This is a genomic window from Rhizobium sp. NLR10b (genome assembly GCF_019685435.1).
Classification (GTDB): domain Bacteria; phylum Pseudomonadota; class Alphaproteobacteria; order Rhizobiales; family Rhizobiaceae; genus Rhizobium.
Genome location: NZ_JABDWV010000018.1, coordinates 112525 through 169036, shown reverse-complemented (window position 1 = coordinate 169036; position 56512 = coordinate 112525). Strand labels below are relative to the sequence as shown.

Below are 56512 nucleotides of genomic sequence, written 5' to 3'. Positions count from 1 at the left end.
GCTACGCCAGACGATGGCTGAATTTTCGCCGGATTGCGTCATCCATTGCGGCGCCAACGCCTATGTCGGCGAATCCGTCGACATGCCGAGGAAATATTACCGCAACAATGTCGTCGGCAGTCTCACGCTGCTCGAGGCCTGTCTCGACCAGGACATCGACAAGATCGTCTTTTCGAGCAGCTGCGCCACCTATGGCGTTCCCGCCTCGTTGCCGGTACGGGAGGAAAGCCTGCAGCAACCGGTCAATCCATATGGCCGCACCAAGCTGATCTTCGAGATGGCGCTCGAGGATTTTGCTGCCGCCTACGGCATCCGCTTCGCCGCCCTGCGTTATTTCAACGCGGCCGGCGCCGACCCGGAGGGCGAGCTTTCTGAGCGTCACGAGCCCGAGACACATCTCATTCCTCGCGCCCTCCTGGCTGCCGCCGGCAGGCTGGAGCGGCTCGATATCTTCGGCACCGACTATTCGACCGAGGACGGAACCTGTGTTCGCGACTATATCCATGTCAGCGATCTTGCGCAGGCGCATTTGGCCGCCGTCAACCACCTGATCGCAGACGGCGCCTCGCTCAGCGTCAATCTCGGTTCCGGCCGCGGCACGTCAGTGCGCGAGATCCTCGACGCGGTCTATCGCGCCAGCGGCCGCGAAGTCCCCGTCCGTTATCGCGCTCGCCGCCCCGGCGATCCGCCGATCCTCTTTGCCAATACGGCTCGGGCCAAAGCAGAGCTCGGCTTCGTGCCGGCTCTTTCGGATCTCGACACCATCATCCGCACGGCCGGACCCACCTTCGGGCTGGAGGTGACGGCATGAGCCTGGTTTCGGAGATCGATCACCGGATCAGGACGGCGAAAGCCGCCGCTGATGCATTCAACCCGGTTTTCACCGGTCGGAAGCGTGTCGCCTATGGTTTCGGCATCTTCTGCTGGCTGGCGGCACTCGGCTATTTCTGGATCTGGTGGTGTCAGTCCGCCCATATCATCTCCTGGTCAGCCTTCGTGCTCGTCACCGTCGTGCTTGCCTGGATCACGCTTGTGCCTGCCTATTTCATCCTGATCTTCCTCGATGCGAGAGCGATCAGTTCGCGCGCCCGGCTGCCGGAAGGACGCGTGGCGATGGTCGTCACCAAGGCGCCGTCCGAGCCCTTTGCCGTCGTCCGCGCCACGCTTCAGGCGATGCTCGATCAGACCGGTGTCGACTTCGATGTCTGGCTGGCCGACGAGGATCCTTCCGCGGAAACCAGACGCTGGTGCGCCGAGCACGGCGTGCTGATCTCGACGCGAAAGGGCGTGGCGGAGTATCACCGCACGACCTGGCCGCGCCGGACGCGGTGCAAGGAAGGCAATCTTGCCTATTTCTACGACCATTTCGGTTATGCGCGTTACGATTTCGTCGCCCAGTTCGATGCCGATCATGTGCCGACACCGACTTATCTCCGTGAAGTCCTGCGCCCCTTCGCCGATCCTGGCGTCGGCTATGTTTCCGCTCCCAGCATCTGTGATGCGAATGCCGCGGCGAGTTGGGTCGCGCGCGGCAGGCTCTACGCAGAGGCAAGTCTGCACGGCTCGCTGCAGACCGGTTACAACAATGGCTGGGCGCCCCTTTGCATCGGCTCCCACTATGCGGTCCGCACATCAGCCCTTCGCCAGATCGGGGGCCTTGGGCCCGAGCTTGCCGAAGATCATTCGACCACGCTGATGATGAACGCCGGCGGCTGGCGCGGCGTCCACGCGATCGATGCGATCGCTCATGGCGACGGCCCGGCGAATTTCGTCGATCTCGCCGTGCAGGAATTCCAGTGGTCGCGCAGCCTCGTCACCATCCTGCTGCAATATTCCCGCCGCTATGTCATCCATCTGCCCTGGCGGCTGAAATTCCAGTTCGTCTTTTCGCAGCTGTGGTATCCGCTCTTCTCCACCGTCATGGCAGTGACGTTCCTGCTGCCGGTGGCCGCCTTGCTGACGGGCCAGGTCTTCGTCGACGTGACCTATCCGGATTTTCTGCTGCATTTCGCGCCGATATCGATCGTGCTGGCGCTCTTTGCTTTCTTCTGGCGGGCCACGGGAACTTTCCGGCCGTGCGATGCGAAACTGTTTGGCTGGGAAGGGCTCGCCTTCATCTTTCTGCGCTGGCCATGGTCGCTGGCCGGCAGCCTGGCCGCCATTCGCGACCATGTCTCCGGTTCTTTCGTCGACTTTCGCATCACCCCGAAGGGAAAGCAGCAGCAGCAGTCTTTGCCGCTGCGTGTCGTTGCGCCCTATCTTGCTCTCGCGGGGCTTTGCGCCGCAGCCATGGCGCTCGCCGGCGAGGCCGCCGCTCAGGGCTTCTATCTTTTCGCCGCGATGAACCTCGCGATCTATCTGTCGTTGACGGTGCTGATCGTCATTCGCCATGCGATCGAGAACGGCCTGCCGCTGCTGCCGCAATCGCGCGGCCTTTGGTTCGCGACGGCCATGGGTTTGGCGATCTGTGTCACCGGCGGCATGCAGGCGGGCAATCACGGTCTGCGCGGCCTCGAAGCCCTTTCTCATGGCCAGACGCTTGTCAGTTTCAGCCAATCGCAATTTGCCGTCGCCGGGGCCGGGCTCGGCAAGACCAGGACCGTGAAGTTTCGCCTCAGGTGGAATGGATTCGGAAGCACGGGACGGGACCAACAGGGTGTTTGAACCGGCCAACCGGCATGTGTCGAGAGGAGTATACAATGAGCATCGGACCGAGACTGTATGGCATAGCCCTGGCTCTCAGCCTGTGCCTGCCTGTGGTGGCGCAAGCTGCCGAGGCCGCTAAGAAGCCGCCGACACCGCTCAGCGCCTATGAACTCTATCGTATCTACGGTGACAAGACCTGGACCTGGGGCACCGGCGGCGGCCGTTTCTTCGATGAGGGCCGGCGGTTCGTGGCCTGGACCAACGACAAGGGCAAGCAGTCCTTCGCCGAAGGCAAATGGGTGGTCGACGATCTCGGCCAGCTCTGCATGCGCGCGACCTGGACGAATGCCGAGGGAGCAGCGCGTGCCAGCACCTGTTTCGGTCACCGCAAGATCGGCAACACGATCTACCAGCGCCGTCAGCCCGACGGCGATTGGTACGTCTTCCGCCATTCTTCGGTGCGCCAGGATGACGAATTCCGCAAGCTCGTCTCCACGGATACCGTCAGCGCCAAGGCGTATGACCTGAAGCAGCTCCTGCTGCATCAGGAAATAGCCCGAAAAGGAGGGTGAGCCATGAAGAAGCTGACGAAAAATCACCTCTCCACCGCCGCCATCGCGCTGCTGCTGTTGTGCGTCGCGGAACTGCCGGGCCGAAGTGAGGTGCAATATGCGGGCATTGCGTCGAACCCGGCGGCGAGCGCGCGGACGATCATCGACAAACGCCCGGTCGTTCATGCCGATGGCATCAAGTTCGGCGCCTACGACCCGCATGGGGATTTCGGCGCTCAGGCCAACGTTTCGACCGAAGCTCTGTTCTTGCCGTGGGAAGACGTTGACCTGGAGACGCTGCGCATCGCGGATGCCTATGCGCTGGCCAGGGGCCGCAACCTGCTGATAACGGTGGAGCCTTGGTCCTGGGATGTCGATTGGCGGCTGACCTCGGGCGAGCTTCGCGCAAAGGTTCTGCGCGGCGACTACGATGTCAACATGCGGGCGATCGCGCAAATGATATCCCAGCTGAAAAGCCCCGTGATCCTCCGCTGGGGACAGGAGATGGAAGACAAATCCGGGCGGTTTTCGTGGGCCGGCTGGGACCCGCAAGACTATATCACCGCCTACAAAAGAATGATGGACATCCTCCGCGAGGAGGCGCCCGGCACCGAAATAATGTGGTCGCCGAAGGGCCTGCCGGGCCTGCAGGACTACTATCCCGGCGACGATTATGTCGATCTCGTCGGATTGTCGGTCTTCGGGCTGGAGCGCTATGATGAACTTGCTTACAACACGCACCGGACCTTTTCGGAGGCGCTGAAGCAGGGGTATGATCTCGTCGCCGGCTACGGAAAGCCCATCTGGGTCGCAGAGCTCGGCTACGAAGGCGGCGACGCCTATATGAGGCCCTGGATCGACACCGCGACTCTGAAGCAGGGCGCCTTCCCGAACCTTCGGGAAGTGGTCTATTTCAATGACCGGGACGTGAACGCCTGGCCGTTCAATCTCGGCCGGCCTGACTGGCGCGTGGTCGAGAGCTTGGCGGCCAACTGATGTTGCGAGGGAGAGGCCCGCCGGGGTTTGCGGCCCTCTCCTTTCATATCAGGCAGGCGATCATCCCTTGAGCGTTGCCTTACCCTCTTCGACGAGCCGGGTCGCCGCATCGGCGGGCGAGGTCCGTTCGAAGGCGAGTTCGTCGCAGATCGGGCGCAGCACGCGCTGGTCGAATTGCGTTGCACCCATCGGCACCGGCGGCGGATATTCGCCGACCTGATCCTTGAGCATATTGACGTATTTGACCGTTTCCTGCTCAGTCGGGTTCAGCTGCGGTAGAATGGCTTCACGCACGGCCGGCGACATCGGCACGCCGCGCTCGACGCCGAGAATCTTGCCGGCTTCGATGTCGTTGACGAAGAAGTCGATAAATTTCGCGGCCGCTTCGCCATTCCTTGTCGTGGCGCCGACACTCCAGATCAGCGCAGGGCGGTAATAGTGGCCCGACGGCCCGCCCTTCCTTTCCCGCGGCAGCATGGTGATGCCGATTTTGTTCTTGATGATCAGCTGATAGCCGATCATCTGGTTGGAATAGGCCATGCCGATCACCGATTTGCCGAGACCGAGGGCGTTGGTGTCGATGGTGTTCTGATCGAGCGTCTGGACGTCGGCAGCAACGGTGCCTCCTGCCTTGCGCAGCTTCTCCCAATAGTCGAACCACTCCGTGGCATCGTCGGCCGTGAAACCGAGACCGACCGTTTCCTTAGCAAAGAGGCTTTTGCCGCGCTGGCGCAGCCAGGCATCGAAGACATAGGCGTAGCGGGCCGCATAAGGGCCGCCTGCCTTGCCCGAGGACTTGCCGAGTTCCACCGCGAGCTTGGCATATTCATCCCACGTCAGGTCGGGTGTCGGCACCGGAATGCCTGCCTTTTCGAATTCCACCGTGTCGAAGAACATTGAGAAAGAGTTGAGGCCGAGGCCGACACCGTAGAGTTTCCCGTCGATGGTGGTCAGTTTCAGCACGTCGGCACCGAAGGACTGAACCTTCAACGTCGAGGGGACGAATTCGTCGAGCGGCATGCAGGCGCCGCGCTTGGAATAATCGGAGATGGTTCCGGGCTCGAGCTGAAAGACGTCAGCGATCGAGCGGCCGGCCATCTGCGTGGCGAGCTTCGTCCAGTAGCCGTCGCCCGAAAGCGATTCACCGATGATCGTCACGCCGGGCGTTTTCGACTGGTAGAGTTTGGCGACGTCGAGCGTCCGCTTGGCGCGGTCGTTCGACCCCCACCACATGGCTCGCAGCTGCGTGTCTTCGGCAAAGGCCGGGACGGCGCTTCCGGCGCCAAAGGCAAGGCCGGCGAATGCACCGGCTGAACCCATCAGAAATGAACGGCGATTGACCTGCATCGGTATCCTCCCTTGTCCCAATATGTCCGCTGCCATCCTCCATGGCGTCGTCCGGCATTTTCGTGAGACAGGTTACGCAAAAAAGAATTTATTGCAAGAAATAACTCTGGTATTGCAAATTTGCATTATTTGCATAAAGTTTGCCTATGAGCGATGAAAAAGTCAGACGGCTGCGACAGGCCGACATAGCCACATTGGCCGGCGTCTCCGTTTCGACCGTGTCGCGCGTGCTCGCCAACGAACCTGGGATCAGCGAAACCGTCCGGCGGCAGATATTGAAGGTGGCCGCCGAACACGGTTATCCGGTCAAACCTGCTGCCGAAGCCGTTGCCGGCGGGCTGGCGCTGATTGCCAGCGACGGCGTCACCGGCGGGCTCAGCGTCTTCTACGAAGCGATCGTCGACGGCTTGCGTACCGGAGCCGCCGAAGCGGGCATGCCCTTCGAAATTCGCATGGTCCGCGAGGATCGAATCACGCCGGATGCCCTGCGCGACTATATGCAGGCGGCGGGTGCCCAGGGTCTTTTTCTCGTCGGCATCGATCCCAACGACACTCTGCGTGATTGGCTGCGGGCCACCATGACGCCGACCGTGCTTGTCAATGGCGCTGATCCCAGGATGCAGTTCGACGGTGTTTCGCCGGCTAATTTCTTTGGGGCCTACGAGGCGGCCAGCCGGCTGACGAGGGCTGGCCATCGCCGTATCCTGCATCTGAGCGGCTCTCACCGCCATACGATTCGGGAGCGCATTCGTGGCTTCGAGGCGGCGATCTCCGCCGTCCCCGGCGCCGAAGGACGATTCGTTTCGCTGGCGCTGCAGGGTAGCGCAAGCCGCGAGGCTCATGAACGCACCGCGGCAGTTCTTGCCGAGAATGCCGGCTTCACCGCGGCGTTCTGCATGAATGATTTCATTGCCGTCGGCGTATTGGAGGCGGTCACCGAAGCCGGCCTGCGAGTGCCGGACGATTTCGCGATTGTCGGCTTTGATGATCTGCCCTGCGCATTGATGACCAATCCGCGGCTTTCCACCATGCGGGTCGATCGGGCTGCCCTCGGGCGCGAGGCTGTGTCGATGATGCTCACCCGGTTCCGCAACCGAACAGCGGCTGCGCGCCACATCTGCCAGGCGGTCGTTCCCGTTCCGGGAGGGACCGTTGCCAATGCCGAGAACCCGTGAGGTGCCGATGACCTATGATCCCGCCAGCGCCAATCCGCTTGCCGGCAATCCGCTGGAAAGCCGCGCCGATATGAGCCGCGCTCTGCTCGCGCTCTTCGATCCGCTGCTTCCCTGTTTTTCCAAGGGCAATGCCCGCGTCAGGCTCAGTGGTCTCGCCGCCCATTTCGATCGGGCGGCCGCCGATCTCGAGGGTTTCGCCCGCCCGCTCTGGGGATTGGCCCCTTTTGGCGCCGGTGGTGGAGAATTCGCCCATTGGCATCGTTTTGCCGAAGGCCTCGCAAACGGCACCGACCCCGCCCATCCCGAATATTGGGGAACAGTCAACGGCCGGGATCAGCGGATGGTCGAGCTTGCTGCCCTCGGCTTTGCCCTGGCGCTGGTGCCGGAAAAGATCTGGGAGCCGCTTGATGCGCGTGCCCGTGGCAATGTCGTCGCCTATCTCAAACATGCCAGGCAGTTCGACTATGCCGACAACAACTGGAAATTTTTCCGCATCTTCGTTGATATCGCCCTCGATCGTCTCGGCGTTGATTTCGACCGCAGCCTGACGCGGCAATATCTGCAGGAGCTCGAAGGCTTCTATATCGGCGACGGCTGGTATCGCGACGGAAACGTGCGCCGCATCGACCACTACATTCCCTTCGCCATGCATTTTTACGGGCTGATCTATTCGAAGCTCGTCGATGACGATTATGCGAAACGCTATCGCGAGCGCGCCATCTTCTTCGCCCGAGATTTCCGCCACTGGTTTGCCGCCGACGGCGCGACGATCCCCTTCGGCCGCAGCCTGACCTATCGCTTTGCCTGCGCTGGCTTCTGGTCGGCGCTCGCCTTTGCCGATCTCGAGGCTTTGCCCTGGGGCGAGGTCAAGCATCTCTGCCTGCAGCATCTGCGCTGGTGGAGGGACAAGCCGATTGCCGATCGTGACGGCGTTCTGTCGATCGGATTCGGCTACCCGAACCTGCTGATGTCGGAGAGCTACAACTCCGCCGGCTCGCCCTATTGGGCCTTGAAGGCCTTTCTGCCGCTCGCAATCGCTGGGGATCATCCCTTCTGGACCGCCAGCGAGAAGGCGCCGGAGCCGGCGCCCGAGGTCGTTCCCCAGCGTCATCCCGGCATGGTTCTGATGCGGGCAGGCGGCGATGTCGTGGCGCTGTCTTCTGGCCAGGAAAACCTGCAGATGCGTTTTGGCACTGAGAAATACGCGAAATTCGCATATTCGGCCCGGTACGGCTTCAGCGTCGAGTCCGATGAACGCGGCTTTGCGCTGGCCGCCTTCGATTCGATGCTGGCCTTCAGCGATGACGGCCTGCACTACCGCGTGCGTGAAACGAATGAGGAAGCCCGGCTCGCGGGTGATGTGCTTCATTCGAGATGGTCGCCCTTCCCCGATGCCGAAGTCGAAACCTGGCTCGTGCCCGCCGCCCCCTGGCATATCCGCCTCCACCGGATCAGGTCGGGCCGGCCGCTGCGGATTGCCGAAGGCGGCTTTGCCACCGGCCGCCGCGACTTCGAGCAGGATCGGCTGTCGGCCTCGGAGGGGGCAGCCTATGCGATCGGTGAAGCCGATTTCACCGGCATTCTCGATCTCGGCTCTTCGATCAAACGTGTCGGGCTCGCGCAGAAGGCCCAACCCAACACCAATGTGATCGTCGCCAAGACCATCGTGCCACAACTGCGCGGTCAGATTCCGGCCGGCGAGACCATCCTGGTGACGGCGGTGCTGGCGCTCGACGATCCCGCCGCCGTCTCGTCGGCCTGGACGCAGCCGCCGAAAGCGCCCGATATTGCGGCGCTGCAGGCGCTGGTGCGGGAAAAGGGCGTGACCGTCAGCGCCATCGAAGCACCGGGTCAGATGCCATGAGCCGACCGGCCATCGTCCTTGCCATGGAGCCGTCCCGCACGGAGCATGTCCTGCCCGATGAGATCCTGCGCCGGCTCGATGCGATCGGCCGCCTGCTTGATCCCGAGCCGCTGCAGCGGCTGGACGACGCGCGGGCGAGACGCCTGCTTTCCCGAGCGGAAATCCTGATCACCGGCTGGGGTGCGCCCTGTGTCGGGCCTGAGATCCCTGCTGTCGCGCCGCGGCTGCGCCTCGTCGTCCATGCGGCCGGTACGGTCAAGGGCATCATCGATGACGCCATCTTCGAAGCCGGCATCGCGGTCAGCCACGCGGCCGAGGCCAATGCCGTGCCGGTTGCCGAATTCACGCTCGCCGCGATCCTTTTTGCCGGCAAACGCGCCTTCCGCTTCCGCGAGCTTTACGTCGGCGACCGCAATCGCGATCGGACTTATCCGATGCAGCGCGAAGCGATCGGCAATTATGGCCGAACCCTCGGCATCGTCGGCGCCTCGCGCATCGGCAGGCGGGTGATCGAACTCCTGAAGCCTTTCGACTACAGGCTGCTGCTGTTCGATCCCATGCTCGATGCCGCCGAAGCAGCCGGTCTCGGAGCTGAAAAGGTCGATCTCGACGAATTGATGCGGCAAGCCGATATTGTTTCCCTGCACGCGCCGTCGCTGCCGTCGACGCAGCATATGATCGATGCGCGAAGACTGTCGCTGATGAAGGACGGGGCAACGCTGATCAACACCGCGCGCGGAATCCTCATTGATGAGGCAGCCCTGCTTTCGGAGCTGAAGACCGGCCGCATCGACGCGGTGATCGACGTCACCGATCCGGAAATTCCGGAAGTGGGTTCGGCATTCTACGATCTGCCCAATGTCTTCCTGACGCCGCACATCGCCGGCGCCATCGGCCTGGAACGGGCGCGTCTCGGTGCGATGGCGGCGGACGAGGTCGAGCGTTTTACAACGGGCCGGCCGCTGCTCTACCAGATCAGCCGGCAGGATCTCGAAAATATCGCCTGACGCATCCGTCAGGGACACGCGTCAGCGTGGTGATCTCAAGGAATTGGGCGAGCCGTCATTGGCAAGCTCGGGCATCAACTCGGCGATATCGACCACCTTGCCGGTGCGCGAGCTCGTCAGCGCCGCAATGCCGCAGAGCACGGACATGGCGCCCGCCCGTGTGCCGGCGCGCTGGCCGAGCCGATCTTCCATGCCGGGCTTGAAGATCATGTTGCGCATCCGATCGTCGCCGCCGTAATGGCCGCCGGTGAAATGCGGCACGACGATGCGCTCCACCGCCTCCTTCCCATTCGGGAAATTGCGAATGAGAAGGATCGTGTCTTCCTTCGGCACCTCCCAGGGCTGAGCCTCATACTGGCGAAGCTCGATACGTCCCTTGGTACCGTTGAAGGCGAGGTGATGGCCTTCGATCGGCTGGAAGGTGTTCAGCGAATAGGAGACATGGACGTTGTTGCGGTAGCGGATGGACACGACCATCGTGTCGGGAATGTCGATATCTTCGCGGAAGACGCAGCCGTCTCGGAAATAGCCGTCGATCTTCGAAGGATCCTCGTAAAGCTGATCGAGAAAGGGATCCTTTTCGATATCGAGATAATAGTCGCATTCCTGCGCGTGCGGACAGAGCTTGCAGCGGGGGCCGCGGAACGGGCCCCTGCGGCCGTAGTTCTGCAGGTCGGCAAACGAGGTGACGGCTTCCGGATCGCTGTCGAGATACCAGTTCAGCAGATCGAAATGGTGGGTGGCCTTGTGGACGAACAGGCTGCCGGAATTTTCCGTATAGGCATGCCAGCGGCGGAAATAATCAGCGCCGTGCTTGGTGTTGAGGTACCAGTGAAAATCAACCGAGGTCACGCGGCCGATCTCACCAGCGTTCAGGAGCTCTTTGATCTTCGCGGCTGTCGGCGCATAGCGATAGTTGAAGGAGACGTCGACCCGGCGGCCGGAGCGTTTTTCGGCGTCGAGAATCCGGCGAATTTTCTCGATCGAAGTGGTCATCGGCTTTTCGGTGATGACATCGATGCCGGATTCCAGCGCCCGCACGATGATATCGTCATGCGTATGGTCGGGCGTGCAGACGATGGCAAGATCCGGCTTCTGCTCGGCGAGCATGGATTCGATGTTGTCATAGAGCGGCGCATTGCTGCCGATCATGTTGCGGGCGCGCTCGCCGCGTAGCGCGTTCTTTTCGACGATGGCTGTGAGATCGACATGTTCGCGCCAGCCGGCAAGCAGGTCTTTGCCCCACATGGTGGTGCCACGGTTACCGGTGCCGATCAGGGCAAAACGGCGTTTCTCCATCGAATGACTCCTCTTTCATACGTGATGAAACAATGGGATTTCAGAGCAATTCCAGCAAAAATGTGCAGCGGTTTTTGCGTCCGGAATTGCGTAAAAACAAAGAGATAGAGCATTTTCGTGTTTCGAAGAAAAACGGAAATGCTCAAGAATCACATCTGGCAGCAGCTCCGGAACCGCTCGACGCAGGTGGCGATCACCTCGTCGGCCGGACGCTTCCACCAGTTTTCGGCCGAGAAGATCTCCACTTCCTGTGCGCCGAAGAAACCGGCGGCTTCGATCATCCGTCTTATGCCCTTCAGGTCGATGACGCCATCGCCCATCATGCCGCGGTCAAGCAGCATGTCCTTCGTCGGCGCCAGCCAGTCGCAGATGTGATGGGCGAAGATACGGTTCATGCGTCCGGCGCGAGCAATCTGGTTGGCAAGATCGGGATCCCACCAGACATGGTAGACGTCAATCGCCACGCCGACATCCTCGCCGAGCGGCTCGCACATGTCGAGCGCCTGGCCGAGCGTGTTCACGCAGGCCCGGTCGGCGGCATACATCGGGTGCAGCGGCTCGATTGCAAGTTTCACGCCGGCAGCCTGCGCATGCGGCAGCACGGCGGCAATGCCGTCGAGTACCATCTGACGAGCCGCGACGATATCTTTCGATGCACCCGGCAAACCACCGACGACGAGCACGAGGCAATCGGCGGAAAAGGCGGCCGCCTCGTCGATGGCCCGTCTGTTGTCGTCGAGATTCTTCTGCCAGTCGGCCTCGTTTGCCGCCGGAAAGAAGCCGCCGCGGCAAAGGCCGGTCAGCTTGATACCGTTCGATTTAACGATCCGCACCGCCTCGTCGAGGCCGACCTTGGCGACCTGGTCGCGCCAGGGCGCGATCGAGGTGATGCCGTGTTTCAGGCAGGTATCGACGGCTTCGGCAAAGCCGCATTGCTCACGGATCGTCGCCAGATTGATCGAAAGTCCTTCGACCTGCATGTCATTCTCCTTCCGTCAGGTATAGCGGCGTCAGTTGACGCCGTGGACCGCGAGCACCTGGCGCATGCGGCTTGCGGCGAGTTCGGGATCAGCAAGAACCCGCGCCTTGTCGGCCAGTCGGAAGAGTTCGGCCAGATGCGCCAGCGAGCGGGTGCTCTGCTGGCCGCCGACCATGACGAAATGATCTTGCAGACCGTTGAGATAGGCGAGGAAGACGACGCCGGTCTTGTAGAAGCGGGTCGGCGTCTTGAAGATGTGGCGCGATAGCGGAACGGTCGGCTCGAGAAGGTCGAAGAATTCGTGGTTGCTCTTGCGGCCGAGCGCGTCGAGCGCAGCCGAAGCTGCCGGGGCGATGGCGTCGAAAATGCCGAGCAGCGCGTCGGAATGGCCCTCTTCGTCGCCGGCGATCAATTCCGCATAGTTGAAATCGTCGCCGGTATACATGCGCACGGATCTCGGCAGTTGCCGGCGCATGGTCACTTCCTTCTCCTTGGAAAGCAGCGAGATCTTGATGCCGTCGACCTTTGCAGCATTGGCTTCGATCACCTGCAGACACGTTTCCATTGCCTTCAGGTGATCGCCATTGCCCCAGTATCCCTCGAGCGCCGGGTCGAACATTTCTCCCAGCCAGTGGATGATGACGGGTTCCTTGACCTGGCGAAGGATGCGGTCATAGACCCTGATATAGTCGTCCGGCCCCTTGGCCGCGACGGCAAGCGCCCGACTTGCCATCAGGATGATGCGGCCGCCGGCCGCCTCCACCGTTTCGATCTGCTCTTCATAGGCCCTGATGATCGTGTCGATGGTCACGTCCGGACCGGGTGACAGATGATCGGTGCCGGCGCCGCAGGCGATCAGCGCGTCCTTGCGGCCGGCCGCCTCGGCAAGCGCCCGGCGGATGAGGTCGCGGGCTTCCGGCCAGCCGAGGCCCATGCCGCGCTGTGCCGTATCCATCGCTTCGGCGACGCCGAGGCCGAGATCCCAGAGCCGGTGCCGGAAGGCGAGCGTCCGCTCCCAATCGATCGCCGGCGTCAGCCAGGGATCGTTGTCGGCAAGCGGATCGGCGACCACATGGGCAGCGGCAAAGGCGATGCGCGGAAAGCTCTTGGCATCGCGTTTTTTGAGTTCGATCGGCGTGCCGGCGAGCGCGTAGGGAACGATCTTGCCGTCGAGGGGAAGGTTGATCGTGCTCACGGCTCAGAACTCCAGTGCGGGGACGTCGAGCCAGCGGCGCTCGGCCCAGGATTTCAGCCCGAGTTCGGCGAGCTGCACGCCCTTGGCGCCGGCTTCCAGCCCGTAGGGCCACGGCGCGTCTTCGACCACGTGGCGGATGAACATTTCCCACTGCGCCTTGAAACCATTGTCGAAGGCCTGGGTATCCGGAACCTCATCCCAGGCCTTGTAGAAGTCGATCGTCTGCGGCTGGTCGGGATTCCAGACCGGCTTCGGCGTGTTGACACGGTGCTGGCTCCAGCATTTCGTCAGGCCGGCGACGGCCGAGCCATGCGTGCCGTCGACCTGGAAGGTGACGAGGTCGTCGCGGCGCACGCGAACGGCCCAGGAGGAGTTGATCTGGGCGATCGCCCCGCCGTCGAGCTCGAAGGTCGCATAGGCCGCATCGTCGGTGTCGCAATCATACGGCTTGCCCTGCTCGTCGATGCGCCGCGGAATATGCGTGGCGCCGAGGCAGGAGACGGCCTTGACCTCGCCGAACAGGTTGTCCAGCACGTAGCGCCAGTGGCAGAGCATATCGAGGATGATGCCGCCGCCGTCGGCCTTGCGGTAGTTCCAGGAAGGGCGCTGGGCGGGCACGCCCCAATGGCCTTCGAAGACCCAGTAGCCGAATTCGCCGCGCACCGAGAGGATCTTGCCGAAGAAGCCGGAATCCTTCAGCAGCGCCAGCTTTCGCAGGCCGGGCAGGAAGAGCTTGTCCTGCACGACGCCGTGCTTGAGGCCGGAGCGCCGTGCCTTGCGGGCGAGATCGATCGCAACCTGCAGATCGTCGGAAATCGGCTTTTCGCAATAGACGTGCTTGCCGGCGTCGAGCGCCTTGGACAGAAGCTCGGCGCGCATCAGCGTCGTGCCGGCATCGAAGAAGATCGTATCGTCGGGATTGGCCAGCGCAGCATCGAGATCGGTCGACCAGCGCTTGATGGTGTGCTTTTTCGCCAGCTCTTCCATCTTGGCGCCGTTGCGGCCGACGATGATCGGGTCGATCTCGAGTTTCTCGCCCGATTTCAGCGTGATGCCGCCCTGGTCGCGGAAGGCCAGGATAGAGCGCACCAGGTGCTGGTTGTAACCCATGCGGCCGGTGACGCCGTGCAAGATGATCCCCAAGCGTGCCATATTTTCCTCCCTGCGATCTTTTGCGGTGGGAGCGGGCGTCCTCGCCCGGCCCTCCCAAGCCGGTAACTAAACGGTTACTTGATGGCAGAAGAGCGGCGAGCCTGTCAATAGCCAAATCCTGCTTTCAGTGTTCAGCGCTTGATCGAGGCGAGGGTGACGTGGACGATATGCCTTTCCCAGGCACTGAGATTGGCCGGCTCGATCAGGTCGCGGCCGAAGATCGTCGAAAGCGTGTACTGGTTGGAAAGATAGAAATAGCCGAGCGAGGCGATCGTCAGATAGACGTGCAGGGGATCGGCGGTCTCGATGAAGACACCCTGTTTCTTGCCCTGCTCGAGCACCTGCGACAGCTCGCCGATCAGATGCGAATGCAGTTCCTTGAGCCGGACGGACTGGCGCAGCCACCGGGCGCGATGCAGGTTTTCGGTGCCGAGCAGGCTCAGGAATTCGGGATGCTCGAGGAAATAACGCCAGGTGAAGAGCGCCAGTTCGCCGATGCCTTCCTCGGGGCTGCGGTCGCCGATATGCAGCGCGCGTTCGGCCGTGCGGATGCCGACATAGGCCTCTTCGAGCACCTTGAGGTAGAGCTGCTCCTTGTCGCCGAAATAGTGGTAGAGCATGCGCTTGTTGGTGCCGGCCCGTTCGGCGATGGCGTCGACGCGGGCGCCGCCCATGCCGTTTTCGGCGAATTCCCGGGTTGCCGCATCGAGGATTGCCGCGCGTGTCCGCTCCGGATCGCGTTGGGCCGTCCGTTCCATCGACGGTCGCCGAGCTTGCTTCTTTCCGTTATTTCCCCCGCTATCGTTCATCGCTCCACCCCTGTCGTCACATGTTGCGCTCATAAGCCTTCGGTGCGAAATTGTAAAAACCGAATTTGGAAAGGCCCCTGCTGAAACAGGATGATGAGGCCTGTTAGCCCCCAAAATCATCCTGCTCCCACTTAAGCAGTGAGAGCAGGATGTCGTCCGCTCGCTTACACGTTCGGCATCATGCTTTGGCCAACACCGCTTGACAGCCTTGCCGCTTTGCACGTAGCTTGTAACCAATTAGTTATTTGCGCAAGCGAAACTAGTTTGGAAGCGTGTGGAGGCGCTTCCCTTTGGAGGAGGAAAAAAATGACTCTACGTGTAAGCAGGCGTAATTTCGTTGCGGGAAGCGCCGCGCTTCTGTCGCTCTCGGCGCTCGGAACCAGCGCCTTGGCACAGGAAAAGCGCCTGCGTCTCCTGTGGTGGGGCTCGCAGCCGCGCGCCGACCGCACCAACAAGGTATCGCAGCTCTATCAGACCAAGAATCCGGGGACGTCGATCACCGGCGAGTTCCTGGGCTGGGGCGACTACTGGCCGCGCCTTGCGACCCAGGTCGCGGGCCGCAACGCGCCGGACGTCATCCAGATGGATTACCGTTACATCGTCCAATATGCACGGCGCGGCGCGCTCGCCCCGCTTGAATCCTATATGCCTGCCAAGCTCGATCTCGGGGATTTCGACAAGGCGCAAATTGAAGGCGGCAGCGTCGACGGCCATCTCTACGGCGTCAGCCTGGGCGCGAACTCGGCTGCGACGGTGCTGAACACCACTGCCTTCAAGGAGGCCGGCGTCGATCTGCCGACCCAGGCGACCACCTGGGAGGAATTTGGTCGCATGGGTGCTGAGATTACCAAGGCAGGCAAGCGCAAGGGCATGTTCGGCATCGCCGACGGCAGCGGCGGCGAACCACTGTTCGAAAACTGGCTGCGCCAGCGCGGCAAGGCGCTTTATACCGCCGACGGCAAGATCGGATTCGACGTGGATGACGCCTCGGAATGGTACGACATGTGGGCCAAGTTCCGTGCGTCCGGCGCCTGCGTTCCGGCAGATATCCAGGCTCTCGACAAAAACGATATCGAAACCAACACGGTGTCGCTTGGCAAGGCTGCGGCCGGTTTTGCCCATTCCAACCAGTTCGTCGCCTATCAGGCAATGAACAAGGATAAGCTGGCACTGACCAACTACATGCGCATCAAGCCGGATTCGAAGGGCGGCCACTATCGCAAGCCGTCGATGTTCTTCTCGGTTTCGGCCCAGTCGAAATCCGTGGACCTGGCGGTCGATTACGTCAATTTCTTCGTCAAGAATCCCGAGGCAGCGGTTCTGCTCGACGTCGAACGCGGCATCCCGGAATCCGCTGCCATGCGCGAGGTCGTAGCAGCTAAGCTCGACGAGAATGGCAAGGTCCCGCTGGAATATGTCAGCGGCCTTGGCGACCTCGCCGGCAAATTGCCGCCGCCCCCGCCGGCCGGTGCCGGTGAAGGCGAACTCATGCTGCGCAACATCGCCGAACAGGTCGGGTTCGGGCAGTTATCTCCCGCCGATGGCGGCAAACAACTTGTTGATGAAATCACGCAGATTCTCGCACGAGGCTGATCCCGTATGAGCAATGCGATGCGCACGCCCGCAGGGGCCATACCAGTGGAAAGATATCAAGGCGCAGTGGCCGAGGGACGCTTCAGGCGTCTCTGGAACGCCAACGCGCCCGGCTATCTCTTCCTCCTTCCGTGGCTTATCGGCTTTTTCGGGCTGACGCTCGGGCCGGCCCTGATTTCGCTCTACCTCTCCTTCACCGACTTCGACATGCTGCAGTCGCCGCGGTGGGTGGGAATTGCGAATTACGTGCGCATCGCCACGGCGGATCCGAAATTTTCCGCCGCCATGCACGTCACCCTGACTTATGTCGTCTTCTCGGTGCCGTTCAAGCTGACCTTTGCCTTGCTGGTCGCCATGGCGCTAAACCGCGGCCTGCGCGGGCTGACCTTTTATCGCGCCATCTTCTACCTGCCGTCACTGCTCGGCGGCAGCGTGGCGATCGCCGTGCTCTGGCGCCAGCTTTTCGCCAGCGACGGCCTCGTCAACGCCGCGCTCGCCCAGATCGGCATCGAAGGACCAAGCTGGATCTCGCATCCGAACTATTCGATCTATACGCTGGTGGCGCTGTCCGTCTGGCAGTTCGGTTCGCCGATGATCATCTTCCTCGCCGGCCTGCGCCAGATCCCGCAGGATATGTATGAGGCGGCAAGTCTCGACGGCGCCTCGAAATTCCGTCAATTCTACAAGATCACGCTGCCGCTTCTGACGCCGGTGATCTTCTTCAACGCCGTCGTCCAGACGATCGAAGCCTTCAAGGCCTTCACGCCGGCCTTCATCATATCGGGCGGCACGGGTGGGCCGATCAATTCGACGCTATTCTACACGCTCTACCTCTATCAGGAAGCCTTCGGCAATTTCCGCATGGGCTACGCCTCGGCGCTCGCCTGGATCCTGGTGGTGATCATCGCGATCTTCACCGCCTTCTCCTTCCTGACCTCGCGTTATTGGGTGCATTACGATGACTGAGATGACCGCTCCCGTCACCGCGGCCAGGCCGCCATCGGACATCACGAAACGCAGCCTGCCCGGGTCACTCATGATCCACGCCCTGCTGATCGCCGCCTCGCTTCTGATGCTCTATCCGCTGTTGTGGATGGTCTCGGCATCGGTCAGGCCGGAAACCGAGATCTTTTCGTCGACCTCGCTCATTCCGTCCTCGATCGATTTCTCGTCCTATGCGCGCGGTTGGGTCGGCCTCGATGTCAGCTTCGGCCGGTTCTTCTGGAATTCGCTCGTCATCTCGCTGCTGGTGGTGACCGGCAATGTCATTGCCTGTTCGCTGACGGCCTTCGCCTTTGCGCGGCTGCGTTTTGCCGGCCGGAATTTCTGGTTCGCGATCATGCTCGGCACGCTGATGATCCCCTATCACGTGACGCTGATCCCGCAATATGTGCTCTTCCTCAACCTTGGCTGGGTCAACACCATCCTGCCGCTCGTCGTGCCGAAGTTCCTGGCAAGCGACGCCTTCTTCATCTTTCTGATGGTGCAGTTCTTCCGCGGCATCCCGCGTGAACTCGACGAGGCGGCGATGATGGATGGCTGCAGCGCCTGGCGGATCTATTGGAAGATCATGCTGCCGCTGTCGCTGCCGGTGCTGGCAACGGCCGCCATCTTCTCCTTCATCTGGACCTGGGACGATTTCTTCGGACCACTGATCTACCTGAACGACATGAACACCTACACGATCCAGCTCGGCCTGCGCACCTTCGTGGATTCCACCAGCGCGTCGGATTGGGGTGGTCTCTTCGCCATGTCGACCCTGACGTTGGTGCCGGTGTTCTTCTTCTTCCTGTTCTTCCAACGCCTGCTGATCGAAGGCATCGCCACGACCGGAATGAAACGCTGATGGCAGTAGTGGAAAAGACTGACATGAGCATCAAGACCGTCGCGATCGTCGGCTGCGGCATCGGCCGTTCGCATATTGTCGAAGGCTATCTGCCGCATTCCGACAAGTTCAAGGTGACGGCGATCTGCGATCTGAACGAAGAACGCCTGGCGGCCGTCGGCGACGAGTTCGGCATCGAACGCCGCACCACCTCTTTCCAGGCGCTGCTGGCCGACGACACGATCGACATCATCGATATCTGCACCCCTCCCGGCATCCATCTGGAACAGGTGGTCGCGGCCCTGGCGGCCGGCAAGCACGTCGTCTGCGAAAAGCCGCTGACGGGCTCCCTTGCCGGGGTCGATACCATCATGGAGGCGGAAAAAACCGCCAAAGGCGTGCTGATGCCGATCTTCCAGTACCGCTACGGCGACGGCATCCAGAAGGCCAAGCGGATCATCGATGCCGGCATTGCCGGCAAGCCCTATACGGCATCTGTCGAAACCTTCTGGCTGCGCAACCCCGAATATTACGCCGTGCCCTGGCGCGGCAAATGGGCGACGGAGCTTGGCGGCGTGCTCGTCACCCATGCCTTGCATCTGCATGATATGCTGATGCATTTGATGGGCCCGGCGGCAAGGGTTTTCGGCCGGGTGGCCACCCGTGTCAACGATATCGAGGTCGAGGACTGCGCCTCCGCCAGCCTGCTGATGGAAAACGGCGCCTTCGTCTCGCTGTCCTGCACGCTCGGTTCGCAGGAACAGATCAGCCGGCTGAGACTGCATTTTGAAAACGTCACCTTCGAAAGCACGCACGAACCCTACACGCCAGGCAAGGATCCCTGGAAAATCATCGCCGCCAACGATGACGTCCGCGAAAAGATCGATCGGGTGGTCGGCGACTGGCAGCCCGTCGCGCCGCGTTTCACCACACAGATGGGCCAGTTCCATGCCTTCCTCAGCGGCCAGGGGCCGTTGCCGGTGACATCGAAGGATGCGCGCCGCGCGCTGGAACTCGTCACCGCCATCTACCAGTCATCGGACAGCGGCGCCGAAGTGCCGCTGCCGGTCGGTCCCGACAGTCCCAAATACGCCGATTGGCGCGCAAGAACGAAGTAACCTGCAAAAGAGAGGGTTTTGAGACGATGGCAACCAGTGTCGTTCTTCAGAAGGTCGAGAAGCGCTACGGCTCGCTGGATGTGATCCATGGCATCGACCTGGCGATCGATCCCGGCGAATTCGTCGTTTTCGTCGGCCCCTCGGGCTGTGGGAAATCGACCCTTCTGCGCATGATCGCCGGCCTCGAGGAGATCACCGGTGGGGCGCTGCTGCTCGACAGCGAGCGCATGAACGAGGTGGCGCCGGCCAAGCGCGGCATCGCCATGGTCTTCCAGTCCTATGCGCTCTATCCCCACATGTCGGTTTACAAGAACCTCGCTTTCGGCCTGGAGACGGCCGGTTACAAGAAGGCCGAGATCCAGCCGAAGGTGAAGCGCGCCGCCGAAATCCTGCAGATCGAGAAGCTGCTGGAGCGCAAGCCGAAGGCGCTCTCCGGCGGCCAACGCCAGCGCGTGGCGATCGGCCGCGCCATCGTGCGCGAGCCACGCATCTTCCTGTTCGACGAACCGCTGTCGAACCTCGATGCCGAACTGCGTGTGCAGATGCGTGTCGAGATCTCCCGCCTGCACCGGCAGCTTGGCAACACCATGATCTACGTCACCCATGACCAGGTCGAGGCGATGACGATGGCCGACAAGATCGTCGTCTTGAATTCCGGCCGCATCGAGCAGGTCGGCGCGCCGCTCGATCTCTACAACAACCCGGCCAACCGCTTCGTCGCCGGCTTTATCGGCAGCCCGAAGATGAACTTTTTGCAGGCGCGCATCGAAGAGGTCGGCGGGGCCGAAACCAGTATTCATGTCTGCGGCAATTCCGTCCGCCTGCCGCGCCGGCTGAGGGGCGAGGCCGGCGAGGCCGTCACCTTCGGCATCCGCCCCGAGCATCTGTCCCTCACGCAGGGCACCATCACGCTTTCGACCGTCAATGTCGATCTCGTCGAAAATCTCGGCGGCGCCACCATGCTCTATACGACGACGCCGGACGGACAGCTCCTGACGATTGCCCTCGACGGTCAGCAGAAGGTCGAGCGTGGCACCAATGTGCAGGCCTTCTTCGATCCGGCCCGCTGCCACGTCTTCGACGCTGCCGGCAAGACGATCTGACCCTATAGCCCCTTCGCGCGTCCGGAAGGACGCGCGCCGCGGCTTGACAGCCTATCCCGCTCTGCCCCATCATTTTGCAAGCGCCGCAAGGGGGATAGCATGACGCCTGAGGATAGGATTCATGCGCTTGGCATCTGGCAGGGTCCGATTGAAATTTCGCCAATATCCGGTGGCATCACCAACAGGAACTATCTGGTTAGCGATGCCGTCGTGCGCTGCGTGGTGAGACTCGGCGCCGATATTCCGATCCACCACATCATCAGGCAGAACGAGCTTGCCGCAAGCCGCGCGGCGCATGCCGCCGGCCTGTCGCCTGCCGTCATCCACCATTCGCCCGGGGTGCTGGTGCTCGACTATGTCGAGGCGCGGGCGCTGTCGCCCGAGGATATCAGGGCACCTGACATGCTGGCCCGGGTCGTGCCGCTGCTGCGCGCCTGCCACCATGACATCGCGCGGCATTTCCGCGGCCCGGCGATGATCTTCTGGGTCTTCCACGTCATCCGCGATTACGCCGCCAGCCTGAAGGAATCGGGCAGCCTCCACCTTCCGCTGCTGCCGGCGTTGATCGGCAAGGCCGAGATGCTGGAAGCAGCGGCAGGGCCGTTCGAGATCGCCTTCGGCCATAACGATTTGCTGGCCGCCAATTTTCTCGATGACGGCAAGCGGCTCTGGCTGATCGACTGGGATTATGCCGGCTTCAACACGCCGCTGTTCGATCTCGGCGGATTGGCCTCCAACAACGAGTTCTCGCAAGCCGCCGAGCAGATGATGCTCGAGGGCTATTTCGACCGGCCGCTGACCGATGAGCTGAGCCGCCGCTACGGCGCGATGAAATGCGCCTCGCTGCTGCGCGAGACGCTCTGGAGCATGATTTCGGAAATCCACTCCACCATCGATTTCGACTATGCCGCCTATACGGCCGAGAATCTGGCGCGCTTCGAGCGCGCCTATCAAGCCTTTGAACAGGATCCATAAATGACGAGACAATTACCGAAGACGGCAAAGGCCGTGGTCATCGGCGGCGGCATCATCGGCTGCTCGACAGCCTATCATCTCGGCAAGCTCGGCTGGACCGATACCGTGCTGCTCGAACGCAAGAAGCTGACCTCGGGCACCACCTTTCATGCCGCCGGACTCGTCGGCCAGCTGCGCACCAGCGCCAACATCACCCAGTTGCTCGGCTACTCCGTCGATCTCTACAAGCGGCTGGAAGAGGAAACGGGCCTCGGCACCGGCTGGAAGATGAACGGCGGCCTGCGCCTTGCCTGCAACGAGGAGCGCTGGACGGAGGTCAAGCGCCAGGCGACCACCGCCCAGTCCTTCGGCCTCGAAATGCAGTTGCTGACGCCGCAGGAGGCTTTCGATCTCTGGCCGCTGATGACGATTGACGATCTCGTCGGCGCCGCCTTCCTTCCGACGGACGGTCAGGCCAATCCTTCCGATATCACCCAGGCGCTGGCGAAAGGCGCCCGCATAGCAGGCGTTTCGATCTTCGAGGATACCGAAGTCCTCGACCTCGAGATCGACAAGGGACGAATCCGCGCCGTTGTGACCGCCGAGGGACGTATCGAATGCGAGCGCGTCGTCGTCTGCGCCGGCCAATGGACGCGCGCCTTTGGCCAGCGTTTCGGCGTCAACGTGCCGCTGGTCTCGGTCGAGCACCAATATATCATCACCGAATCCTTCGGCGTGCCCTCCAACCTGCCGACGCTGCGCGATCCCGATCGCCTGACCTATTACAAGGAGGAGGTCGGCGGCATCATCATGGGCGGCTATGAGCCCAATCCCATTCCCTGGGCGAAGCAGGGCATCCCGGAGGGTTTCCATTACACGCTGCTGGATAGCAATTTCGACCATTTCGAGCAGATCATGGAACAAGCGCTCGGCCGCGTTCCGGCGCTGGAGGATGTCGGCGTCAAGCAGTTGCTGAACGGCCCGGAAAGTTTTACGCCTGACGGTAACTTCATTCTCGGTGAGGCGCCGGAGCTGAAGAACTTCTTCGTCGGCGCCGGTTTCAACGCCTTCGGCATTGCCTCGGCCGGCGGCGCAGGCATGGCGCTCGCCGAATGGGTGACGAAGGGCGAGCCGCCCTATGATCTCTGGCCGGTCGACATCCGCCGCTTCGGTCGCCCGCACTTCGATACCGACTGGGTGCGCACCCGCACGCTTGAAGCCTATGGCAAGCACTACACCATGGCCTGGCCTTTCGAGGAGCATTCGAGCGGCCGCCCCTGCCGCAAATCGCCGCTCTATGACCGGCTGAAGGCGCAAGGCGCCTGTTTCGGCGAAAAGCTCGGCTGGGAGCGGCCGAATTGGTTTGCCGATCTCTTCGCCAATGAGGAGCCGAAGGATATCTACAGCTACGGCAGGCAGAACTGGTTCGATGCCGTCGGCCGCGAGCATAAGGCGGTGCGCGAGGCGGCCGTCATCTTCGACCAGACCTCCTTCGCCAAATTCGTGCTGAAGGGCAGGGATGCCGAGGCGGCACTCTCCTGGATTGCCGCCAACGATGTTGCAAGGCCCGTGGGATCGCTCATCTACACGCAGATGTTGAACGACAAGGGCGGAATCGAATGCGATCTGACCGTCGCCCGCATCGCCGAGGACGAATATTACATCGTCACCGGCACCGGTTTCGCCACCCACGACTTCAATTGGATCGCCCGCAATATTCCGGCGGAGATGCATGCCGAGCTGGTCGAGGTCACCTCGGCCTATTCCGTGCTGTCGCTGATGGGACCGAATGCACGCGCGGTGCTGGAAAAGGTGACAGGCAGCGATGTCTCGAATGCCGCCTTCCCCTTCGGTCAGGTCAGAACCATCGGCATATCGGGCTGCCCGGTGCGAGCATTGCGCATCACCTATGTCGGCGAGCTCGGCTACGAACTGCATGTTCCCATTGAATATGCGACCACGGTCTATGACGTGCTGATGGCATCAGGCGGCGAATTCGGCCTCGTCAATGCCGGCTATCGCGCCATCGAGAGCTGCCGCCTGGAAAAGGGCTATCGCGCCTGGGGCTCCGATATCGGCCCCGACCACACGCCGGTTGAAGCCGGCCTCGGCTGGGCGGTGAAGATCAGGAAGAACATTCCGTTCCGCGGCCGCGAGGCGATCGAGCGGCAGCTTGCAGACGGCGTGAAGAAGCGCCTCGCCTGCTTCGTTCCCGACGATCCCGATACCGTGCTGCTCGGCCGTGAAACCATCTATCGCAACGGCAAACGTGTCGGCTGGCTCTCGAGCGGCGGCTTCGGTTATACGCTTGGGAAGGCGATCGGCTACGGCTATGTCCGCGACCCGGAGGGCGTGACGGAGGATTTCGTTCTCGCCGGCACTTATGAACTCGATGTCGCCAGGGAGCGCATTCCCTGCAAGGTGTCGCTGGCGCCGCTCTACGATCCCGATATGATGCGGGTGAAGGCTTGACCATGCGGTATGGCGGAGAAGAAAGAGCAACCCCGAACTTCCTGTGCTCGTCACAGGAATCCAGCCACCGCGCGTCTGCGCGGTGAATGACTTCCCACGGCCTGAATAGAGTTCCCCGCGCCCAGGGACTTGGGCGCACTGGATCCCTGTGACGAGCACAGCGATGACGGAGGAGAGGGTATGCCGTGTGGCACACCCTCTCTTTTGCCGAAAAGACTCACACTTCTTAAAACAGCGGCAGCCGGTCGTCCTGGATTAGGATCTCCAACTTGTCCGAGACATCCTGCGTCCAGGCCCGATGTCCGGTCAAAGCCGCCGGGAAAAGGCCGGGGAGGGTGAAGAGCGCCGCCGAAATCGCCGGGCCGGTGCGCGGGACGTCGGCAATCAGCGCGGCGATCTCAGCAGCGCGGGGATCGCGCAGCTCATAGCGCTCGCCATTGCCATGTTCGCCGGTCGCATAACGCATCCACGCCGCGACGGCGATCGCGTAGGTCTCCGCCCGGTCGCCAAGGGCAAGCGCCTCGCATGCCGGCTCCAGCAGCCGCTGTGGCAGTTTCTGCGTGCCGTCCATGGCGATTTGATAGGTGCGGTGCGCGATCGCCTTATTTGCAAAGCGTGCTATCAATTCATTGGCGTAGTCATCGAGATCGATGCCCGGCACCGCGTCCAGTGTGCGCGCCGCCGCGTGCATGTGGCGGTAGGCAAGCGCCGCCAGGCCGGCATCATCCATAACGTCTCGGATGAATTCATAGCCGCCGATATAACCGAGATAGGCGAGCAGCGAATGGGCTCCGTTCAGCATCCTGAGCTTCATTTTTTCGTAAGCCGAGACTTCCTCGACCATCAGCGCGCCGCGTACCTTTTCCCAGGCCGGACGGCCATTGGCGAAATGGTCTTCGATGACCCATTGCGTAAAGGGTTCCGTCTCGACCGCCGCCATGTCGGTGCGGCCCGTCAGCCGCTCGGCATCGGCATAGGTCGCTTCGGTGCTTGCCGGCGTGATGCGGTCGACCATCGTCGAGGGGAAGGGCACATTCGCTTCGATCCAGCGATGCAGGTCGGCATCGATGCGCGAAGTGAATTCCAGCACGAGGCGTTTCAGCACGGCGCCGTTGCTCGGCAGATTGTCGCAGCTGAGCGGCGTAAAGGGGGCGATGCCCTTCTGCCGTCGGCGCGCCAGTCCTTCGACGAGATAACCGATGACGCCGCGCGGCGCATGCCGATTGGCGAGGTCGGCAACGACATCGGGATGCTTGAGGTCGAGGCCGCCGGTTGCGGGATCGAAGCCATAGGCCTTTTCCGTGACCGTCATACTGACGATGCGGATGGCAGGGTCCTCGAGCCGCGCCAGCAGGCCGGCCGGATCGCGTGGCGCCACATGCGCCTTCAGGATCGAGCCGATCACTTCGGCCGTCGTGCCTGATGTATCGCGGATCAGCATCGTATAAAGCCCGTTCTGGGCGGAGAGATTGTCCGCGACATCGGGCGTGCGCAGGCTCGCCACCTCAATGCCCCAGTCGCCGCCGGCTGCTGCGAGTGCAGCATCCGTGAAGGGCGCGAAATGGGCGCGGAAGAAGGCGCCCGGGCCGAGATGCAGGATGCCAGCCTTCAGCGCATTCCTGTTATAGGCGGGAAGCTTCGCCGTCGGCGCAAGGCCGGTCACGTTCTGCAGTCTGTCGCTCACAGCTTGTAGGCCTTCTTTGCATTGTCATAGGAGAGTTCGCGCGCCACGATCTCGGCTTCCTTCCCGGAAATCCGATGCTCGGCTGCGAGTTGAGCGAGGAAGCGGCAGACTTCACGGCGCCAGACGTCGTGGCGGGCCGGGATCGACAGCAGCGCCCGCGTGTCATCGTTGAAACCTGCCATATTGGCGAAACCGGCCGTCTCTACCACCTGGTCGAGATAGCGACGGATGCCGAGCGGGCTGTCATGGAACCACCAGGGCGGGCCCACCATCAGGCAGGCCCAATGGCCGGCCATCGGCGCCAGCTCTCGCGCATAGGTCGTCTCGTCGAGCGTGAAAAGCAGGATGCGCAGGCCCGGCGCATGGCCATATTTGCAAAGCAGCGCATTCAAGCCGCCGACCCAGTCCGTGCGTGTCGGGATATCGGCGCCCATATTGGGGCCGCGGGTGGCAAAGAGTCCGCTGTCGGTATTGCGTCGCGAGCCGGCATGGATCTGCATCACCATGCCGTCCTCGGCCGAGAGACCGGCCATCTCGGTCATCATCTGGCCGCGGAAAAGCTCGGCCTCAACAGCCGAAAGCGGGCCCTTCAATGCCTTGTCGAGCAACGCCTGCTTTTCGGCCAGCGGCAGATCAGCGGTGAAGGCTGTCGGCACGCCGTGATCGGTGGCAGTCGCGCCGAACTTGCGGAAATAGGCGCGCCGGCGCCGATGCGCCTCGATCAGGCCGTCCCAGTTCGTCACGTCGGCGCCGGTGATTTCTCCGAACTTGAGGAGATTGTCGCGGAAACCGACGGCATCAGGATCGGTGACGCTGTCCGGCCGGTAGGTGGTGCGCACCTTACCGATCCAGCCCTCCGCCGCCATCTTCTGGTGATGGACAAGCGGGTCGAGCGCACCTTCGGTCGTCGCGATCGTTTCGATGCCGAATCGCTGATGCAGCGCCCGCGGGCGGAATTCGGGACGGGCGAGCTGGGCATTGATGTGATCGTAAAGCGCATCGGCATTATCCGCCGTCAGCGGTTCGGTGCAGCCGAGCACGGCCGACATTGCATGATCAACCCAGAGGCTCGAGGGCGTTCCGCGGAAGAGATGGTAATGCTTGGCAAAGGTCCGCCAGATCGCCCGCCCCTCAGCCACCGGCTTGCCGTCGAGCCTGGGAACACCGAGCTCGTCCAAGGTGACGCCGACGCTGTGCAGCATGCGGAAAAGATAGTGATCGGGAATGACCAGCAGCGAAGCGGCGTCTTCAAAAGGCTTATTGTCGGCGAACCAGGACGGTTCGGTGTGCCCATGCGGGCTGACGATCGGAAGATTGCGCACCGTCTCGTAGAGGTCTCGCGCGATGGTCCGTGTCGCCGGGTCGGCCGGAAAGAGCCGGTCCGGATGAAGAAAGCCGTTGCCTGCATCCATCAGTATTCCTCCCTGATGGATTAGGGCCTACCCCACTACATCGGGCACGGCAAGGTCTTTTAGTAACCAAACGGTTCAGTTTTGCGCATGGCCGCGCCGGGGATCGAAAACATTGACGCGGCGGCCTATTTCCGGTTTGGGAGAACCATCTGTTCTGCCGGTGTCGGCAAAGGAGGATCGATGTCCGACGAGACCAACCGCATCACCCGGCTGGAGGAAATGCTGGCCCATCAGGCAAAGACGATCGAGGAGCTTTCCGATCAGCTCGCCGAACAATGGAAGAGCGTGGAGCAGATGCGCACCAAGCTCGAACGGTTGACAGAACGCTTCCTGTCGCTGGAGGAGCAGTCGCTGGACGCGCCGGCCATCACTCGTCCGCCGCATTATTGAAAACACGCGGCGGAATGCCGCGTGCTCTCGGTACAGGGGCCGATCAGACGCCGCCAATGCAGAGATATTTCATCTCTAGATAATCGTCGGCGCCATGGCGGGAGCCCTCGCGGCCGAGACCGGATTGCTTGATGCCGCCGAAGGGCGCCGTCTCGGATGACATCAGCCCGGTATTGATGCCGATCATGCCGTATTCCAGCGCCTCCGCCACCCGCCAGACCTTCTTCAGGTCACCGGCATAGAAGTAGGCGGCCAGGCCGAATTCGGTGTCGTTGGCCTGAGCGATGACGTCCTCGGCCGTCTCGAAGCGGAAGAGCGGCGCCACCGGCCCGAAGGTTTCCTCGCGCGCCACCGTCATGCCGCGGGTCACGCCGGTCAGCACCGTCGGCGCAAAGAAGGTGCCGGCGCCGTCGATGCGCTTGCCGCCGGTCAGAACCTTGGCGCCCTTGGCCAGCGCGTCGCCGACATGGTCCTCCACCTTGGCAAGACCCTGCTCGTCGATCAGCGGCCCGATCTCGACACCGGGCTTGAACCCGTCCCCGACCGACAACTCGGCGACCTTGGCGGCAAGCTTCGCGGCAAAGGCGTCATAGACGCTGGACTGGATATAGAGGCGGTTGGCGCAAACGCAGGTCTGGCCGGCATTGCGATATTTGGAGGCGATCGCGCCCTCGACGGCGGCGTCGAGATCGGCATCGTCGAAGACAATGAACGGCGCGTTGCCACCGAGCTCCAGGCTCACCTTCTTGATCTGGTCAGCGCATTGCCGCATCAGGATGCGGCCGACTTCCGTCGAGCCGGTGAAGCTGATCTTGCGCACTTTCTCATTGCCGCAGAGCTCTCGGCCGATTGCCGGCCCGTCGAGCCCGACGATCAGATTGAAGACGCCGGCGGGAATGCCGGCCTGTTCGGCGAGCACGGCGAGGGCAATCGCAGTCAGCGGAGTCTGCTCGGCCGGCTTCGAGACGACAGTGCAGCCGACGGCAAGCGCCGGGGCGATCTTGCGGGCAATCATCGCCGCCGGGAAATTCCACGGTGTGATCGTGCCGACGACGCCGACCGGCTGCTTGATGACGATCATGCGCTTATCCTGGGAAGGCGCCGGGATCGTCTCGCCGTAGATGCGCTTGGCCTCTTCCGCATACCATTCGATATAGGCGGCGGCATAAAGGATCTCACCGCGCGCTTCGGGGAAGGGCTTGCCCATTTCGGCCGTCAGGATCGCCGCGAGCGCGTCGGCATTGGCGACGATCAGGTCGAACCATTTGCGCAGGATCTGGCTGCGTTCCTTGGCGGGGCGGGCAGCCCAGGCCGGCTGGGCAGCATTGGCCGCATCGATCGCCGCCCGCGTTTCGGCTGCGCCCATATCGGGGAGGGAGGCGAGCAGCTCGCCGGTTGCCGGGTTCAGAACGTCGAAGGTCTTTGCGGCGTCGCCCGACGTCCAGACGCCGTTGATATAGCCGGCATCGCGCAGCAGCGGCGAGGAAAAGGCAATGTGCCTGGTCAGTGCGGTAGTGAAAGCCATATCATATCTCCTTGGGAGCGGCTGCCGATCGCCGGCGCCATTGAAATCCGGGTTCGATCGGCGCTAGCTGGCGGCACTGGCCTCCAGCATCGAGGTCTCGAGAATGTCGAGCGCCTCGCCGAAGACCTCGTCCTGGATGGTGATCGGCGCGAGGAAGCGGATGACGTTTCCATGGACGCCGCAGGTGAGCAGGATCAGCCCCTTGTCGAGCGCTGTCAGCCGCACCTTGTTGGCGAAATCAGCACTCGGCAATCCCGTCCTCCGGTCATTGAATTCGACGGCGTTCATGAAGCCCGGTCCGCGAATATCGGCGATCTCCGGCACCTTTTCACGCAAGGATTCCAGCCGCTGCTTCAGCCGCCCGCCGAGCAGGTTCGCGCGGTTGCAGAGATCCTCCTCCTTGATGACGTCGAGGACGGCATGGGCAGCGGCGATACCGAGCGGATTGCCGCCATAGGTGCCGCCGAGCCCGCCCGGCCCCGGCGCGTCCATGATTTCGGCGCGGCCGGTGACGGCAGCAAGTGGGAAGCCGCCGGCGAGGCTTTTCGCCATCGTCGTCAGGTCGGCGGCCACCTCGTGGTGATCCATCGCGAACATCTTGCCGGTGCGGGCAAAACCGGTCTGCACCTCATCGGCGATCAGCAGGATGCCATGCTGGTCGCAAAGTTCGCGCAGGGCTTTCATGAAGGCTGCGGTCGCCGGATAGAAGCCGCCTTCACCCTGCACCGGCTCGAGGATGATGGCTGCGACACGCTGCGGATCGACATCGGCGGCGAAGAGTTTCTTCAGCGCCGCAAGCGACTGATCGACGGAGACGCCATGCAGTTCGACGGGGAAAGGAACATGGAAGACATCGCCGGGCATCGCGCCGAAGCCGACCTTGTAGGGCACGACCTTGCCGGTCAGCGCCATGCCCATGAAGGTGCGGCCGTGGAAGCCGCCGCCGAAGGCGATGACGGCCGAGCGGCCGGTCGCGGCACGGGCGATCTTGACGGCGTTCTCGACCGCCTCGGCGCCAGTGGTGACGAAGATGGTCTTTTTCTGGAAATCGCCGGGCACCAGCGCGTTCAGCCGCTCGGCGAGGCTGACGTAGTTCTCGTAGGGCACCACTTGGTGGCAGGTATGGGTGAAGCGGTCGAGCTGATCCTTGACCGCCGCAATGACCTTGGGGTGGCGGTGACCGGTGTTGAGCACGGCGATGCCGGCGGCGAAATCGATATAGCGGCGGCCCTCCTTGTCCCAGATTTCGGCATTCTCTGCGCGATCCGCATAGATCTGGGTAGTCATGCCGACGCCGCGTGAAATCGCGGCGTTCTTCCGGTCGGTAAGGCTTGTCGCGGTCATCGAGCTGCTCCCGTGTTGCAGGTTTTTGGAATTATCTTACATAAGTTCTGTAAGAATCTCTGGAAATTCCTACATTTTTTCTGCAAGAAAACAAGCGGCATTTTTTGCTTCAAACATCACGCGATTTGATGAATGCTCGCGCAACGAGAATCGGGGTATTGGCTGATGAGTGACAACGGGCCTGTGCGCTACAAGGTAGCGGAGGCCGCGCGGCTGGCGGGAGTCTCCGCCTCGACGCTGCGCCTCTGGGAAAGCCAGGGCCTGGTCGTTCCCGGCCGCTCCGAAACCGGCCATCGGCAATATAGCGCCGACGACGTGGCGCGGCTGAAGCGCATCTCCTGGTACCGGGTCGAGCGCGGTCTCAATCCGGCAGCAATCCGAGAGGCGCTGGAGAGCGAGGAACCCTCCGCGGACAGTGCCGAACCCGGCCAGGATTCCGGCCTCGGCCGGAAACTGCGGAGCCTCCGCCACGCCGCAGGCAAGACCCTCGATCAGGTGGCCGGTGATATTGGCATCACCGCGTCGACGCTCTCGACGCTGGAGCGCACCTCGCAAGGCGTCGGGTTCAAGACGCTGCACGACCTCGCCGAATATTACGCCACCACCGTCTCCCGCCTCTCCGGCGAGGAAAGCGTGGAGGTGCCGGCAGTGATACGCGCCGGCGAGTGGCGCACCTGGCCGGAAACGACCCCCGGGGTTACGGTGCAGTTGCTTGCCGAAGGCCGCAGGATGATGGATTGCCATCGTTTCGTGCTGGCGCCGGGCGCTGCCAGCGAGGGCGCCTATCGCCACGAAGGCGAGGAATTCATGCATGTCCTGTCCGGCCGGCTGGAACTGGTGCTTGACAGCGATCAGTTCTTCGATCTCGGCCCGGGCGATTCACTGTATTTCGAAAGCCGCCGCTACCATTCCTGGCGCAACCGCCACGATGGCGAAACCGTGCTTCTCTGGATCAACACGCCGCCGACATTCTGAACCAGCCGCAGCAGGAAGCAGTTTCGCAATGTGTGCCTTTGCGCTATAGCGCGAGTGGAGAATATCCGAACGAAAGACAGTCTCATGGCCGCCACCATCCGTTATCACGAAGGCGATATTTCCGCGGCCGACGCGGCCCGCTACACCGGCGCGATCGCGATCGATACCGAGACGCTGGGCCTGGTGCCGCGGCGGGATCGTCTCTGCGTCGTCCAGCTTTCTCCGGGTGACGGCACCGCCGACATCATCCGCATCGCGGCCGGCCAGAAAGAGGCCCCCAATCTCGTCGCTCTGCTCGAAGATCCCACGCACCAGAAGATCTTTCATTACGGCCGCTTCGATATTGCCGTGCTCTTCCATACCTTCGGCGTCACGACGAACCCGGTATTCTGCACCAAGATCGCCTCGCGCCTCTGCCGCACCTACACCGATCGCCACGGCCTCAAGGACAATCTCAAGGAAATGCTCGACGTCGATGTCTCCAAGGCGCAGCAATCGTCCGATTGGGCGGCCGAGACGCTGTCGCCGGCCCAGCTCGAATATGCCGCTTCCGACGTGCTTTACTTGCACGCGCTTCGCGACAAGCTGACGGCCCGCCTGATCCGCGACGGCCGGTTCGATCATGCCACGGCCTGCTTCGCATTCCTGCCGACGCGCGCCAAGCTCGACCTGCTCGGCTGGGAAGAGGCCGATATCTTCGCTCACAGCTGAGCGAATTGCCGTCAATCTTCACTGTCTGCGGTCGCGGGTGAACTGATCCGCCGGCGTTAGCGATTCGTTAATCTCTGTTTCTTAATATTCGATTTAATTTTTAGGCATTCGATGGCGCCGCTTGCGTCATGCGGACAGGAGGATCTGCTCGGGATGCAAGGGACCGGATGAGCGCGGTCCTTTCATAGAGCCTGCTTTCATCGTCACTTTACGAAAGGGCATGCCATGCTGACCCCCGTTCGTGCAGCGTCCAATGCAAGCTTTTCATCTCAGGGCCAGACTGCGGCGATCGTGGCCGGCAGTCCTGACCGTTCGGTGATTGCCCCCGCGCCCGTCAACGCGGTCGAGGCCACTGAGCTGAATTCCGCCATTGCCGGCAAGCTCAATATCCTGCTCCTTGCGGCGCGCGAGCGCATGGTTGAAGCCCTTTTCGATGTCATCGATGCGGCTGGCCGCTCGATCTCGCTCGATCGCGGCGAGGACGAGAGCAATTCCGCCTTCGCCTCCCGGCTCGCCGATGCCATCCGCGGGCTGCCGACCGCCAGGATCGATGAGGTCGAAGGCCAGCTGAGCGCGCAGGGGCACAGTCTGCCGCTTCGGACGATCGCGGAAGCCTTGAAGAATCCGACAGGGCCTGAGGCGGCGCGTATCATCGCCTATCTGGAAATCGTGCGCTACAAGGACCGTGATCTCGCTGCCCGCGCCGTCGTCCGATCCTATGGTCAGAACGATGCTTCGCCGATGCGCGCCGAAGCCCGGCCCGAGATCCAGCTGCATGAAGCCAGCCTGCTCGCCGCGATCCGCCAGCCGGCGGAAACGCAATCTGAACCAGCCGGCAAATTGATCGAGACCGCCCTGCTTGCGGCAAGCGAGGAAGCGGTGAGCGCCGCAGCCGTGGAAGCCGCGGATCCTGAAATTTCGCAGTCTGAAAACTGGATTCGCTCCGCTTCGGTGACAAAAGCAGAGCTTGCCCCGAAGGTCGAAGCCCGGCAATCAGTGCCGGCAGAGCCGCGTGCGGGTGACGACACGGCCGAGGTGACGGAGCCGCCGGTCATTCAGCCTCTCGCAACGTCGGAAAAAGCCGATCCTCTCATTCCCCGGAACTGGACGGGAATCCTCGCCTCCATGACCGAAGCGGTCTCCGAGATGATCGTAACCATCATCCGTGAGCAGGACGTCGAAACGGTGCAGGAGGATGGTCCCGTCGAGGCGGCGGTGGAGGTCGATGCCATTCTCGACGAGGCCGTCATCAGCGAAGCGAAGGAGACCTTGACGAGACAGCCGGCAGATCTGGCCGCTGCCGATGCTCGACAGTCCGCAATGCCCCACCTGTCTCAGATGGAACCCGGGGCCACGGCTGCGGCTGCCCGCCAGCCGAAAGAAATTGCCGCACAGCCGCAACCGATGCCGCTGCCCGACATGGCGGAGGCCTCTTATGTGCCGCTCGCGGCCAAGGTGGCGGAGGGCTTTGCCTATGCTCAGCTGCCTTATCAGTTCGCCAAGGATACGCCGTCGAACGAAAAGGCCGGTGAAACGAGCCACCAGCATCACCATCACCAGGACGGTGCGCCGCAGGACGAGCAGCAGGCGCAATCCGGCGGCGAGGATGCCGAACCCGATGCTGAAGGGGCGGAGGCTGCACCCGAGCGCAGGACGCCGAGGATGATCGATACCGAGCCGTCGGCATATCGGCCCGACACTGCAGCCGATCCGGTCTACGCGCTTTATCAGCGCATGGCCGGCTGGGAATAGCGGCTTTCATCACCTGAAAATGAAGAACCCGCCGGATCGCTCCGGCGGGTTCCGCATTTCAGACGTGACTGCGAGGCTTATTCGCCGCCGCGGTTCTTCAGGGCTGCGCCCAGGATGTCGCCGAGCGAAGCGCCCGAGTCGGACGAACCGAACTGAGCGACGGCTTCCTTCTCTTCCGCAATCTCCAGGGCCTTGATGGACAGCATGATCTTGCGGTCCTTCTTGGAGAAGTTGGTGACGCGGGCGTCGACGACCTGGCCGACCGAGAAACGCTCAGGACGCTGCTCGTCGCGGTCGCGGGCGAGATCGGCGCGACGGATGAAGGACGTGATGTCCTCGTGGTTGACGAGCTTCACTTCAATGCCGCCATCGTTGATGGCGATGACTTCGCAGGAAACAACGGCGTTCTTGCGCAGGTCGCCGGAAGCTGCTGCTTCACCAACAGCATCCTTGCCGAGCTGCTTGATGCCGAGCGAGATGCGTTCCTTCTCGACATCGACGTCGAGAACGACGGCCTTGACGACGTCACCCTTGTTGAACTCCTCGATGACCTGTTCGCCCGGACGGTTCCAGTCGAGGTCGGAGAGGTGCACCATGCCGTCGACATCGCCGTCGAGGCCGATGAACAGGCCGAATTCGGTCTTGTTCTTGACTTCGCCTTCAACTTCAGTGCCGGCCGGATGGCTGCGGGCGAATGCTGCCCACGGGTTTTCCAGCGTCTGCTTGAGGCCGAGCGAGATACGGCGCTTGGACGGATCGACTTCGAGAACGACGACTTCGACTTCCTGGCTCGTGGACAGGATCTTGCCAGGGTGAACGTTCTTCTTGGTCCAGGACATTTCCGAGATGTGGATCAGGCCTTCGATGCCCGGCTCCAGCTCGACGAACGCACCGTAGTCGGTGATGTTCGTAACGGTACCGGAGATCTTCTTGCCTTCCGGATACTTGGCCTGGATGCCATCCCACGGATCGGACTCGAGCTGCTTCATGCCGAGCGAGATGCGGTGGGTTTCCTGGTTGATGCGGATGATCTGAACCTTGACCTGCTGGCCGATGTTCAGGATTTCCGACGGATGGTTCACACGGCGCCATGCCATGTCGGTGACGTGCAGCAGGCCGTCGATGCCGCCGAGGTCGACGAACGCACCGTAATCGGTGATGTTCTTGACGACGCCGTCGACAACCTGGCCTTCTTCGAGGTTCTGAACGATTTCAGAACGCTGCTCGGCACGGGACTCTTCCAGGACCGTGCGGCGCGAAACCACGATGTTGCCGCGGCGCTTGTCCATCTTGAGGATTTCGAAGGGCTGCGGGTTGTGCATCAGCGGGGTCACGTCGCGGATCGGGCGGATGTCGACCTGCGAACGCGGCAGGAAGGCGATCGCACCGTCGAGGTCGACCGTGAAGCCGCCCTTGACCTGGTTGAAGATCACGCCTTCGACGCGCTCGCCGGCTTCGAACTTGGCTTCGAGCTTGATCCAGCTTTCTTCGCGGCGAGCCTTCTCGCGCGACAGAACGGCTTCACCAAGCGCGTTTTCGATGCGCTCGACATAGACTTCGACTTCGTCGCCGACCTTCAGCGAACCGTCCTTGGCGCGTGCGCCGAATTCCTTGAGCGCGATGCGGCCTTCGACCTTGAGGCCGACGTCGACAACGGCGACATCCTTTTCGATGCCCGTGACGATGCCCTTGGTGACATAGCCTTCAGCCAGATCGTTTTTGGCAAAGGACTCTTCGAGAAGGGCCGCGAAATCCTCGCGAGAGGGAGTTGCTACTGACATAAAATCTCCTGCGTGGCCTTCGATAGCGTCAAGGCCCACGTATGCGCCGGTTGGTTCGTGTTGAATGGGCCTGAACCCAGTCCGCCTTCTCTGACGAAGGCAATCCGGCGCTTGGACGGAATTTCAGGCTGCATTAAAGCGATCCATGCGTCTGAGCATGCAAAATCGCTTGAATTTAGGCATTTCGGTTCAAGACCGCATCGATGATCGATTGAGCGGCTTGAAACGCGGCCTCTATACTCATTTCCGACGTATCAAGCAAGTGCGCATCATCAGCTGGTTTCAAAGGGCTGTCGGCCCGCCCCATGTCGCGTTCGTCGCGCCGCTTGACGTCTTCGAAAATCGCCTCCAAATCCGCCGTCGCCCCCTTGCCCAGGATCTCGTCGTAACGGCGTCTGGCGCGCACCTCCGGCGACGCCGTCACATAGAGCTTGACCGGCGCATCCGGGCATACGACCGTGCCGATATCGCGCCCATCGAGCACCGTGCCCGGCGTCTTTGCCGCAAACCGGCGCTGCGCCTCGACCAGCGCCCGGCGCACCGCCGGCATGACGGCGATTTTCGAGGCAACTTCACCGATCTCGTGTCGGGAAAGTATATCGCGATTCAGTCCGGCGAGTTCAACCTCCCGCGCGATCTTTTCGGCCACCGCCTCGTCGTCGAGCGGCAGGCCGGCATCGAGCAGCGCCTTGGCCGTTGCGCGGTAGGTCAGCCCCGTGTCGAGATGGTGAAAGCCGTATCGTTCAGCGATAAGACGCGAAAGCGTCCCCTTGCCGGCCGCCGCCGGGCCGTCGATGGCGATGGTGAAACTCTTTGTTGCCATGGGATCAATCCTGCAATGATGCGCCGTATGGCGCCAAAGGGGTCGTCTTGCGCGGATGCGGCTGGAACAGCTGGAAGCTGGCGGTGGGCTGCGGCGCAGAGCCATGCATCCCGTAATCCTCTGTAACTGCAGCACATTTCTTCCGAAGCGTCGGCCTGGCCGGCTGCTGCCTTCGCCCGCTTCTTCTACTGCCGCGGCTCGTTACCACAAACACCATGAGCGGTCATCCGTCTGCAGGCCAAAACGCCCGCGCCGAGATGATAAAGTTTGGCTTTGACATGGGAAGCCACAGCGATTAAGGGGACCGGCTTATAAATTCCGATGGAACGCCGGCTTGCACGGCATTTTGCCGAATCGCGGATTCGGCCATTCTCACGAGGCTTATAGTGGCGAAAGCGGAACTTGGAACCAAGCGCACCGATCCGGAAACCGGCAAGAAGTTTTATGATCTGAACCGGGATCCGATCGTTTCCCCTTATACCGGCAAGTCCTATCCCCTGTCCTTCTTCGAGGAAACCTCGGCGATCGCTGAGGTTGCCGAAGAAGACGAGGTCGCGGAAGTCGATACCGAAAACACCGAAGTCGAACTGGTTTCGCTTGAGGATGCCGACGACGGCGCCTCTGGCGACGACATTCCGGACATGGGCGACGACGATGTCGAAATCGAAGGCGACGACGATGACGACACTTTCCTCACGCCCGACGAAGACGACGACGATGACGACATGAGCGACATTATCGGCGTGACCGGCGACGAAGACGAAGTCTGATCGGACAAATGCCGGCCCGGACAACAAAAAAATTCCGGGTCGGTTTTTTTGGGCTTGCTATCTGCGAAAACCGCAAGTAAGAAGCCGCCACTCCAGAGGGAACGCCCTCCGGAGCATCCCAGGACCGGCCATGCCGGACCGCCTTGATGGGGCTATAGCTCAGCTGGGAGAGCGCTTGCATGGCATGCAAGAGGTCAGCGGTTCGATCCCGCTTAGCTCCACCAGCCTACGCTCTTCGAGCTTCGGCTTGGCAAGCCGGAAGGCTTGACGGAACGAGGGCGAGAAGGAGGCGGAGGCTGCCGCGACGTAGTTGCGAAGCAACGTAGGCGGGCTGTGATCCTTCCATGAAATATGTCTACATTCTCAATAGTGTCGAACTTCCGGATCGCTAATACGTTGGCGTGACGGGCGACCTGAAGTCGCGTCTGGCAAAACATAATGCCGGAGAAGTTTCTCATACCTCGAAATACGCCCCTTGGTCTCTCAAGACCTATCTCGCCTTCTCCGACGAAGCGCAGGCCTTTGCCTTTGAGAAGTATTTGAAGTCGGCTTCCGGCAGAGCATTCGCAAAGAAAAGACTCTAGCCGCGCTCACGCCACCCCCGGCAGACCGTTCCCACAGCCTGCCGGCGCCTTCCGCCTCACATCTCCACGATCGCTGCCGTCACCCGTTTCACCACCGGCAGCACCAATAACAGCACCGGAAAGGCGATGGCCCAGGAGAGGACCCAGGCGGATGGCCACATGGCAAGTGCAACTGCGGTCAGGCCTTGCGCTCTGACGATGCTGATTGCGGAGACGACTGATGTCATTAGCAGCGAGAGGATGAGCGGCATGACGATCGCATTGTAGCGCTTGGGGAGTTTGCCTTTGGGCATTTTGATCTCCGTAAGATGCCGATCGAACAATCGCGCAGCGCCGATCGGCGGTTGCGCGTTGATTGACGTAAACGCTTACGGAGCTTCGGTCTGAAGCGACGCCGTTTTATGATCGAAAGAATCTTTTCGCGCAAGCGTGGCCCCGGCCAAATCCTCTTTGCCAATTCCTCAACGAACAGGATTTATCCTTGCTGCAAGAATCTCAGTGATTCGCCTTCAGGATCCCCAATGACCAGAGCAAGACGCCGCCGTATCATTCGTACACGACGAACCCTGACCGGGCTCGCCCTCGTCGGTTCGATTTCATTTCTGGCCGGCATGACCGATGCGACCGGGCTGCTGCTGACCGGCGATTTCGTCTCCTTCATGACGGGGAATACGACGCGGGCCGCACTCGCGCTGGGCCAGGGCAATCTTTATCATGCGGCGGTGCTGATCTCCGCCATTCTCGTTTTCGTGCTCGGCAATGCGACCGGTATCGTCATCGCCCATGTCTCCGAGCGGCGCATCTTCGTCGTTCTCGGCTGCGTCGGGGCCGTTCTGGCGCTTGCTTCGATGACGACGGCTGAGAGCCTGATGTTGGTGCGGTTCTACATGATCGTTTGTTCCATGGGCATGGTGAACGCCGCCGTCGAACATATCGAAGGCCTGCCGATCGGCCTGACTTATGTCACAGGCGCACTGTCGCGTTTCGGCCGCGGCATCGGCCGCTGGATTATCGGCGATCGCCGTGTCGAATGGACGATCCAGCTCGTCCCCTGGGGCGGCATGATGCTCGGCGCGATCGCCGGTGCCGTCCTGACCCGGTTGACCGGCGCCCATGCCTTGTGGCTGGTCTCCATCTTTGCCATGGCGCTGGCGCTTGTCGCCATGTTCATTCCCCGGCCGCTTCAGCGGCGCTTCAACCAGAAGCTCGCGCCGCATCACACGGGCGCCCTGCGCTAGCGATAGGACCGTCGCATTCCTGTTACCGCCGAATCGGATAGGAAGGACGCGCGCCCATCCTCAAGGAGTAGGTCTTGTTCGTCATTTCCAAGCTTGTCTGGATTTTTGCCCAGCCGCTGTCGCTGGCATTCCTTCTCGTCTTCTTCGCCTTTGCCGCCGGACTTCTGCGCTGGCACAGCTCAAGCGTCCTCGGCGCGATGGCTTCAGCCCTCATCCTCTTCATCACGCTCTACACCACGGCCGGCAACCTTCTGATGCAGGGGCTCGAGCAGCGCTTCGCCAAACCTGCCGCCGATCCCGACAGCCTGCAATGCATGATCGTGCTCGGCGGCGCCTTCGAAAACGAGGTGAATACGGCGCGCCACGGCATTGAATTCAATCCTGCCGCCGACCGCTTCATCGAAGCGCTGCGGCTCGCGCAGAAGTTTCCGCAGTCGCGCATTCTGATCTCGGGCGGCGACGGCTCACTCTCGGGCATTTACGAAGGCGATGCGGCGGCATCCGAGCGCTTCTTCCCGCTCTTCGGCGTCAGCAAGGATCGCCTGATCGAGGAGCGGCAATCGCGCACCACCTTCGAAAACGCCGTCAATACAAAAGAAGTCCTCGCGGGCCACGGCCTTTCCCAGTGCCTGCTGATCACCTCGGGCTTCCATATGCCGCGTTCCGTCGGCATCTTCCGTAAGCTCGGCATCGACATCGTGCCCTGGCCGACCGACTATCGCACCGACGGGCAGGTTCGGCTGAACCTGGATTTCACTCAGCCGAACCTCAACGCCCAGAATATGGCAACGGCGATCCGCGAATGGTACGGCCTGGTCGGCTACTATCTCGCCGGCCGGACGTCGGAGCTTTATCCGCGCTAAGCTTATTTCTTCGAGATGGTGACGAATTTCGTGCCGCGCACACGCGCGGTCACGATGCAGGGATCGCCTTCGGTGCGGTCGCAGAAACGCGGATGCATCTTCATCGCCAGCACCATGTTGCCGAAGCGCTGGACGAAGTCGTAGCCGTAGATCTGTGCCGTCGCGATCATGAAATAACCGCCTTCGGCGACCTGCAGATAGAAATTATAGGTGCAGCCGTCGTCGTTGCATTGCGGCTCCTTCTGCCCGTCGCAGGTCAGCTGGCCCTCATTGACCACGGCGTCGATCAGCCCGTCATTGTTGATGTCCTGCCTGATAACGAAGCCGTCGGCGAATTCGGCCGCTTTGCACTGTTCCTGGAAATGCTTCTTCTCGTAGATTTCGGGGTCGGAGATCAGCGATTGCTGGGCAAGCGCGGCTACCGGCATGGCGAGCAGCAGGACAATATTGAGAACGGCGAGCACCAGCGTTTTCACGGGCTTTCCTCTTTTGGACAAAGGCTCTGAAGCCAAGGCATGTCGCCTAAAACCATGCAGCGGTTTCGGGATACGACATACATCGAATAAAGACTGATGCTTTATCGCCGCGCCGCCTTGCGCCGCCCTTGCCGCCATGGTTCTTTCCGGAAACTGTTCGCCGGCTCCGGGGTCCGCATGTCCTTGCTCGTCTATCTCGATTATGCCGGCATTGCGCTGTTTGCCGCGACAGGCGCGCTCGCCGCCTCGCGCAAGCAGCTCGATCTGATCGGCTTTCTGTTTTTTGCCATGGTCACGGGAACCGGCGGCGGCACCGTGCGCGACATCGTGCTCGGCCGTGTACCGGTCTTCTGGGTGCTGAACCCTGCCTATATCCTCGTCTGCTGCATCATGGGCGTGATTGTCTTCTTCACCGCCCATCTGCTGGAATCGCGCTATCGCCTGCTGATCTGGCTGGATGCGATCGGCCTTGCCGCCTATTGCGTTCTGGGTGCCGCCAAGGGACTTGCCGCTACCGGCTCGCCGACCATCGCGATCGTCACCGGCACACTGACGGCGACCTTCGGCGGCATCCTGCGCGATCTGATGGCAAACGAGCCTTCGGTGCTGTTGCGGCCGGAAATCTATGTGACGGCGGCGCTGGTCGGGGCCGGCGTGTTCACGCTCGCCAATGCGTTGGGAATGCCGCTCTATCTCGCCTCCGGCTGCGGCGTTGTGGCGGCCTTTGCCGTTCGCGGCGGCGCCCTTTGGTTCGGCTGGACCTTCCCGATCTACAAACACAAGCCCGGGCGGCATCCCGACGATGTGATGTGAGCCTTTTGGTCGCCGTCAGCCTTGCTTGGCTCGCAGGCGGATCACCACGTCGACATGAGCGATCTCCAAACCTTCGGGCGGCTCCGGCAGATTGCCGATCGTCAGGTTGCTGACGGGAATGTCGAGCACCTCGTTATGGCCTTCGATGAAGAAATGGTGGTGGTCGGAAACATTGGTGTCGAAATAGGTCTTGGCGCTCTCGACGGCGAGAACGCGGATGAGACCGGCTTCGGTGAACTGGTGCAGCGTGTTATAGACGGTCGCCAGCGAAACCGGCACCCCGGCGGCAACCGCCTCCTCATGCAGTTCCTCGACGGTCAAATGCCGGTCGCCCTTGGCAAACAGGAGGTCGCCGAGCGCGACGCGCTGGCGTGTGGGGCGAAGGCCCGCGCCGCGCAGCCTTACCTCTATTGCGATCGGGAGTGCACCCGTCATCAACACCAACTCCGATTATTCCTGCATAAAGCAATCATGTTTCTTCAAGCGGTATAACTTTTGCATCGGAGCCTTTCAATAGTTCAGTGGGGACAAGAGCCTGACAAACGCGGCAAAAACGGGCTTTTGATGCAAATAGGTCTGGTCGCAGCTCTGGCCTTCCTGTATGCGACCACCAAATAATGGCGTAAGCCTGGTCCAAACCGATGAATGAAGCTGCCTTGCTTGTGCTTCATTTTCTGAAGAACTTGGACTACACGTTCACATCCATCGGCTTCACGCGGGGGGAAAAAGAAATTTTATGACCACCAGACAGTCCAGCTTCTCGTATGAAGAACTCATCGCTTGCGCCCATGGCGAGCTGTTCGGACCCGGTAATGCGCAGCTGCCGCTGCCGCCCATGCTGATGGTTCACCGCATCACGGACATTTCCGAAACGGGCGGCGCCTTCGACAAGGGCTATCTCAGGGCCGAATACGATGTACGCCCCGACGACTGGTATTTTCCCTGCCATTTCGAAGGCAATCCGATCATGCCTGGCTGCCTCGGCCTCGACGGCATGTGGCAGCTGACCGGTTTCTTCCTGGGCTGGCTTGGCGAGGAAGGTCGCGGCATGGCGCTTTCAACCGGCGAAGTGAAATTCAAGGGCATGGTCCGGCCGCATACGAAGCTGATCGAATACGGCATCGACTTCAAGCGCGTCATGCGCGGTCGCCTCGTGCTCGGCACGGCCGATGGCTGGCTGAAGGCGGATGGCGAGACCATATACCAGGCGTCCGACCTTCGCGTCGGTCTATCGAAAGACAAGACCGCCTGAAACCGCATTTCGAGCGGCTGACGAAAACAACAAAGGTTTGATCAGATGAGACGGGTAGTTGTCACGGGTCTGGGTATCGTTTCCTCGATCGGAAGCGATGCGGCCGAAGTCACCGAATCCTTGCGCCAGGCAAAGTCGGGTATCTCCTTTTCCAACGATTTCGCCGAACACGGCTTCAAGTGCCAGGTCTGGGGCAGCCCCAAGCTCGGCCAGGCGGAACTTGGCGAACTGGTCGATCGCCGCGCCATGCGCTTCCTGTCGCAGGGCGGCGCCTGGAACCATGTCGCCATGAAGCAGGCGATCGCCGATTCCGGTCTGGAAGAGACGGACTACGCACAGAACGAGCGCGTCGGCATCATCATGGGATCCGGTGGCCCGTCCACCCGCACACTCATCGAGGCGGCCGAGATCACCGTAAAGAACCACAGCCCGAAGCGCATCGGCCCCTTCGCCGTGCCGAAGGCGATGTCGTCAACCGCATCGGCCACACTCGCCACCTGGTTCAAGATCCACGGCGTCAACTATTCGATCTCGTCGGCCTGCTCGACCTCGGCGCATTGCATCGGCAATGCCACTGAAATGATCCAGTGGGGCAAGCAGGACATGATGTTTGCCGGCGGCCACGAAGATCTCGACTGGACGATGTCCAACCTCTTCGACGCGATGGGGGCCATGTCCTCCAAATATAACGACACGCCCGATACTGCCTCGCGCGCCTATGACGTCAACCGCGACGGTTTCGTCATCGCCGGCGGCGCCGGCGTGCTGGTGCTGGAGGAGCTGGAGCACGCCAAGGCCCGCGGCGCCAAAATCTACGCCGAAATCGTCGGCTACGGCGCCACCTCTGATGGTTACGACATGGTCGCTCCCTCGGGCGAGGGCGCTGTCCGCTGCATGCGCCAGGCGCTTTCCACCGTCAAAGGCGATGTCGACTATATCAACACCCACGGCACATCGACGCCGGTCGGCGACAGCAAGGAAATCGGCGCCATCCGCGAGGTGTTCGGCACCAAGATCCCGCATATCCAATCGACCAAGTCGCTGACGGGCCATTCGCTCGGTGCGGCCGGCGTGCAGGAATCGATCTATTCCCTGCTGATGATGCAGCAAGGTTTCATCGGCGAAAGCGCCCATATCGCCGAGCTCGATCCCGAATTCGAAGGTGTGCCGATTGTGCGCAAGCGAATCGACAATGCGAAGATCGATATCGCTCTCTCCAATTCCTTCGGCTTTGGCGGGACGAACGCCACGCTCGTCTTCCAGCGCTATAACGGATAACAACATGACTGGAATCATGCAGGGTAAGCGCGGCCTCATCATGGGCGTCGCAAACAACCATTCGATTGCCTGGGGGATTTCAAAAGCGCTCGCCGCACAGGGGGCGGACCTCGCCTTCACCTATCAGGGCGATGCGCTCGGCAAGCGCGTCCGGCCGCTGGCCGCCGAAGTCGGCTCGGATTTCGTGCTGCCTTGCGACGTCGAGGACATCACTTCCGTCGATGCCGTGGTCGACGCGCTCGGCGAGCGCTGGGGCAAGCTCGATTTTATCGTCCATGCCATCGGCTTCTCGGACAAGAACGAGCTGAAGGGCCTCTACGCCGATACGACGCGGGAGAATTTCAGCCGCACCATGGTCATCTCCTGCTTCTCCTTCACCGAGATCGCCAAGCGCTGCGCTCCGCTGATGGAAGGCAGTGGCGCGATGCTGACACTGACCTATAACGGCTCGACGCGCGTCATTCCGAATTACAATGTCATGGGTGTCGCCAAGGCGGCGCTCGAGGCTTCGGTGCGTTATCTCGCTGCCGATTACGGCCCGCGCGGCATCCGCGTCAACGGCATTTCCGCCGGCCCGATCCGCACGCTGGCCGGCGCCGGAATTTCGGACGCGCGCGCGATCCTCTCCTGGAACCAGCGTAATGCGCCGCTGCGCAAGACCGTGACCATCGATCAGGTCGGCAGCTCGGCGCTCTACCTGCTCTCCGACCTCTCCGCCGGCGTCACCGGCGAAATCCACTTCGTCGATGCCGGCTTCAACATCACCTCGATGCCAACGCTGGAGACCCTGCGCAACGCCGACGTCGAATAAACGCCGCTGATTGAAATTCAAAGGCCGTGCGCATCCTCTGCGCACGGCCTTTTGTTTTGCGGGTAAGAACTCGGGGTCGAAGCGGCCTGAGCCTTATTTCTTCGCCCACAGAACCTTGAAGCGGGCATTGCGGCAGGTTTCGCCGCTTTCCCTGAAGTTCGCTGCCAGAACAGGCTCATAAGGCAGGCCGCGATTGGCGACCAGCATCAGCCTGCCGCCGCCGCGAACGGCGGAGGCGGCTGTCTTGATCATCGCCTGGCCGAGCGATGGCTCGGCGGCATGGCCCTCGTGGAAGGGCGGGTTCATGATGACGAGGTCGTATTTGTCCTTGACCGGCTCGCCCGCCAGATCGTGCCAGAAGAAGCGCGCTGGCGCGTTCGGGCAGTTCTCCGCCAGGTTACCCCGCGCGGCCTCCAGGGCCGCGTGATTGGCCTCATAGAGGTCAAGGCGGGCCAGCCCGCGCGATCTCTGTGCCATCTCGACCGAGAGATAGCCCCATCCGGCGCCGAAATCTGCGACGTCGCCGGTAAAATCCTGCGGCAGGCGCGAGGCGAGCAGTTCCGATCCGGCATCGATCCGATCATGCGAGAACATGCCGGCTGTCGCATGGAAGCGATTATCGACGCGCACCGGCGCCTTTGCCAGTTTGGAGATGATGCCGCCGGCCTCGGCCGGCCGTCCGAACCAGAAGGCGACGCCGTGATATTTCGGCATGTGGTCGATGGCGAGGCCGAAACCTTCCATCCGCTTGCGCAGCGGCTGGACGCCGTCTTCCTTGGCGCCGGCGACGACGATCAGCCCGCCGGCCCGGGTGCGGGCGATCGCGGCGGCGAGGTTGGCCTCGTTCTCGCCTTTGTGCTTGGTGCAGAGCACGAGTGCTGCGTCATAGTCCTCGCCGTCGATCTCAGGTGTGGCTTCGATCCGCTGCGCCAGCAGCTGGCGGTAGAGCGGCCGGAAGCCCTGGATGGCGCTGAGCGAGGCGGCAAAACCTTCCGGCAGCGCAAAGCCTGCTTCGGCGCCGAGAAAGAGCACACGCTCGCCTTCGCCGGGCGGCTGGATTGTACCGCTGGCAAACGGATGGAATAGGGTCTTCAACGTTTCGCGGCTCATCGGTCTCGTCTCATTTAGAATAGAAAAGGGGCGCGGAAGATTCCCGCGCCCGGAAAAGCTCTAAAGCTGGCGGAGGCGGCTTATTCGGCCGCTTCTTCCTTCTTCTTCTCGTTCGGGATCTCCTGGCCGGTGGCCTGGTCGACAACCTTCATCGACAGACGAACCTTGCCGCGTTCGTCGAAGCCGAGCAGCTTGACCCAGACCTTGTCGCCTTCCTTGACGACGTCAGTCGTCTTGGCGACGCGCTCGGAAGCGAGCTGCGAAATATGAACGAGGCCGTCGCGGGCGCCGAAGAAGTTGACGAAGGCGCCGAAGTCGGCGGTCTTGACGACAGTGCCCTCATAGATCTGGCCGATTTCAGGCTCGGCGACGATCGAGTGGATCCACTTGCGCGCCGCTTCGATTTCCTTGCCGGAAGAGGAGGCGATCTTGACGGTGCCGTCGTCCTCGATGTTGATCTTCGCGCCGGTCTTTTCGACGATTTCGCGGATGACCTTGCCGCCGGAGCCGATGACTTCGCGGATCTTGTCGACCGGGATGTTCATCACTTCGATGCGCGGAGCGAATTCGCCGAGCTGGCCGCGGCTTTCGGTGATGGCCTTGGCCATTTCGCCGAGGATATGGGCGCGACCGCCCTTGGCCTGGCCGAGAGCGACCTTCATGATCTCCTCGGTGATACCGGCGATCTTGATGTCCATCTGCAGCGAAGTGATGCCATCGGCCGTACCGGCAACCTTGAAGTCCATGTCGCCGAGATGATCTTCATCACCGAGGATATCGGAGAGGACGGCGAAGCGATCGCCTTCCAGGATCAGGCCCATGGCGATACCAGCAACCGGCTTCGCCAGCGGGACACCGGCATCCATCAACGCCAGCGACGTGCCGCAGACGGTTGCCATCGAGGACGAGCCGTTGGATTCGGTGATCTCGGAAACGACGCGCAGCGTGTAGGGGAACTGCTCCGCCGACGGCAGCATCGGACGGATCGCACGCCATGCGAGCTTGCCGTGGCCGATCTCGCGGCGACCCGGGGACCCCATGCGGCCGGTCTCACCAACCGAGAAGGGAGGGAAGTTGTAATGGAGCAGGAAGCGCTCCTTGTACATGCCGGTCAGGCTGTCGACATACTGCTCGTCTTCTCCAGTGCCAAGCGTGGCAACCACGATCGCCTGCGTTTCGCCGCGCGTGAAGAGCGCCGAGCCATGCGTGCGCGGCAGAAGGCCGACTTCCGAAACGATCGGACGAACGGTTTCAAGGTCGCGGCCGTCGATGCGGCTCTTGGTGTCGAGGATGTTCCAACGGACGATCTTGGCCTGCAGGTGCTTGAAGATCGCGCCGACTTCTTCGGCCGTATACTTGGCTTCGCCTTCCTCGGGGAGGAAATGCGCCTTGACCTTTGCCTTGACGGCGTCGACGGCGGCGTAGCGGTCAGCCTTCTGGGTGATCTTGTAAGCTTCGCGCAGTTCTGCTTCGAAATGCTTCAGCATCTCGCCTTCGAGCTCGGAATAGTCTTCCGGTTGGAAGTCGCGCGGCTCCTTGGCGGCGACTTCGGCGAGCTTGATGATCGCGTCGAGAACCGGCTGGAAGCCTTTGTGGCCGAACATGACGGCGCCGAGCATGACGTCTTCGGGCAGTTCCTTGGCTTCGGACTCGACCATCAGCACGGCGTCGTAGGTGCCGGCGACGACGAGGTCGAGGCTCGACTCATCCATCTCGTCGAGATGCGGGTTGAGAACATATTCGCCGTTGATGTAGCCGACGCGCGCGCCGCCGACCGGGCCCATGAAGGGAACGCCGGAAAGCGTCAGCGCCGCCGAAGAGGCGATCATGGACAGGATGTCAGGATTGTTTTCAAGGTCGTGCTGGACGACGGTGACGACGACCTGGGTGTCGTTCTTGTAGCCTTCCGGGAAGAGCGGGCGGATCGGGCGGTCGATCAGGCGGGAAACGAGAGTCTCGTTTTCGCTCGGACGGCCTTCACGCTTGAAATAGCCGCCGGGGATCTTGCCGGCTGCATAGGTCTTTTCCTGGTAGTTGACGGTGAGCGGAAAGAAGTCCTGCCCGGGCTTCGGCGCCTTGGCAGAGACGACGGTGGCAAGAACGACGGTCTCGCCGTAAGTGGCGAGAACCGCACCGTCGGCCTGACGGGCGATCTTGCCGGTTTCGAGCTTCAGCGGGCGGCCGGCCCACTCGATTTCCACTGTGTGTGTATCAAACATATCTTGTCCTTCAATGCGGGAGCACGCGCCATCGCCGATTTCAGGGCGCAGCGCACAGTCGACCGCAATCAATGTGACGTATCACGGGCAAGACAACGGGAGGCTTTTCATCGGCAGTTTCTCGAACGTGAGAGTTCCTGAGAAACTTGGGCCAAAGCCTTGGAGAGCTTTGGCCGAAAGCATCCGGCAATCCTGCCCCATGACAGGTCAGCGGTTGGTTTGGCAGAACCGGCCCATCCGGGTCTGCCGGTCGTTCCACCGCATGAGATAGGGCGCGGGCGGAACATTTCATCGGGAGCGTCGTCCCGAAACAGATCCGGCGGACGCTTAAAAGCGCCCGCCGGATAATTTTAGCGGCGGATACCCAGGCTGTTGATCAGCTTGGAATAGCGGCCTTCATCCTTCTTCTTGAGATAATCAAGAAGCGAGCGGCGGCTCGAAACCATCGTCAGCAGGCCACGGCGGGAATGGTTATCCTTCTTGTGGTCTTTGAAGTGTTCGGTCAGGTTGTTGATGCGCTCGGTCAGGATCGCGACCTGGACTTCCGGAGAACCGGTATCGCCTTCGGCGGTTGCGTATTCCTTGATCAGCGCAGCCTTGCGCTCAGCAGTGATCGACATCGGACGTTCCTTTCTATGAGAGGAGAAGACGTCGCCAAAAGCCGGGATGTCGTCCAGCTTTGGCCGTGAATGCGAGCAGGCGGACCTGACGCTGGCGCTGCCTATAAACCAAATATGCAGCGATGGAAAGAGGGGGCTCCCGCAGCCGCTTTCAACGGCCGGCCATGGCGTCCCGGATCATCGCATCATAACCGCCGGGATCCTGCAGCATGGCGAAATGGCTGGCATCCTTGAGGATGACAAGTTTTGCGCCCGGGATCTCCTTTGCCATCATCTCCGTATGGTCGAGCTTGACGGCTTCATCGTGATCGCCGATCGCAAGCGTGACGGGTACGGTGATCTTTCCAAGGTCCGCCGCCGTCCAGTTCGGCTGCGTCGCCCACATCTGAGAGATCTGGGTGACGAAGGCCTCGTATTCGGTCGGCGTCGGCGAAAGCTTTCTGTACTGGTCACCGGCAACCTCGATATAGTGGCTGAAGGTCTTGTTCTCCAAAACGTCGCCCTTAACGCCGTCCGTCGTGACGTTGGCCGCCTGAGCGATAACGCGGGTCAGCTTTTCCGGATGGTTCATCGCCATGTCGATGCCGATGATGCCGCCGTCCGACCATCCCACGAGCGTCACCTTGTCGATCTTCAGATAGTCGAGAAGGGCAACGTAGTCCGAGGTCATCAGATCGTAGCCGAAAGCCTGCCCGCTACGTGTCGACCGGCCGTGACCGCGGCTGTCGGCGACGATGACCAGATGATCCCGAGCAAACTCCGCCACCTGATGACCCCAGACGTCGGCATTTCCAAGACCGCCATGGATGAAGAGGATCGGATCGCCTTCACCATATTCGGCGTAATACATCTTGATGTCGTTCACATCAGCCATGCCGCTCGTCTTCGGCGTGGGCATTGAAGGAAAGGCGGGAAGCTCGGCCCATCGTTCGGTGGCTTGGGCGCCGGCAACGATCAGGAACAACGAAAAGAACGTCAGTACTTTCGCGATTCTACGCATGGTTTTCCCCTCGAGCCACCATGGCCCAAGGGCAAGGATATCGTATCGCTACCGCCTGACAATCGTCAGTGGTACGGATTCAGGCGAAAACCCGCTTCGGTCGAAACTCGCCCTGGCCGATTTCGCCGATCGCGATCAGCCTGCCGCGTGCCGTCGCATAGGCTTCGCTTTCGGCAATCGGCGCATCGCGGCCGCGCACCAGGATCGGATTACCCATCTTCAGCCGGTGCGCCTGGTCGTCGTTGATGACGAGATGGGGCAGGGCCGACAATGCTTCGCAGGTGTCGATCAGCAGCGCATCGAGGGCGGCGAGCCGCTCATCCATATCCTCGATCGATTCCAGCGCCACGAGGTTTGCGAGCGGAACCATGACCTCTTCCGAAAAGGGCGCGACAAAAGTGCGCCGCAGCCCTGATATATGTCCGTAGCAGCCGAGTTCGCGGCCAAAATCGCGGGCAAGCGCCCTGACATAGGTGCCCTTGCCGCATTCCACTTCGAAATGCGCGGTATTGGCGTCCGGGCAGGCAAGCAGGGTCAGCCGGAAGATTTCCACTTCCCGCGAGGGGATCTCGACGGCTTCGCCGTCGCGCGCCAGGTCGTAGGCGCGTTCTCCCGCTATCTTGATGGCGGAAAACTGCGGCGGCACCTGGCTGATGGTGCCGATATATTTGGGCAGGATATCGCGAATCTGCTGTTCGCTCGGCCGCTTGTTCGAACTCTCAGTGACCTCGCCTTCGAGATCGTCGGTGGCGCGCTCCTCGCCCCAGCTCACCGTGAATTCATAGATCTTGCGGCCGTCCATCACATAGGGAACGGTCTTGGTTGCATCGCCGAGCGCGATCGGCAGCATGCCGGAGGCCAGCGGATCGAGCGTGCCGGCATGGCCGGCCTTCTGCGCCTTATAGAGCCACTTGATCTTGGAAACGGCTTCCGTCGAGCCGAAATCCACCGGCTTGTCGAGAATCAGCCAGCCGGAAATCGGTCGGCCCTTGGGTTTGCGTGGTTTGGACATCAGTCTCTTCTGTTACTGTTCGTCGTTGTCGCCATCGAGATCTCGGCTCACCTCGGGCGAACGCAGCAGCTCGTCGATCTTCTTGTAATTGTCGAAGCTGGTGTCGTCGCGGAAGCGCACCTCCGGCATGTATTTCATCTGCCGAAGCTGGGGCCCGAGCCGGCCGCGGATGAACTTCGCATGGCGGTTCAACGCCTCGATGACGATGCTGTGGTCGGAAACGCCGAGCGGCGTCACATAAGCCGTGGCGATCTTGAGATCGGGCGACATGCGCACTTCGGAGATCGAAATCACGGTCGCCTCGATGATGTCGTCACGCACTTCACCGCGCTGCAACACCTGGGTGATCGCGGCGCGGACTTGTTCGCCAACGCGCAGCATGCGCTGCGAAGGCGCGGAGGATGTTGGTCTGGTCATTGTTATCTCTGTTTGCCGATGCGGCTGGGAATCGAACCCGTCAAAGGAGAGCGTCCATGACTCTTTTGGCCGAAAAGGTCAAGCCGGCAGATAGAAAAGCCACCCGCCGGAGAGCGGATGGCTTTTGTCAAGCTGCTGTAACGCCGAGGATCAGAGCGTGCGTGTGATATGTTCGACGCGGAAGCACTCGATGACGTCGCCGACGCGCATGTCTTCGTAGTTTTCGAAGGCCATGCCGCACTCCTGGCCCATCGGCACTTCGGAGACTTCGTCCTTGAAGCGCTTGAGGGTCTTGAGCTTGCCTTCGTGAACGACGACGTCGTTGCGGATGAGGCGCACACCCGCCCCGCGCTCGACCTTGCCTTCGACAACGCGGCAACCGGCCACCTTGCCGACCTTGGTGATGTTGAACACCTCCAGGATTTCGGCATTGCCGATAAAGGTCTCGCGCCGTTCCGGAGACAGGAGGCCCGACATCGCTGCCTTCACGTCATCCACGAGGTCGTAGATGATGTTGTAGTAGCGGATCTCGATGCCCTGGCGCTCGGCGAACTGGCGTGCCTGCGCATTGGCGCGAACGTTGAAGCCGATGATGGCCGCGTTCGAGGCTTCGGCGAGCGAAATATCCGACTCGGTGATGCCGCCTGCGCCCGAATGGACGATGCGGGCACGGACCTCGTCGGTGCCGAGCTTTTCCAGCGCGCCGGCAATCGCTTCGATCGAACCCTGCACGTCGCCCTTGATGACGAGCGGGAACTCCTTGATGCCGGTGCTCTGCATCTGCGTCATCATCTGTTCCAGCGAACCGCGCTGTCCCGACTGGCGGGCAGCCGCCTTGTCGCGGGCAAGACGCTGACGGTATTCCGAGATTTCGCGGGCGCGGCTTTCGCTCTCGACGACGGCGAACTTGTCACCCGCCTGCGGCGTGCCGGAAAGGCCAAGCACTTCGACGGGCATCGCCGGCGGTGCTTCCTTCATATGCTCGCCCTTGTCGTTGACGAGCGCGCGCACACGGCCCCAGACATCGCCTGCGACGATGATCTGGCCCGGCTTCAGCGTACCGTTCTGAACGAGAACCGTGGCAACCGAGCCGCGGCCGCGGTCGAGCTGAGCTTCGATGACGGTACCTTCCGCGGTGCGGTTCGGATTGGCCTTGAGGTCAAGGATTTCCGCCTGCAGCAGAACGGCTTCGAGCAGCTTGTCGAGGTTCTTGCCTGTCTTGGCCGACACTTCGACGTCAAGCGTTTCACCGCCCATCGATTCCACGAAGACTTCGTGCTGCAGAAGCTGGTTGCGCACCTTCTGCGGATCGGCTTCGTGCTTGTCGATCTTGTTGATCGCCACGATGATCGGAACACCGGCCGCCTTGGCGTGATTGATCGATTCGATCGTCTGCGGCATGACGCTGTCGTCGGCTGCCACGACCAGGATCGCGATGTCGGTCGCCTGCGCGCCGCGGGCACGCATCGCCGTGAAGGCGGCGTGGCCGGGGGTGTCGATGAAGGTGATCTTCTGGCCGTTCTGTTCCACCTGATAGGCGCCGATGTGCTGCGTGATGCCGCCGGCTTCGCCGGCAACCACGTTGGCATGGCGGATGGCGTCGAGCAGCGAGGTCTTGCCGTGGTCGACGTGGCCCATGATGGTGACGACGGGCGGACGCGAAACGCGGTCGCCTTCGACATCGGCGATGTCAAAGATGCCGAGTTCGACGTCGGATTCAGAGACACGCTTGACGGTATGGCCGAATTCGCCGGCGATGAGTTCGGCAAGGTCGGCGTCGATGACGTCGCCCGGCTTCATCATCTGGCCTTCCTTCATCAGGTACTTGATGACGTCGACGGCGCGTTCGGACATGCGCTGCGACAGTTCCTGAATGGTGATGGTCTCCGGCAGGACGACTTCGCGGGAAATCTTCTCGCGAGTCTCCTGCATCTGGCTGCGGCGGAACTTCTCCTGCCGGCGGCGCATCGCCGAAAGCGAACGGCTGCGGCCGGCGTCCTCACCGTCGACGTCGGCGGTGGTGATCGTCAGCTTGCCGCGACGGCGCTCCTCATCCGTTTTCGGACGGGTCGTCACCGGTTTTGCAGGTTCGGGGCGAACGACGCGGCCGCGCGCCGGACCGCTGCGCGAAGCGCCACGGTCGTCATCGTCGCCGTCATTGCGACGGCCGCGCACGCCAGCGGGCGCGCCGGGCGCCGGGCGAGCGGCTGCTCCGTCGGCATCGGGCCGGCGTGCTGCCGGCGCGGGTGCTGCCGGGCGCGGGGTCGTGTTCGGGCGAGCCTCGGCCGTAGCGGGAGCCGGCGCTGCAGCAGCGGCTACCGGTTCGGCGGCGGCAGCGGCGGCCGCTTCGGCCTGCAGGGCTGCCTCTTCGACGGCTCTGCGTGCGGCTTCCTCCGCTTCAGCTGCCTTGCGGACAGCCTCTTCGGCGGCGCGGCGCTTTTCTTCCTCGGCGCGGCGGATCGCATCTTGGGCGTCACGCGCCTGAGATTCGGCGAGCGCACGGCGGCGCGCATCCATTTCCTCAGGCGACAGATGGTTCAGCACGACAGGGCGCGGGCGATCGTTCGGACGCGGCTGCTGATAGGACTGCTGCGGACGCTGGTTGGCTTGGCTGCCGCCGGGCTGATGAATCCGCGGTGCCGGCGTCGACTGCTGCGGACGCGCCTGAGCAGGTGCCGGCGCCGGTTCGGCTGCGCGAACCGGAGCTGCGGGGGCTGCAGGCGTGATCGGCTTTTCGTCTTCCGGGCGCATCGGGCGCCGCTTGCGGGTCTCGACCACGACCGCCTTGGTGCGACCCCGACCCATATCCTGGCGAACGGTGCCCTGGCTCATCCCCGATGGTTTCAGGGTGAGCGTCTTCTTGCCCGTTACGCTGAGTGTCTTGTCGTCGTTACTATCGGTCATTCGTTCCCGTTCCTTCGGACAGGGAGCGATGACTAGATCAGACCCTGTCGTTCAAATACTGTCGATCAATGAGAATGAGACCGGCCGATGCCGGTGACCGCCTCATTGTTGTTGCCGGCCAGCGCCGCCCGCTGCCCGGGACTGACCGCCAATACGGTACTGTTCGAGCATCTTTGCGCGCTTCACTACACCCTCACCCGCCTGCCCTGCAAGCACTGCGGCATGGATAAAAGCATTCTGGCTCATCAGGCCTTCCATTTCGCTCTCCGAGAAGAAACGGTAGGAAGGTATCTCCTCCTCGGTCTCCATTCCGAGGTGCCAGGCCTTGCGGGCCTGGTCGATTTTTCGCACTCCATCATCCGCTGCGTCAGTGGCGTGAAACACCGCAAGGGCTGCTCCACTTCTGACTGCGGCATCCACTTTCGAGGCGCCGCTGACGAACTGGCCGGCCTTGCGCGCCATGTTCATCATCTGCATCACTTGCGCCGCCAGCAGCCGGTCGACGCTCGCGCCGAGATCGTCTGCTGCCTTCACTTCCGTTTTCAGCGCCCGGGCGAACAGCTTTTTCGCCACCGCCCTGTCGACCAGCGACCGGTCGGCCTTCACCCAGCAGCCGCGCCCCGGAAGCTCGCGCTTCAGGTCGGCGACGACGGTTCCGTCGGGAGCCGCGACGAAGCGGATCAGCTCCTCCGGCGATCCGCTTTCGCGCGTCACGATGCACATGCGTCCGTTCACGTCATACCCTGCAAGATCGTCGTCCTCAGGAAGAACGTTCGGCTCATGCGCGGTCATCATGCTTCCTGTTCGGCTTCGATGACCTCTTCCTCGGTCCCCTTCGCCAGGTCCTCTTCGGTGATCCAGCCGGCCGCGAGGCGGGCCTGCACGATCATCTGCTCGGCCTCGACACGCGAGACGTCGAACTTCGAGAACAGTCCTTCGAATTTTTTCGTTTCGCCGTTCTTGCGTTCCGTCCAGCCGACGAGGTCATCGGCCGCACAACCGGCAAAGTCCTCGATCGTCTTGATGCCGTCCTCGCCGAGCGCCACCATCATCTGGGCGGTCATGCCATCGATCTGGCGCAGCTCGTCCTCAACGCCGAGCGCCTTGCGCTTCTCGTCCATCTCGGCTTCGAGACGCTCGAGGAATTCGCGAGCGCGCTGCTGGATTTCCTGCGCCGTCTCTTCGTCGAAACCGTCGATCGAGGAGATTTCGTCGAGATCGACATAGGCAAGTTCTTCGACAGCGGCAAAGCCTTCCGACGCCAGAACCTGGCCGACCATCTCGTCGACGTCGAGCGAATCCATGAACAGGTTGGTGCGCTCGTTGAATTCCTTCTGACGGCGTTCCGATTCCTCGGCCTCCGTCATGATATCGATATCCCAGCCGGTCAGCTGCGAAGCGAGGCGGACATTCTGGCCGCGGCGGCCGATCGCAAGCGACAGCTGCTCGTCGGGAACGACGACTTCGATGCGCTCGGCGTCCTCGTCGAGAACGACCTTGGCCACTTCCGCCGGCTGCAGGGCGTTGACGACGAAGGTCGCCGGGTCCTGGCTCCAGGGGATGATGTCGATCTTCTCACCCTGGAGTTCGCCGACGACGGCCTGGACGCGCGAGCCGCGCATACCGACGCAGGCGCCGACCGGATCGATCGAGCTGTCGTTCGAGATCACCGCGATCTTGGCGCGCGAACCCGGATCGCGGGCGACCGACTTCACCTGGATGATGCCGTCGTAGATCTCAGGCACTTCCATGGTGAAGAGCTTCACCATGAACTGCGGATGTGTGCGCGACAGGAAAATCTGCGGACCGCGCTGCTCCCGACGAACATCATATACGTATGCACGGACGCGATCGCCATAGCGCACGTTCTCGCGCGGGATCATTTCGTCGCGGCGGATGATGCCTTCACCACGGCCGAGATCGACGATGACGTTGCCGTATTCGACGCGCTTGACGGTGCCGTTGACGATTTCGCCGACGCGATCCTTGAATTCGTCGAACTGGCGGTCGCGCTCGGCTTCACGCACCTTCTGCACGATCACCTGCTTGGCGGACTGTGCGGCGATGCGGCCGAAATCCATCGGCGGCAGCGGATCGGCGATGAAATCGCCAAGGGCTGCGTCCGGATTGCGGTCGCGGGCAAGCTCTAGCGGGATCTGCGTCGAATAATCCTCGGCCTTGTCGACCACTTCGAGCAGACGCTGCAGACGGATTTCACCGGTCTTCGGATTGATGTCGGCCCGGATGTTGGATTCGGTGCCGTAACGGGAGCGCGCCGCCTTTTGGATGGCATCGGCCATTGCGGCAAGCACGATCTCCCGGTCGATGACTTTTTCGCGCGCCACTGCATCTGCGATCTGCAGAAGTTCGAGCCGGTTCGCACTGACTGCCATTGTCTTGTTTCTCCGTCTTTACTCCAGGGTTCCCGTCCCTGTAGCGGTCTGTTGATCGGTTATTCCTGGTCGTCTGCTTCGTTCTGGTTCGCGGCCTGCGCTTTCGCCAGCTTGTCGGCGCGCAACGCATCGCGGATCAGATCGTCGGTCAGAATGAGCTTCGCATCGCTAAGCGCCGTGAAGGGAATGACGACCTTCTGCTCTTCCCCATAGGCGACCTGGTCACGCTCGAGCGTGAATCCATCGGCGTCTGCTTCGACGATCTTGCCG

Annotated in this window: 51 protein-coding genes and 1 tRNA gene (2 of these 52 running past the window's edge); 27 read left to right on the top strand and 25 right to left on the bottom strand. The window is 62.0% G+C overall.

All coding sequences use genetic code 11. The features are described 5' to 3' along the window. The 4 genes in view from galE to HJB91_RS26375 are tightly spaced (at most 35 nt apart) and all read left to right on the top strand, a layout consistent with a single transcriptional unit that may run on beyond the window. Nucleotides 1-811, top strand: partial view of a UDP-glucose 4-epimerase GalE gene (gene galE, locus HJB91_RS26390; protein WP_210629696.1) — the 3' portion only. 173 nt of this gene lie to the left of the window's left edge; 811 of the gene's 984 nt are visible here — the last part of the coding sequence; its start codon lies beyond the left edge, outside the window; it ends in the stop codon at nucleotides 809-811. Continuing rightward, on the top strand, nucleotides 808-2664 hold the full coding sequence (locus HJB91_RS26385) for a glycosyltransferase family 2 protein (RefSeq protein ID WP_221156191.1): 1857 nt from the start codon (nucleotides 808-810) through the stop codon (nucleotides 2662-2664). The genes galE and HJB91_RS26385 overlap by 4 nt, the downstream gene beginning before the upstream one ends. A 35-nt stretch (nucleotides 2665-2699) precedes the next feature. Beyond that, nucleotides 2700-3218 carry a DUF995 domain-containing protein gene (locus tag HJB91_RS26380; RefSeq protein WP_210629694.1) on the top strand — a complete coding sequence of 173 codons (519 nt, stop codon included), beginning with the start codon at nucleotides 2700-2702 and terminating at the stop codon, nucleotides 3216-3218. A 3-nt stretch (nucleotides 3219-3221) separates the two neighbouring features. Beyond that, nucleotides 3222-4193, top strand: a complete 972-nt coding sequence (locus HJB91_RS26375; protein WP_210629693.1) for a glycoside hydrolase family 26 protein — start codon at nucleotides 3222-3224, stop codon at nucleotides 4191-4193. 60 nt (nucleotides 4194-4253) lie between these two features. Here the strand turns inward: HJB91_RS26375 and HJB91_RS26370 are convergent, their stop codons facing one another. Beyond that, nucleotides 4254-5540 carry an ABC transporter substrate-binding protein gene (locus tag HJB91_RS26370; RefSeq protein ID WP_210629692.1) on the bottom strand — a complete coding sequence of 429 codons (1287 nt, stop codon included), beginning with the start codon at nucleotides 5538-5540 and terminating at the stop codon, nucleotides 4254-4256. 146 nt (nucleotides 5541-5686) lie between these two features. Between HJB91_RS26370 and HJB91_RS26365 the strand changes: the two genes are divergently transcribed. Genes HJB91_RS26365 through HJB91_RS26355 form a run of 3 tightly spaced genes read left to right on the top strand, consistent with a single transcriptional unit; the run spans nucleotide 5687 to nucleotide 9586 of the window. Next, complete coding sequence (locus tag HJB91_RS26365) at nucleotides 5687-6715, top strand: LacI family DNA-binding transcriptional regulator (protein WP_221156183.1); 1029 nt, start codon at nucleotides 5687-5689, stop codon at nucleotides 6713-6715. Nucleotides 6716-6722: 7 nt separating this feature from the next. Then, the gene (locus HJB91_RS26360) at nucleotides 6723-8579 is read left to right on the top strand and encodes a DUF2264 domain-containing protein (protein WP_210631715.1); all 1857 of its coding nucleotides are present in this window, start codon (nucleotides 6723-6725) and stop codon (nucleotides 8577-8579) included. Further along, the gene (locus tag HJB91_RS26355) at nucleotides 8576-9586 is read left to right on the top strand and encodes a hydroxyacid dehydrogenase (RefSeq protein WP_210629690.1); all 1011 of its coding nucleotides are present in this window, start codon (nucleotides 8576-8578) and stop codon (nucleotides 9584-9586) included. The genes HJB91_RS26360 and HJB91_RS26355 overlap by 4 nt, the downstream gene beginning before the upstream one ends. A 21-nt stretch (nucleotides 9587-9607) precedes the next feature. On the opposite strand, the gene HJB91_RS26350 is transcribed toward HJB91_RS26355, so the two are convergent. The 5 genes from HJB91_RS26350 to HJB91_RS26330 all read right to left on the bottom strand — a co-directional run bounded on the left by HJB91_RS26350 (nucleotide 9608) and on the right by HJB91_RS26330 (nucleotide 15020). Beyond that, nucleotides 9608-10885, bottom strand: a complete 1278-nt coding sequence (locus tag HJB91_RS26350) for a Gfo/Idh/MocA family protein (protein WP_221156181.1) — start codon at nucleotides 10883-10885, stop codon at nucleotides 9608-9610. A 149-nt stretch (nucleotides 10886-11034) separates the two neighbouring features. Next, on the bottom strand, nucleotides 11035-11865 hold the full coding sequence (locus tag HJB91_RS26345) for a sugar phosphate isomerase/epimerase (RefSeq protein WP_221147648.1): 831 nt from the start codon (nucleotides 11863-11865) through the stop codon (nucleotides 11035-11037). A gap of 30 nt (nucleotides 11866-11895) precedes the next feature. Next, complete coding sequence (locus HJB91_RS26340) at nucleotides 11896-13059, bottom strand: dihydrodipicolinate synthase family protein (RefSeq protein WP_210629687.1); 1164 nt, start codon at nucleotides 13057-13059, stop codon at nucleotides 11896-11898. A gap of 3 nt (nucleotides 13060-13062) precedes the next feature. Then, nucleotides 13063-14211, bottom strand: a complete 1149-nt coding sequence (locus HJB91_RS26335; protein ID WP_221156179.1) for a Gfo/Idh/MocA family protein — start codon at nucleotides 14209-14211, stop codon at nucleotides 13063-13065. A 131-nt stretch (nucleotides 14212-14342) separates the two neighbouring features. Continuing rightward, the gene (locus HJB91_RS26330; RefSeq protein WP_210629685.1) at nucleotides 14343-15020 is read right to left on the bottom strand and encodes a TetR/AcrR family transcriptional regulator; all 678 of its coding nucleotides are present in this window, start codon (nucleotides 15018-15020) and stop codon (nucleotides 14343-14345) included. Between the two features lie 306 nt (nucleotides 15021-15326). Here HJB91_RS26330 and HJB91_RS26325 point away from each other — a divergent pair, with 306 nt between their 5' ends. The 7 genes from HJB91_RS26325 (at nucleotide 15327) to HJB91_RS26295 (ending at nucleotide 24085) form a co-directional block, all read left to right on the top strand. After that, a complete protein-coding gene (locus HJB91_RS26325) occupies nucleotides 15327-16613 on the top strand; it encodes an ABC transporter substrate-binding protein (protein ID WP_210629684.1) in 1287 nt (428 codons plus the stop codon). Nucleotides 16614-16619: 6 nt separating this feature from the next. Then, nucleotides 16620-17579: a carbohydrate ABC transporter permease gene (locus tag HJB91_RS26320; protein WP_210629683.1), complete on the top strand. Its 960-nt coding sequence runs from the start codon at nucleotides 16620-16622 to the stop codon at nucleotides 17577-17579. Next, nucleotides 17572-18459 (top strand): carbohydrate ABC transporter permease, encoded by an 888-nt coding sequence (locus HJB91_RS26315; RefSeq protein ID WP_405047683.1) that lies wholly within the window; start codon nucleotides 17572-17574, stop codon nucleotides 18457-18459. Before HJB91_RS26320 ends, HJB91_RS26315 begins: the two co-directional genes overlap by 8 nt. Next, complete coding sequence (locus HJB91_RS26310) at nucleotides 18459-19556, top strand: Gfo/Idh/MocA family protein (protein ID WP_221156177.1); 1098 nt, start codon at nucleotides 18459-18461, stop codon at nucleotides 19554-19556. The genes HJB91_RS26315 and HJB91_RS26310 overlap by 1 nt, the downstream gene beginning before the upstream one ends. A 26-nt stretch (nucleotides 19557-19582) precedes the next feature. Further along, nucleotides 19583-20659: an ABC transporter ATP-binding protein gene (locus tag HJB91_RS26305; protein ID WP_210629681.1), complete on the top strand. Its 1077-nt coding sequence runs from the start codon at nucleotides 19583-19585 to the stop codon at nucleotides 20657-20659. Nucleotides 20660-20758: 99 nt separating this feature from the next. Then, on the top strand, nucleotides 20759-21634 hold the full coding sequence (locus HJB91_RS26300) for a phosphotransferase (protein ID WP_221156174.1): 876 nt from the start codon (nucleotides 20759-20761) through the stop codon (nucleotides 21632-21634). Then, a complete protein-coding gene (locus HJB91_RS26295; RefSeq protein ID WP_221156164.1) occupies nucleotides 21635-24085 on the top strand; it encodes an FAD-dependent oxidoreductase in 2451 nt (816 codons plus the stop codon). 226 nt (nucleotides 24086-24311) lie between these two features. Here the strand turns inward: HJB91_RS26295 and HJB91_RS26290 are convergent, their stop codons facing one another. After that, entirely contained in the window at nucleotides 24312-25769 is a 1458-nt protein-coding gene (locus HJB91_RS26290; RefSeq protein ID WP_221147653.1) for a mannitol dehydrogenase family protein, read from the bottom strand. Beyond that, entirely contained in the window at nucleotides 25766-27181 is a 1416-nt protein-coding gene (gene uxaC, locus HJB91_RS26285; RefSeq protein ID WP_221156161.1) for a glucuronate isomerase, read from the bottom strand. The genes HJB91_RS26290 and uxaC overlap by 4 nt, the downstream gene beginning before the upstream one ends. Nucleotides 27182-27361: 180 nt before the next feature. Here uxaC and HJB91_RS26280 point away from each other — a divergent pair, with 180 nt between their 5' ends. Further along, nucleotides 27362-27571, top strand: coding sequence for a SlyX family protein (locus tag HJB91_RS26280; RefSeq protein WP_210629676.1), 210 nt, complete (start codon nucleotides 27362-27364; stop codon nucleotides 27569-27571). A gap of 43 nt (nucleotides 27572-27614) precedes the next feature. Here the strand turns inward: HJB91_RS26280 and HJB91_RS26275 are convergent, their stop codons facing one another. Together HJB91_RS26275 and HJB91_RS26270 are read right to left on the bottom strand one after the other, a co-directional pair. Then, a complete protein-coding gene (locus HJB91_RS26275; protein WP_221156151.1) occupies nucleotides 27615-29096 on the bottom strand; it encodes an NAD-dependent succinate-semialdehyde dehydrogenase in 1482 nt (493 codons plus the stop codon). A gap of 63 nt (nucleotides 29097-29159) precedes the next feature. Further along, complete coding sequence (locus HJB91_RS26270) at nucleotides 29160-30440, bottom strand: 4-aminobutyrate--2-oxoglutarate transaminase (RefSeq protein WP_221156149.1); 1281 nt, start codon at nucleotides 30438-30440, stop codon at nucleotides 29160-29162. Nucleotides 30441-30605: 165 nt separating this feature from the next. On the opposite strand from HJB91_RS26270, the gene HJB91_RS26265 reads away from it, so the two are divergent. The 3 genes from HJB91_RS26265 to HJB91_RS26255 all read left to right on the top strand — a co-directional run bounded on the left by HJB91_RS26265 (nucleotide 30606) and on the right by HJB91_RS26255 (nucleotide 33878). Then, nucleotides 30606-31415: a MerR family transcriptional regulator gene (locus HJB91_RS26265; RefSeq protein WP_210629673.1), complete on the top strand. Its 810-nt coding sequence runs from the start codon at nucleotides 30606-30608 to the stop codon at nucleotides 31413-31415. Nucleotides 31416-31499: 84 nt separating this feature from the next. Further along, a complete protein-coding gene (locus HJB91_RS26260) occupies nucleotides 31500-32126 on the top strand; it encodes a ribonuclease D (protein WP_064800202.1) in 627 nt (208 codons plus the stop codon). 225 nt (nucleotides 32127-32351) lie between these two features. Further along, entirely contained in the window at nucleotides 32352-33878 is a 1527-nt protein-coding gene (locus HJB91_RS26255; protein ID WP_210629672.1) for a hypothetical protein, read from the top strand. A gap of 77 nt (nucleotides 33879-33955) precedes the next feature. On the opposite strand, the gene rpsA is transcribed toward HJB91_RS26255, so the two are convergent. Together rpsA and cmk are read right to left on the bottom strand one after the other, a co-directional pair. Next, a complete protein-coding gene (gene rpsA / locus HJB91_RS26250) occupies nucleotides 33956-35659 on the bottom strand; it encodes a 30S ribosomal protein S1 (RefSeq protein ID WP_210629671.1) in 1704 nt (567 codons plus the stop codon). Between the two features lie 175 nt (nucleotides 35660-35834). Beyond that, complete coding sequence (cmk, locus tag HJB91_RS26245) at nucleotides 35835-36482, bottom strand: (d)CMP kinase (RefSeq protein WP_221156131.1); 648 nt, start codon at nucleotides 36480-36482, stop codon at nucleotides 35835-35837. A gap of 386 nt (nucleotides 36483-36868) precedes the next feature. On the opposite strand from cmk, the gene HJB91_RS26240 reads away from it, so the two are divergent. The 3 genes from HJB91_RS26240 (at nucleotide 36869) to HJB91_RS26230 (ending at nucleotide 37836) form a co-directional block, all read left to right on the top strand. After that, nucleotides 36869-37252 carry a TIGR02300 family protein gene (locus HJB91_RS26240; protein WP_210629669.1) on the top strand — a complete coding sequence of 128 codons (384 nt, stop codon included), beginning with the start codon at nucleotides 36869-36871 and terminating at the stop codon, nucleotides 37250-37252. A 148-nt stretch (nucleotides 37253-37400) separates the two neighbouring features. Beyond that, nucleotides 37401-37476 (top strand) — tRNA-Ala (locus HJB91_RS26235). 177 nt (nucleotides 37477-37653) lie between these two features. Continuing rightward, a complete protein-coding gene (locus HJB91_RS26230; protein ID WP_311044446.1) occupies nucleotides 37654-37836 on the top strand; it encodes a GIY-YIG nuclease family protein in 183 nt (60 codons plus the stop codon). Between the two features lie 56 nt (nucleotides 37837-37892). On the opposite strand, the gene HJB91_RS26225 is transcribed toward HJB91_RS26230, so the two are convergent. Further along, complete coding sequence (locus HJB91_RS26225; RefSeq protein WP_221147656.1) at nucleotides 37893-38129, bottom strand: DUF2798 domain-containing protein; 237 nt, start codon at nucleotides 38127-38129, stop codon at nucleotides 37893-37895. 228 nt (nucleotides 38130-38357) lie between these two features. On the opposite strand from HJB91_RS26225, the gene HJB91_RS26220 reads away from it, so the two are divergent. Further along, a complete protein-coding gene (locus tag HJB91_RS26220) occupies nucleotides 38358-39074 on the top strand; it encodes a YoaK family protein (RefSeq protein WP_210629666.1) in 717 nt (238 codons plus the stop codon). 74 nt (nucleotides 39075-39148) lie between these two features. Continuing rightward, entirely contained in the window at nucleotides 39149-39937 is a 789-nt protein-coding gene (locus HJB91_RS26215) for a YdcF family protein (RefSeq protein WP_221156124.1), read from the top strand. A 2-nt stretch (nucleotides 39938-39939) separates the two neighbouring features. Here the strand turns inward: HJB91_RS26215 and HJB91_RS26210 are convergent, their stop codons facing one another. Next, nucleotides 39940-40413 carry a hypothetical protein gene (locus HJB91_RS26210; protein WP_221156123.1) on the bottom strand — a complete coding sequence of 158 codons (474 nt, stop codon included), beginning with the start codon at nucleotides 40411-40413 and terminating at the stop codon, nucleotides 39940-39942. Nucleotides 40414-40590: 177 nt separating this feature from the next. On the opposite strand from HJB91_RS26210, the gene HJB91_RS26205 reads away from it, so the two are divergent. After that, nucleotides 40591-41226, top strand: a complete 636-nt coding sequence (locus HJB91_RS26205) for a trimeric intracellular cation channel family protein (RefSeq protein ID WP_210629663.1) — start codon at nucleotides 40591-40593, stop codon at nucleotides 41224-41226. Nucleotides 41227-41241: 15 nt separating this feature from the next. Here the strand turns inward: HJB91_RS26205 and irrA are convergent, their stop codons facing one another. Further along, entirely contained in the window at nucleotides 41242-41661 is a 420-nt protein-coding gene (gene irrA, locus HJB91_RS26200) for an iron response transcriptional regulator IrrA (protein ID WP_221156121.1), read from the bottom strand. A gap of 301 nt (nucleotides 41662-41962) precedes the next feature. Here irrA and fabA point away from each other — a divergent pair, with 301 nt between their 5' ends. Genes fabA through fabI form a run of 3 tightly spaced genes read left to right on the top strand, consistent with a single transcriptional unit; the run spans nucleotide 41963 to nucleotide 44567 of the window. After that, nucleotides 41963-42478 (top strand): 3-hydroxyacyl-[acyl-carrier-protein] dehydratase FabA, encoded by a 516-nt coding sequence (gene fabA / locus HJB91_RS26195; protein WP_020920068.1) that lies wholly within the window; start codon nucleotides 41963-41965, stop codon nucleotides 42476-42478. A gap of 45 nt (nucleotides 42479-42523) precedes the next feature. Beyond that, nucleotides 42524-43756 (top strand): beta-ketoacyl-ACP synthase I, encoded by a 1233-nt coding sequence (gene fabB / locus HJB91_RS26190; protein WP_221147657.1) that lies wholly within the window; start codon nucleotides 42524-42526, stop codon nucleotides 43754-43756. Between the two features lie 4 nt (nucleotides 43757-43760). Next, nucleotides 43761-44567 carry an enoyl-ACP reductase FabI gene (gene fabI, locus HJB91_RS26185; RefSeq protein ID WP_210629660.1) on the top strand — a complete coding sequence of 269 codons (807 nt, stop codon included), beginning with the start codon at nucleotides 43761-43763 and terminating at the stop codon, nucleotides 44565-44567. Nucleotides 44568-44660: 93 nt separating this feature from the next. Here fabI and HJB91_RS26180 read toward each other — a convergent pair whose 3' ends face one another. The 10 genes from HJB91_RS26180 to rimP form a co-directional block, all read right to left on the bottom strand. Next, complete coding sequence (locus HJB91_RS26180; RefSeq protein ID WP_221147658.1) at nucleotides 44661-45677, bottom strand: class I SAM-dependent methyltransferase; 1017 nt, start codon at nucleotides 45675-45677, stop codon at nucleotides 44661-44663. Between the two features lie 80 nt (nucleotides 45678-45757). Continuing rightward, entirely contained in the window at nucleotides 45758-47896 is a 2139-nt protein-coding gene (gene pnp, locus HJB91_RS26175) for a polyribonucleotide nucleotidyltransferase (RefSeq protein WP_011423507.1), read from the bottom strand. Between the two features lie 350 nt (nucleotides 47897-48246). Then, nucleotides 48247-48516 (bottom strand): 30S ribosomal protein S15, encoded by a 270-nt coding sequence (rpsO, locus tag HJB91_RS26170; RefSeq protein ID WP_009997779.1) that lies wholly within the window; start codon nucleotides 48514-48516, stop codon nucleotides 48247-48249. Between the two features lie 151 nt (nucleotides 48517-48667). Then, nucleotides 48668-49516: an alpha/beta fold hydrolase gene (locus HJB91_RS26165; protein WP_210629658.1), complete on the bottom strand. Its 849-nt coding sequence runs from the start codon at nucleotides 49514-49516 to the stop codon at nucleotides 48668-48670. Nucleotides 49517-49595: 79 nt separating this feature from the next. Further along, nucleotides 49596-50528, bottom strand: coding sequence for a tRNA pseudouridine(55) synthase TruB (gene truB / locus HJB91_RS26160; RefSeq protein WP_221147660.1), 933 nt, complete (start codon nucleotides 50526-50528; stop codon nucleotides 49596-49598). A gap of 12 nt (nucleotides 50529-50540) precedes the next feature. Beyond that, a complete protein-coding gene (gene rbfA, locus HJB91_RS26155) occupies nucleotides 50541-50945 on the bottom strand; it encodes a 30S ribosome-binding factor RbfA (protein WP_009993666.1) in 405 nt (134 codons plus the stop codon). A 150-nt stretch (nucleotides 50946-51095) separates the two neighbouring features. After that, nucleotides 51096-53849 (bottom strand): translation initiation factor IF-2, encoded by a 2754-nt coding sequence (infB, locus tag HJB91_RS26150; protein ID WP_210629656.1) that lies wholly within the window; start codon nucleotides 53847-53849, stop codon nucleotides 51096-51098. Between the two features lie 102 nt (nucleotides 53850-53951). Then, the gene (locus HJB91_RS26145) at nucleotides 53952-54644 is read right to left on the bottom strand and encodes an RNA-binding protein (RefSeq protein WP_221156119.1); all 693 of its coding nucleotides are present in this window, start codon (nucleotides 54642-54644) and stop codon (nucleotides 53952-53954) included. Beyond that, complete coding sequence (gene nusA / locus HJB91_RS26140) at nucleotides 54641-56242, bottom strand: transcription termination factor NusA (protein ID WP_210629654.1); 1602 nt, start codon at nucleotides 56240-56242, stop codon at nucleotides 54641-54643. The genes HJB91_RS26145 and nusA overlap by 4 nt, the downstream gene beginning before the upstream one ends. A 59-nt stretch (nucleotides 56243-56301) precedes the next feature. After that, nucleotides 56302-56512, bottom strand: partial view of a ribosome maturation factor RimP gene (rimP, locus tag HJB91_RS26135; protein ID WP_088396888.1) — the 3' portion only. Its footprint extends 395 nt past the window's final position; the window shows 211 of its 606 coding nt (coding positions 396-606); its start codon lies off the right edge, out of view; the stop codon is at nucleotides 56302-56304.

What these genes read in the sequence shown, in the direction of transcription:
- HJB91_RS26335 (WP_221156179.1), bottom strand. Translation starts at nt 14,211, where the DNA reads ATGGCACGCTTGGGGATCATCTTGCACGGCGTCACCGGCCGCATGGGT.
- HJB91_RS26320 (WP_210629683.1), top strand. Translation starts at nt 16,620, where the DNA reads ATGAGCAATGCGATGCGCACGCCCGCAGGGGCCATACCAGTGGAAAGA.
- HJB91_RS26270 (WP_221156149.1), bottom strand. Translation starts at nt 30,440, where the DNA reads ATGACCGCGACAAGCCTTACCGACCGGAAGAACGCCGCGATTTCACGC.
- cmk (WP_221156131.1), bottom strand. Translation starts at nt 36,482, where the DNA reads ATGGCAACAAAGAGTTTCACCATCGCCATCGACGGCCCGGCGGCGGCC.
- HJB91_RS26345 (WP_221147648.1), bottom strand. Translation starts at nt 11,865, where the DNA reads ATGCAGGTCGAAGGACTTTCGATCAATCTGGCGACGATCCGTGAGCAA.
- HJB91_RS26355 (WP_210629690.1), top strand. Translation starts at nt 8,576, where the DNA reads ATGAGCCGACCGGCCATCGTCCTTGCCATGGAGCCGTCCCGCACGGAG.
- rpsA (WP_210629671.1), bottom strand. Translation starts at nt 35,659, where the DNA reads ATGTCAGTAGCAACTCCCTCTCGCGAGGATTTCGCGGCCCTTCTCGAA.
- HJB91_RS26385 (WP_221156191.1), top strand. Translation starts at nt 808, where the DNA reads ATGAGCCTGGTTTCGGAGATCGATCACCGGATCAGGACGGCGAAAGCC.
- HJB91_RS26380 (WP_210629694.1), top strand. Translation starts at nt 2,700, where the DNA reads ATGAGCATCGGACCGAGACTGTATGGCATAGCCCTGGCTCTCAGCCTG.
- uxaC (WP_221156161.1), bottom strand. Translation starts at nt 27,181, where the DNA reads ATGGATGCAGGCAACGGCTTTCTTCATCCGGACCGGCTCTTTCCGGCC.
- irrA (WP_221156121.1), bottom strand. Translation starts at nt 41,661, where the DNA reads ATGACGGGTGCACTCCCGATCGCAATAGAGGTAAGGCTGCGCGGCGCG.
- HJB91_RS26265 (WP_210629673.1), top strand. Translation starts at nt 30,606, where the DNA reads ATGAGTGACAACGGGCCTGTGCGCTACAAGGTAGCGGAGGCCGCGCGG.
- fabI (WP_210629660.1), top strand. Translation starts at nt 43,761, where the DNA reads ATGACTGGAATCATGCAGGGTAAGCGCGGCCTCATCATGGGCGTCGCA.
- HJB91_RS26325 (WP_210629684.1), top strand. Translation starts at nt 15,327, where the DNA reads ATGACTCTACGTGTAAGCAGGCGTAATTTCGTTGCGGGAAGCGCCGCG.
- HJB91_RS26275 (WP_221156151.1), bottom strand. Translation starts at nt 29,096, where the DNA reads ATGGCTTTCACTACCGCACTGACCAGGCACATTGCCTTTTCCTCGCCG.
- HJB91_RS26360 (WP_210631715.1), top strand. Translation starts at nt 6,723, where the DNA reads ATGACCTATGATCCCGCCAGCGCCAATCCGCTTGCCGGCAATCCGCTG.
- HJB91_RS26330 (WP_210629685.1), bottom strand. Translation starts at nt 15,020, where the DNA reads ATGAACGATAGCGGGGGAAATAACGGAAAGAAGCAAGCTCGGCGACCG.
- HJB91_RS26310 (WP_221156177.1), top strand. Translation starts at nt 18,459, where the DNA reads ATGGCAGTAGTGGAAAAGACTGACATGAGCATCAAGACCGTCGCGATC.
- HJB91_RS26370 (WP_210629692.1), bottom strand. Translation starts at nt 5,540, where the DNA reads ATGCAGGTCAATCGCCGTTCATTTCTGATGGGTTCAGCCGGTGCATTC.
- HJB91_RS26365 (WP_221156183.1), top strand. Translation starts at nt 5,687, where the DNA reads ATGAGCGATGAAAAAGTCAGACGGCTGCGACAGGCCGACATAGCCACA.
- rbfA (WP_009993666.1), bottom strand. Translation starts at nt 50,945, where the DNA reads ATGACCAGACCAACATCCTCCGCGCCTTCGCAGCGCATGCTGCGCGTT.
- pnp (WP_011423507.1), bottom strand. Translation starts at nt 47,896, where the DNA reads ATGTTTGATACACACACAGTGGAAATCGAGTGGGCCGGCCGCCCGCTG.
- truB (WP_221147660.1), bottom strand. Translation starts at nt 50,528, where the DNA reads ATGTCCAAACCACGCAAACCCAAGGGCCGACCGATTTCCGGCTGGCTG.
- HJB91_RS26305 (WP_210629681.1), top strand. Translation starts at nt 19,583, where the DNA reads ATGGCAACCAGTGTCGTTCTTCAGAAGGTCGAGAAGCGCTACGGCTCG.
- fabA (WP_020920068.1), top strand. Translation starts at nt 41,963, where the DNA reads ATGACCACCAGACAGTCCAGCTTCTCGTATGAAGAACTCATCGCTTGC.
- HJB91_RS26300 (WP_221156174.1), top strand. Translation starts at nt 20,759, where the DNA reads ATGACGCCTGAGGATAGGATTCATGCGCTTGGCATCTGGCAGGGTCCG.
- HJB91_RS26375 (WP_210629693.1), top strand. Translation starts at nt 3,222, where the DNA reads ATGAAGAAGCTGACGAAAAATCACCTCTCCACCGCCGCCATCGCGCTG.
- HJB91_RS26255 (WP_210629672.1), top strand. Translation starts at nt 32,352, where the DNA reads ATGCTGACCCCCGTTCGTGCAGCGTCCAATGCAAGCTTTTCATCTCAG.
- nusA (WP_210629654.1), bottom strand. Translation starts at nt 56,242, where the DNA reads ATGGCAGTCAGTGCGAACCGGCTCGAACTTCTGCAGATCGCAGATGCA.
- HJB91_RS26220 (WP_210629666.1), top strand. Translation starts at nt 38,358, where the DNA reads ATGACCAGAGCAAGACGCCGCCGTATCATTCGTACACGACGAACCCTG.
- HJB91_RS26350 (WP_221156181.1), bottom strand. Translation starts at nt 10,885, where the DNA reads ATGGAGAAACGCCGTTTTGCCCTGATCGGCACCGGTAACCGTGGCACC.
- fabB (WP_221147657.1), top strand. Translation starts at nt 42,524, where the DNA reads ATGAGACGGGTAGTTGTCACGGGTCTGGGTATCGTTTCCTCGATCGGA.
- HJB91_RS26280 (WP_210629676.1), top strand. Translation starts at nt 27,362, where the DNA reads ATGTCCGACGAGACCAACCGCATCACCCGGCTGGAGGAAATGCTGGCC.
- HJB91_RS26315 (WP_405047683.1), top strand. Translation starts at nt 17,572, where the DNA reads ATGACTGAGATGACCGCTCCCGTCACCGCGGCCAGGCCGCCATCGGAC.
- HJB91_RS26145 (WP_221156119.1), bottom strand. Translation starts at nt 54,644, where the DNA reads ATGATGACCGCGCATGAGCCGAACGTTCTTCCTGAGGACGACGATCTT.
- HJB91_RS26180 (WP_221147658.1), bottom strand. Translation starts at nt 45,677, where the DNA reads ATGAGCCGCGAAACGTTGAAGACCCTATTCCATCCGTTTGCCAGCGGT.
- HJB91_RS26225 (WP_221147656.1), bottom strand. Translation starts at nt 38,129, where the DNA reads ATGCCCAAAGGCAAACTCCCCAAGCGCTACAATGCGATCGTCATGCCG.
- rpsO (WP_009997779.1), bottom strand. Translation starts at nt 48,516, where the DNA reads ATGTCGATCACTGCTGAGCGCAAGGCTGCGCTGATCAAGGAATACGCA.
- HJB91_RS26205 (WP_210629663.1), top strand. Translation starts at nt 40,591, where the DNA reads ATGTCCTTGCTCGTCTATCTCGATTATGCCGGCATTGCGCTGTTTGCC.
- HJB91_RS26260 (WP_064800202.1), top strand. Translation starts at nt 31,500, where the DNA reads ATGGCCGCCACCATCCGTTATCACGAAGGCGATATTTCCGCGGCCGAC.
- HJB91_RS26165 (WP_210629658.1), bottom strand. Translation starts at nt 49,516, where the DNA reads ATGCGTAGAATCGCGAAAGTACTGACGTTCTTTTCGTTGTTCCTGATC.
- infB (WP_210629656.1), bottom strand. Translation starts at nt 53,849, where the DNA reads ATGACCGATAGTAACGACGACAAGACACTCAGCGTAACGGGCAAGAAG.
- HJB91_RS26295 (WP_221156164.1), top strand. Translation starts at nt 21,635, where the DNA reads ATGACGAGACAATTACCGAAGACGGCAAAGGCCGTGGTCATCGGCGGC.